Origin of the sequence: Roseinatronobacter thiooxidans, assembly GCF_001870675.1 — a bacterium.
In the GTDB taxonomy this organism is placed as follows: domain Bacteria; phylum Pseudomonadota; class Alphaproteobacteria; order Rhodobacterales; family Rhodobacteraceae; genus Roseinatronobacter; species Roseinatronobacter thiooxidans.
Genome location: NZ_MEHT01000001.1, coordinates 115,344 through 173,014 on the forward strand (window position 1 = coordinate 115,344; position 57,671 = coordinate 173,014).

Consider the following 57,671-nt stretch of genomic DNA (forward strand, 5'->3'; position numbering starts at 1 on the left):
TTGATATTGGGGTGGGCCTGTCAAACTACTGGCAGAACAATGTCGAAGGGTTGCTGGGCAATTTCAGCGGCTCGATCCGCGATGACCTGCAACTGGCCGACGGCACGCGCGTAACCTTCCCGCTGTCCTTTGGCGATGATCCAGAGGCGGGAACTGTCGGGATTTATGGCCGGTTCCGCGATGACTGGCGCGTGACAGACGAAAGCACCCTGTTCACCTATGCGGCGGGCGAGGGGCCAGACAGCTTCTACCTGCCCGACTACCCCACACAGATGATCACGCTGGACGATTTCTCAACCGAAGAGCAAGCAGCGGCAGAAGCGATTGCTGCGGCAGCCGGCCTGACCCCCGGCACATTCGCGTTTAACAATGCGGTCTTGGACCTGCTGATCACCCAAGACGAAAGCTTTGTCGAAAGTGCTGTGAATTCCAACACCGCCATTAACAATGTTGACCCCACGGGTAGCGGCATCCATGTTCCACAAGTCGCGGGCGGCGGAATTACAGACAGTCTTCTAAGCCTGTCGGGCAACGTGAAAGACCTTTCAGGCCAAGGGCTTTCGGATACGACAGTCACCTTCCGCCCTGCGGGCACATCCGTCGATCTGACGCGCATGACGCGCGATGGCGAGAGCTTCAATTTTGAACTGTCCCAAAATGCTTCGGGCCGGTTGGATGCCAGCCGCGACTGGCAGGAAGGCGACCCCAGCATTACCGCGCTGGATGCGCTGGATGTCTTGCGCATGGCCGTTGGTTTGGACCCGTCATTTGGTCCGGCCAAGGCGCAGAATTTCATCGCAGCCGATATCAATGGTGACGGTGCAGTTACCGCGCTGGATGCGCTGGAAGTGCTGCGTGCGGCAGTTGGCATCGACTCGGCAGCGGCGCCGCGATGGGTGTTCTTCGATGCCGCAACCGACTGGGATGCAATGGCGCTGTCACGGCAAGACACCTCGGTTGAAACAGGGGTTGAGATTGCCAACTTCTCGGCAAGCTCTGGCGGGTTTGATATGGTGGGCATTTTGCTGGGCAATATGGAAAGCGTCTAAGCCTGTCTGGCACGCCTTGGCGCACAGCCACGCTGTGGGCCAAGGCAGGGTGCCGCAGGGATGCGTTCCAACTTTGCCGCCCGTCACCGCAATGCAACACCACCAGAGAGGACTGAATGAGCTGGCTTTTGGCATTGGTCTTGGGCGGGGGAACCGGGTGGCTGGTCACACGGCTGTCGCGCACCGCGCGCGATCCGCTGTCTGGCATTGTGCTGGGCGTGATCGGCGCGGCCGCAGGCAGCTATCTGGTGACACTGCTGGGCCTGCGCATCACTGTGCGGCTGGACCAACTTGTTGCAGGCATTGTGGGTGCGCTTATCCTTGTGCTGGCTTTGCGCCGCTAGCCCCTTGCGGGATATGTGACACAGTAAATTTGTGAAATTCCATTTTAAATAAGGCCATTTTCCCATGCTTAGCGCCCCTGAACAGTTTTTCCTTGAACAGCTGAACCGCGCGCGGTTGAACCCTGCGGGAGAGGCAGAGCGCTTTGGCATCGGGCTGAATGACCCTGACCCCACCAAGGACACAGGCCAGCCCCCTGCGCACCCCATCGCAGGCGGGGTGCGCCAGCCTTTGGCGGGGAATGAGCACCTCTCCAGCGCGGCAGGTGTGCATTCGCAGGCCTATCTGGATGGTCAGGTCCAGATGAGCGGCCCCAATGCAGGACATCACTGGCTGGACGGCACCACCCCCGCCGACCGCGCCGAAGATGCGGGCTATGGGTCGCGCAATGTGGGCGAAAACCTTGCCTTCGGGGCCACAACCGCTGCGTTTTCGGCAGAGCAGGCCGTGCTGCAAGGGCCAGCAGGAAACGGGCATCACAAAAGCCTGTTCTATTCCATCACCCACCGCCCCAACCTGCTGAATGGCGACTACAAGGAAGCGGGCATCGCGCAAGTGTTTGCAGATGACCACATCTCGGGCGGGATTACGTTCAATGCCTCGGTCATTACCAACAAATTCGGCACCGATCAGGCCGCCGACCGCTTTTTGACAGGCGCGGCATATGACGACGATGACGGCGATGGTTTCTATTCGCTGGGCGAGGGGCGGGGCGGCGTGACGATCACCGCGCCGGGCACCAGCACCATAACGGCAGGCGCAGGCGGCTATGCGCTGAACCTTGGCGCACAGGCAAACCCGGTCGAGGTTGCGATCAACTGGCAGGGCCAAAGCTTGCGCGCCGCAGTGGACATCAGCGCCAGCAATGTGAAACTCGACATCGTGGGGGGCAGCCGGATTCTGGCCTCTGGCAACCTGACGCTACTGGACGGGGTGGCAGAGGGTGGCTTGCTGGGCGCGGGTGATCTGGCGCTTACGGGCAACGCGCTGGACAATCTGTTGCTGGTCGGGCGCGGCAATAACGTGATCGATGGTGCAGGCGGGGTGAATACCGCGCAATTCACAGGTGCTTTTGCCGATTATGCCATAACTGTGGCCAATGGAACGATCACCGTCAGCGACCAGCGCGGCAGCGCCTTGGGCGATGGGGTGAATACACTGCAAAACATCGGTTTTCTGCAATTTGCAGATGGCATCTATACTGCGAACGGGGCGCTGGCTGCAACAGTGGCGCAGGGCCAGATCACGCTGGACGCCCCCGCCATAGGGGCCTTCATGTCTGCGCAGGACCAAAGGCAAGACCTTGTGGTGACAGGCAGCACACAAGACCTGCCAAATGGCACACAAATCATGGTGACCCTGAACAACAAGGCCTATGAAACCCGAACCGAGTCGGGGCAATGGTCTGTTGTCATCCCCGCTGGCAGGCAGACGCAAAGCGGCTATGTCGCGGGCGATCTGGACCTGCTGACCAATAGCACAGAGTACCAGATCACGGCCCAGGCCCTGTCCCCCGCAGGCGCTATTGTGGCTGAATTCGGGTTTTTCACAATCTTCACACCGCCCGCGCTTGGGGATTTCACCGCCTACCCCTTTGGCAGTGCGCTTGGGACACAAGACCTTATGGAAGGGGTCAGCGCCGCAGGCACAGCCACGGCAACCGGCGGCACCCTTACCCTGACACTGAACGGGATTGACCACCACAGTGCCATCACCCCGACGGGCCTTTGGACTGTGCTGTTTCCCGGCAGCACCTTGGCAACCCTGACAGATGGACAAGACTATCCTCTTGCCCTGTCCATCATCGATCAGGCCGGAAATCGGGTTTCCGGCAGTTTTTCCCCCTTCACTGCAAATCTGAATTTCTTGCCCCCCGCGCTGGGCTTTGATCTGCCCTTTGACGGCCCCCTGACACCCGCCATCCGCGATGCAGAACTGGTGGTGTCCGGCAGCGCCACAAATGTGCCTGATGATGTTGCAGTCACGGTGCAGTTGAACGGACAAACCTATTCCGCGCCCGTGCAAGGCGGGCAATGGCAGGCCAAGATACCGGCACAGGATCTGGCCACCCTGCCCGATGGCGCAACCTTCGCGCTGCGTGCCGAAGTGGCCGTATCCGGCCAGACAGCCAGCACCGGGGCCAGTTTCCAGACCCAATTCACCAGCGCCGACCCCGCACCAGACAGCTTTCAACTAGACCTGATCTTGCAAAACCCTGACGACACCCCCTTGCCGCAAGGGACACAGGCCCGCATCACGCTGGCAGGGTCGGATGAGGCGCTTGGCCCGGACATGGTCGATGCGAACGGCGCGGTCCAGTTCACCCTGCCGCAGGGCGCAGAAGGGGCGTTGCATGTCACGCGCGCCTACCAGAGCGGCACAGACGAAAGCATTACCGCCCTCGATGCGCTGGATGTGTTGCGCATCGCTGTGGGGCTGAACCCGTCATTCGGCCCTGCCAGCGCGCAGAATTTCATCGCGGCAGATATCAATGGCGATAATGCGGTGACAGCGCTGGATGCGCTGGAAGTGCTGCGCGCAGCGGTCGGGCTACCTTCGGAACACGCGCCAAGATGGGTGTTTTTCGACGCCGAGACAGATTTTTCCGCCATGCAGCTTGATCGCACCAACAGCTTTGCCGAGGCCGGGGTCGAGCTTGCCACCTTAACCACAGGTCAGCCCCTTGCCATGACAGGCATCTTGCTGGGCAATATGGAGCTGGTGGCCTGACGCCTGCCCCGCACCCAACCCACAGCATTTGATGAAAATCTGCGGCAAAGGACGCGGTTTTGCCGCATTCCTGCCCTGCCCCCCGACGCGCTCTGCCTTCAGGCTTGGCCTTGGGTGAGTATGAAGGTGGGTTACGATGCGACTGCATGGGCAGGGTCGCGTCCAGACAGGTATCGAGATGTTCGATACCTCTCTGGGGGCCATGACAATCTGGCAAGACGCGTCCGGCGGGCCGCTTTTGCTGGCCAATTCCGGGCGGCAGGGTGGCATGTCTGCGTGGCGCATCACCCCCACTGGCAATCTGGTGCTGCAAGGCACCATCGGGTTTAACGCAGCCGCGCTGAATGCCGCGCGTGACCACCTTGTTCTGGCCGAGTTTCAGGGCGAGATGGTGGCCTTTTTCGGGCTAGGGCCTACGGATTTCTGGGGCCATGTGATCCGCCCTGACGGCACATTCGGCGCGCGCAGGCTGGTCGGGTTTGATCGGGCCACACAGGAAATCGCGGCTGGCGATGCCGATTTTCTGCGGCTTTGGGCGCTGATGCAAGACACCCCTCCCGCAGGCTTTGCCCCCAGCCCCGTATGGGTTGGCACGCGCGGCATCGCCCATGCGCAGGATGGGGCGCTGCTGCTGGTCAGCCCGCTTGAAGATGCGCTGCATGTTCTGCCCGAAACCGGACAGGCGCAACTGGCAGGCGGCAATATGGGGCTGGCCGCGCCCATAGGGCTGGCGGCTTTCCCCGATGCAGGCTTTGGCGCGCGCGTGGTGGTTGCGGGCGCAGAAGGGTCTTCGCTGTCGGTGCTGCGCAAGGGCGCGCAGGGTTATGAGGCGCTAGACCATGTCATGGATTCAGGCAGCACGGCATTTCATAGGGTGCAGGCCATCAGCGGCGCACAGGTGCCAACCCCGCGCGGCACCTTGGAGCTTGTTCTTGCAGGCGGGGCCGATCATGGGGTCAGCCTGTTTGCCCTGACACGAGAAGGGTGGCTGATCTGGCTGGACAGCTATTTCGACACGCCGCAAACAGGGCTTTACAACCTTGCCACGTTGCACAGCGTGGTTGTGGGGAACCAGCTGGTCATCACCGCCACATCGGGGCGCGATCCGGGCATCAGCGTGTTGACGCTGCCCTTGGCGGGCTTGGGCGGGCTGGTCGAAAACGGGCAGGGTGGGGCCACAGATGACATTATCCTTGCCAAGGCCGGGGTCACGCAGCTTACAGGCGGCGGCGGGGCGAATATCTTTGCAATCCGCCCGCAAGACGGCGCGATCACCATCACCGATTTTGCAGCGGGGCTGGACCGGCTTGACCTGTCGGCATGGCCCATGCTGCGCGATATCAGCCAGCTGCATATCACCCCCCAAAGCGGGGGGGCACGCATTGCCTATCGGGGGTATGAGGTGAGTGTGAACTCCCGCTCTGGCCAGCCGCTGGGCGTTGACGATATTTTTCCGCAAGGGCTGGTGGGGCCAGATCGGGTTATGGTGCTAAGCCTGCTGGATATTTTCGGCACCGCAACACCCCCGCCCCCGCCAGAGCCGGAACCGGCACCTCCACCGCCCGCACCGCCACCCGCACCCCCAACGCCACCACCCGCGCCACCAGCGCCGCCGCAACAGGACATAACCGACCCCATGCCCACAGGCGCGGGCTTTGTAAGCCTGCGCAATGCGCGCGGCATAGCGCTGGCCGATGCTGTCGTGTCCTTCACGCTAGAGGCAGGGGGCGAACGCTACGCGCCTGTCAATAGTGCAGGCATGGCCCCCCTGCCGGAGCTTCGGATAACCCGGATCGATGCAAACCGGCCCTGGTCCCCCGCTGCGGGCGACCCCGCGATTACCGCACTCGATGCGCTGGATGTGTTGCGTCTGGCCGTGGGCCTGTCGCCGTCTTTCGGGCCTGCCAGCGCCCAGAGTTTCATCGCCGCCGATATCAACCGCGATGGACAGGTCACCGCATTGGATGCGTTGGAAGTGCTGCGCGCCGCTGTCGGCCTGTCCAGCGCCTCTGCCCCGCATTGGGTGTTTCTGGACAGCACCCAAGACCTAAGCCAGATCAGCGCAAGACATGTCAGCTACCAAACGGGCATCCTGACCCCGAATTACGCGGCCGATAGCGATCTGGAGATGACAGGCATTCTTTTGGGCCATATGGGCCTGCCAACCTGACGAAAGGTCGGGTCGTGCGGGTCAGTGGCTTGTATCGGTGGGCTTGGGGGCCTGTGCGCTGACCCAGTCTGTAAGCTGTGGCGCTTCGTCCTGTGCGCTGGCCAAAGCATCGAAAAACCCCGACAATTCCGCATCGGCGGGCTTGGCCAACGATGGCGTGGCCGCAGGGGTCTGCGCCATGCGGGCAAACTGGTCTTCGGCATGCGCCAACAGGCCCAGATGGTGCCGCCCCACAACTGCCGCATATAACAGGCCCAGCGCATCGGCGCGGTGCAGATCGGCCAGCGCAACACGCCCCAGCGCGCCCAGCGCCGCACGGTCCACCGCCAGCAACCCGTCAGCGGGCAGGGCCATGCCTTCGGGCGGGGTGAAGGGGGTCAGCAGCCCCGCGCGCGAAATCGCGGCCATGGCCGCCCGCGTCTGCCCTTCGGCCCGCACGCGTTTCTGAAAGAAATCAACAACCTGCGTCAGTTCCGGGGCCAAGGTGCCCTCTGGCGTGAAAAACGGGGGGTCGTCGGGGTTATCTGTGACCAGCCCGCTTGTTTCATCGACCAGCAGCGCGAACTGGCCCCCCTCGGTGGGGCGGGCATGGAACGGGTGAACCCGCAGGATCGAGGGCACATAAGACCCCCGCCAAGCCCCGTTTCCCGCCACAAGTGCTGTCTGCGCGCCCAGCCGTGTCAGCGCCACGGGCCAAGGGCCAGCGGCACTGGGGCTGAACAGGATCGGCAGGCAGGCGGCCACCTGTTCATGTTCCCCCAGCACAATCGGCACCACCGGATGCGCCTGCACAAAAGCATAGGACGAAAAGCGCCGCCAATGCCGCGCCCCGTGCTGGTCATGGCTGACAGGGGTGTGGGTTTGCATTGCGCATATCCGTCTAGAGTGGCGTGGGCATGGAAAAAGGGGGCAGACATACGCTGCCCCCTTTCATTTTGATCAGATCAAACTTCGGACAGAATGGCCACGAGTGGCGCGGACGGAACCGGATCGAAATTAATGAAATTCGCAGCCCCGAATTCGGCCCGCTGTTCCTCGCCCATGCCTTCAAAGAGGGCCAGCACCTCGATATCATCCAGATCAGGAAAGCTGCCGTCCGAATTCACGACAATCCGCACCAATTCGGAATCTGCATCATCGCCCACGATGATATAGACAATGTCATCTGCCCCAAGCCCCAGACTATCAAGCGCGGCGATACCGTCTTCGTCTGTGTCGAGCGAGGTTTTGAACACGATCAACCCTGTATTGGCACCGGCAGCATCCCCGGCATCCAGCAGTTCAAATTGTGTCCCATCGCCGCGCAGGGTGCCGTTTTCCAAATCGGCAATTGCAATCCGGTCGGCAAGCGCGCCGCTGGTGCTAAAGCCGATAATGGTATCTTCACCATTCGCTGCAAAGTTAGGTTCGAAGATGATCGTGTTCACACCGGGTGCCGAGACGTCGATTGTATCATCCCCGCCGAGACCACGGATGACAGTGTCGATATTGGCGGCAGTGATAGTGTCATCGCCGTTGGTACCAAAATAGTGAACAATGGCGCCAAAGGTTTCTGAATATCTTTCTCCAGTTCCACCAGACTCGGTCATATCTGTCGAAATGATCAGATTTTCATCCCCAATGCGTCCCAATGAGATTTCTACGATACCTTCAGATTGCTGAGAAAAACCCATCCGCAAAACCGGAGTTGTGGCAGTATTATTAAATCCCTCTACTGAAAGACCGTTGAACGAGAATTGTCCAGTAGTCCCAGAGTTGGCAACTCCGTCAAACGCTGTGATGTTGAAGAAGTTAAGCGCTTGCGCCGCTTGGTCAAAAAACACTGGCGTACTGAACTGTGATAAATCCGGTTGTAGAATGTTTGCGTCAAACTCTACACCCACTGAAATTATGCGAAAAATATCTCCCTCAATCCGCTGTGGGTCTACAAACAGATTGAAAAGCAATTCCCCACCTGTTCCAACGCCTGCATCCAAAACAAACCCGAGTGACGCTTCATACCCCAACACGCTGCCTGTATCATTCACCGACCGGCCAGAAGCATTGGTCACCACGGCCTTTACGTCCAGCACCTGACCCCCCGAAAGGTTCGTCACTTGCACTGTAGTGTTCCAAGTGCCATCTGCCCCGACTTGGGCGGTGCCCAGCTCTGTGTCGGTGCTGTCCAGAATACGGACCGTCTGACCAGCCTGCACCCCGCGCGTGCTGCCTGATACATCTAGGGAATTTCCGTCCGACAGGATCAGCGCGCCATCTTCGCCCAACGCATCCAGCGTGATCCGGGGTGGAATATTGGTGCTGACGCCGATTTCGTCACTGGCAATGGCCGGATAGGCGCTGCCAGATACAGAGGCGGTTACCGTGTAATCGCTTTGATCGACCGCGTTCTGAACAGATGCGGCAGGGACAGCGACCGACCATTCGCCCGCCGCATCTACCACAGCGGAAATCGTGAGCCCATCGGGGTCTTCTGCGCTGGTCAGGGTTATCCGGACTTGCGCGCCCTCTGCCACGCCTGTTGTCGTGCCCGAGAAAGTTGCGCCATTCTCAAATGCCTCTAGCCCGACGATTGTACCATCAAGCGGGGTTTGTATCGTGACACTTGCCGCTGCCAGACCCAGTGTCTGTTGCGGGGCAGAGTTGCCTGCGCGGTCTGTGGCATTGGCAAGAATAGTGGCATCCGCGCCTGCTGCCACTGGTGGCAGGTCAAGCGCAGGGATGGTCAGCGACCAAGTGCCCCCTGCGGCATCTGCGGTGAAGGATTGTCCCGCAACCTGTAGCTGGACCTGTTCCACATCTGTATCGGTGGTGCCAGACAGCACCAAGGCGTTGCTGGCATTGACTGAACTTGTCAGGGTAAGGCCGGGCGGTGTTGTATCCAATTCCACTGTTACAAGGGGTGCGGTGATGGGCGTGCCTTCGATCGTGGTTGTCGCCGTAATCGGAAGAACGCCATCCGCAAGCGTGCCGACATTATCAAAACGCACCGTCCATGCGTTGTTTTCATCTGCGGTGATGGTTTGGGTCAGCGCGGTTTCGCCTGTGCCCAGCGTTACAGTCACCGGCGCGCCTGCCAGCGCCACACCGGACACGTCAAAAGGATTGCCCACGGTGGTTGCGTTGATGAAACCGCCGCTTTCGGGTGATGTGATAACCAGCGCAGGGACCGAAAAATCGGTGGTGCTTGACGTGGCGGCACTGTCTGCATTGCCTGCCACATCCGAGACGGTGGCGCTGATTGCAATCTCGGCTTCGTCGTCAAGCGCTTTGATCACATCCGCCAATATGTCAACGGACCAGCTGCCATCTTCCTCGACCTCGGTCTTATACTCCACACCATTGAAGGAAAGCGTCACCTCGCGCCCTGCTTCCACATCTGTTGTGGTGCCGGTGACGGTTACGCCGGTAAATGTGTTCAATGTCTCGATCACAACAGGGTTTATTGTAATCTCGGCACTGAAATCTGTGGCAAGCGTGGTTGTGGCCGGTTCTGCCGGATTGCCTGCTTTGTCCGAAACAGCGGCGGTGATGTCATAGCTCTCGCCATCGTCAAGGTCCAACGCGGCCAGATCCGCAGCAGGGATGGTCAGCGACCACGCTTCACCCTCGACAATGGCGGTGAATGTCTGGTCGTTGAAAGTGACGGTCACTTCCTGCCCGTCTTCGGCACCTTTGGCTGTGCCTTCGATTGTCAGGTCTGCGCCCGACTCGGCCTTGTTCAGAACATCATCGCCAGCGATTGGCGTATCGATGGTGATTTCAGGCGGGATTGTGTCGATGATAACAGAGGCAGACCCCGATGCGACAACTTCTGTGACTTCTTCAAAAACAGGCTCTGCATCTTCATCCTCGTTTTCTACCTCTACAAGGCTGGTGCGTTTCACCTGAAAGCGGAGGGTTTGATTGCCTTGCACATCGGTAAGGTCCAGATCGTCGGGGAAGATGATGTTGCCATTCGCATCAATGGTAACTTCAACTTCCGGGCCATCATCACCGAATTTGATGAAAACCTGATCGCCCTCTTGCAGCGTAGGGAAAGAGCCGAAGATGCTTGTTGCCGTAACCGGCGACGCGTTCGTGAAGGCGCTTGCGTTGAACACAGGCAATTCCGGCGCGCTGTCGGAGGATGAGGAACCGCCCGCCGCCGCTGCGGCCAGCCCAAGCCCCGCCACTGCCGCCGCAGCGCCCGCGCCACCAAAGCCCGCACCGGCACCGGCACCTGCGGCACCGGATGCCGCACCGGATGCGACCAGTTCTGCCACCAGCTCTGCTGCGGCGGTGCTGATCAACAATGTCCCGTCAGCGGCCACCTGCACAGCCGATGCCGCCACCTGCACCTGCTGGCCATTGGCCAGTGTAAGTTGCGCGCTGCCATCGGCATTCAGCGCGACCGAGCGGACGCCTGCAATATCCAGCGCGTTGACCATGCCCATGGCAGTCTGCGCCTGTGCCAGCAAAGGCAGGGTCAGAACTGAAGCGCCAAGCCCGGACGCAATGCGGCGTTGATTTCTGGAAATCCACTTCTGGATGTATGCGCGCTTCTCCGCAGGGGACATGTCGTTGCGCAAATCAATGGTCAAATCCGGGTTGTGCTCGTTCATAAGAACCCTCTTTCTGTGATGTGAATTTTTTAAAAAACTTTGTTCGTTCCGGCGCACATTTACACAGTGCAGGCTTCAATTAAAGTACTGTTCGCGCGGTTCTTCTGTTTTTTTGGCGGGCCGTGGCATGAAGGCTATCACCTTTTCGCACGGGCAAGGGGCCTGACTTGCCACAGGGCCTGCCTGCCCATGCGCCACCCTTGTGGTTGATCTATGGGCACATAGCGCATGGCCAGCAGCAGGGCGCGGTTATCGGCAACTCTCTGCCTTGTGTTGCGCGCGTGAGCAAATCGTATCTTCCGCTTTGCTGCAAATGCGATATCTACAGCGTATGAGTATCACACGCCGTTCCCTGTTATTGTCCTTGCCAGCGCTAGCGCTGGTTACCCCCGCTTTTGCCCAAGCGATCCCGCTGTCCGAGATATCGCGGTATTTTAACAGCTTCTCGACCGCGCAGGGCGAATTCACCCAGATCAACCCCGATGGCAGCCTTGCGACAGGCCGTATCTTTATCCGGCGGCCGGGCCGTGTGCGGTTTGAATATGACCCGCCAGAGCAGTCGCTTGTCATGGCGGGCGGTGGTCAGGTTGCGGTGTTTGACGGGCGGTCCAATCAGGGGCCGAACCAATACCCGCTGCGCCAAACCCCGCTGAACCTGATACTGGAACAGAATGTGGATTTCGAAAACCGGCGCATGGTTGTGGGCCACACTCAGGATGGTGACACCACCAGCATTGTCGCCCAGGACCCCGAAAACCCGCAATACGGGTCAATCCGGCTGGTCTTCTCGGCCAACCCGACAGAGCTGCGTCAATGGGTGATCCGCGATGACACGGGTGCAGAGACGAATGTGATCTTGGGCAACATGCAGTTTGGCGGCACATTATCCGCGCGCCTGTTCAACATTTCTGCCGAAGCAGAAGCGCGCCGCCGGTAAGGTCAGGGCGCAAGCGCATCGGGATGCGCGCGCCTGACGGCATCCAGCGCCAGCATGGCGCGTTCAATCGCGGTAATGCGCGGGAAATGTGCCAGATCAACCCCCCAGCGCCGCGCATTATAGATTTGCGGCAGCAGGCAGATATCGGCCAGCGTGACGGCATTTCCATGGCAGAACTGTCCGGTCTGCGGATGGTCCAGCAGCGCATCAACCGCCGCCAGCCCCGGCCCGATATGGTCTTGCATCCAGCGTTCCAGCGTATGCGCCCCGCCTGATGCAGCAACCGCATTCTGCGCCACGCGCATGTTGCAGACCGGCTGAATCTCCATCGCAATGGCCATAGACAGGGCACGCACACGCGCGCGCGCCACTGCGGACTGCGGCAACCAACCGGCGGCAAATTCCTCGTTCAGGTATTCCAGTATTGCCAGCGATTGCGTCAGCATATGTCCGTCAATTTCCAGCGTCGGAACCATGCCTTGCGGGTTGCGCGCCAAATTCTGCGGGCTGCCCTGTTCCTGTGCGGTCAGGTCAAGCGGCACACGGTCATAGGGCAGCCCCAACAGGTTCAGCCCGATCCGCACGCGGTAAGACGAAGACGACTGCCAATAGTCATAAAGCCGGATCATGCCGCCCCCAATTCCATACCCCTTTGGCACGAGTAGCTTGACATAGTTGCAAATGCAACCAATAAGAGGGGGCCAGATATTCATTGAACAAGGGGGCTGCCATGACACGCCATGAACTGCCACAAGGAATGGTGCGCGCGCCATCGCTGACTGGTCCTAATGACGGGTATATGCCCGGCTTCGGCAATGACTTTGAAACCGAAGCCCTGCCCGGTGCGCTGCCCCAAGGCATGAACAGCCCCCAGAAATGCGCATATGGTCTATATGGCGAGCAACTCTCTGGCACCGCCTTTACCGCGCCCAGCCACCAGAATGAACGCACATGGTGCTACCGCATCCGCCCCTCGGTCAAGCATTCGGGGCGCTATGCGAAACTTGACCTGCCCTATTGGAAATCCGCGCCCTGCATCGACCCCGATGTGATCAGCCTTGGCCAGTACCGTTGGGACCCTGTACCGCATGGCGACCAGCCCCTAAGCTGGCTGACAGGGATGCGCACCATGACCACCGCAGGCGATGTGAACACCCAAGTGGGCATGGCAACCCATATCTATCTGGTGACGCAATCCATGGTGGATGAGTATTTCTATTCCGCCGACAGCGAGATGCTGATTGTCCCGCAAGAAGGCCGCCTACGCTTTTGCACCGAACTGGGCGTGATCGATCTGGAACCGAAGGAAATCGCCATCATACCGCGCGGGCTGGTCTACCGCGTCGAGGTGCTGGACGGGCCGTGCCGCGGCTTTGTCTGCGAGAATTACGGCCAGAAATTTGAATTGCCGGGCCGTGGGCCGATTGGCGCCAATTGCATGGCCAACCGGCGCGATTTCAAAACCCCCGTGGCCGCCTTTGAAGACCGCGAAACCCCGTCCACCCTGACCATCAAATGGTGTGGCCAGTTCCATAGCTGCGAAATCGGGCATTCGCCGCTGGATGTGGTTGCATGGCACGGCAATTACGCGCCGGTGAAATACGACCTGCGCACCTATTGCCCTGTGGGCGCGATCCTGTTCGACCACCCCGACCCGTCCATCTTCACTGTGCTGACGGCCCCCTCGGGTGTGCCGGGCACTGCAAATATCGATTTCGTTCTGTTCCGCGAACGCTGGATGGTGGCCGAAAACACTTTCCGCCCGCCATGGTATCACAAGAACATCATGTCAGAACTGATGGGCAATATTTACGGCCAGTATGACGCCAAGCCCCAAGGCTTTGTGCCGGGCGGTATGTCGCTGCATAACATGATGCTGCCTCACGGGCCGGATAACAAAGCGTTCGAAGGGGCCTCGAACGCCGATTTGCAGCCCGAGAAGCTGGACAACACAATGTCCTTCATGTTCGAGACGCGCTTTCCACAGCACCTGACGCCATTTGCCGCCAATGAAGCCCCCTTGCAGGATGACTATATCGACTGCTGGGACAGTCTGGAGAAAAAGTTTGACGGCACGCCGGGGGTCAAGTGACCCCGCGCCAGACCGCCCCTTCCTTGCGCGACAGCGCCGCCGCTTCAGGCGGCGGCCTGCACCATCGCATCGATCTTGCCGATATTGATCAGGATCGCTTCGCGCTGGGTCTTCAGCGCCTCCAGCTCGGCCAGTTTGAACGCACCGGCCGCGATTTCGGCTTCGCGCAGCGTGTCGTCATAGACTTCAAGCAGGCGCTTTTCGCCATCACGCAGGCCGGGCAGCAGGCTTTCTTCATCTGCCGTAATCATGAACCGCGCATTCAGCACGATCTTGTGCACGACACTCATATAAGACCCGTCCGCATCGGGGCGCGCGCCGCGCTCCAGCAACAGGCCCGCGATGTCATGCGCATGGGTCATATGCCTGCGCTTCAACTCGGCGCACAGGGTGCCAACCTGGTCACGCTTGGCAATTTCGGCGGCATCGTCATAGCCCTTCACGGCGTCCACAACGGTCGTATACAAGGTCGAGAGAGTTTCAACAGGTGTTGGCATCGGCTGTTCCTATCGTGTCTGATGGGTATGTTGGGTAACTGCGCAAGACGGGTTTGGGTTCCGTCACTGCGCGCGATACAGGCGCAACTGGCCGCATCGGCACCCCGGATAAGGAACAGGCAATGCCCTTGACCCGCGCATGGCTTGACAGCGCAAACCAGCCGGATTGCGACTTTCCACTGAACAACCTGCCCTTGGGCGTGTTCACCGCCAAGGGCGCGCGCCGCTGTGGTGTGGCAATCGGCGACCGGATCGTAGACGCCACAGGGCTGGAGGGGGCAGGGCTGCTGCGCCTTGCCGATACGCCCGTGCTGGACCAGCCCGCTTGGAACGCGCTGATGGGCCTTGGGCCAGCGGCATGGGCCAGCCTGCGCGCGCAACTAACCGCGCTGCTGCGCGAAGGCGCGCCGGATCAGCACCGCATCGCCCCCTTTCTGCACCCGATGGCGGGGGCAGAATTGCACATGCCCTTCACTGTTGCGGAATTCACCGATTTCTACGCAAGCCGCCACCACGCCACCAATGTCGGCACCATGTTTCGGGGTGCCGAAAACGCGCTGCCGCCGAACTGGCTGCATATTCCGATTGGCTATAATGGGCGTGCGTCGTCTGTTGTGGTGTCCGGCACCAGCGTGCGCCGCCCTTGGGGGCAGGTGAGAACACCGGATGAACCAGCCCCCCGCTTCGCCCCCTCGGCGCGGTTCGATCTGGAACTGGAACTGGGCGCGATCATAGGCCAACCCTCAAACGGGCCGGTGAGCGTGGCGCAGGCCGATCAGATGATCTTCGGCTATGTGCTGCTGAACGATTGGTCCGCGCGCGATATACAGGCGTGGGAATACCAACCGCTTGGCCCGTTCCAGTCCAAGGCCACCGCCACCAGCATCAGCCCATGGATCATCATGCGCGCCGCACTCGACCCGTTCCGCACCCCCACCCCTGCGCGCGACGTCCCGCTTCTGCCCCATCTCGCCGAACCCGGCCCCCTGCTCTATGACATCGACCTTCAAATCGACCTGACCCCGCAAGGCGGGCAACCCACACAAATCGCGCGCACCAATTACCGCGAGATGTATTATTCCAGCGCGCAGCAACTGGCCCATCACACCACCAGCGGCTGCCCCATGCGCGTGGGCGATCTGTTGGGGTCCGGCACCATATCCGGCCCCACCAAAGACAGTTGCGGCAGCCTGCTGGAACTCAGCTGGGGCGGAAAGACACCGCTGAACATCGGCCCCCTCACCCGCAGCTTTCTGGAAGATGGCGACACCATCACCCTGCGCGGCGCGGCCATTGGCGATGGCTACCGCATAGGGTTTGGCACCTGCGAAGGAACCCTGCTGCCCGCGCTGCCAGACCCTTACGGCAGCTGACATTTTCTTGCGGAAAATACTCCCGCCGGAGGCATCCGCCCTCTCAACCGGCGCAACAGATGAAGGAAAGACCCATGGCCAAAGCTTTTGCCTCTCAGGGCGACATGACCGAGAAAAAGACCAGCTTCACCGAAATCGGGCGCGGGCTATATGCGTTCACCGCCGAAGGGGACCCCAATTCCGGCGTCATCATCGGCGATGACAGCGTCATGGTGATCGAGGCGCAGGCCACCCCGCGCTTGGCGCAAAAGGTGATCGATTGCATTCGCAGCGTCACGGACAAACCCATCAGCCATCTGGCGCTGACGCATTATCACGCCGTGCGGGTGCTGGGCGCTTCTGCCTATAACGCCCCGCAAATCCTGATGTCGGACGCCGCGCGCGCCATGGTCGTGGAACGCGGGCAGGAAGATTGGGACAGCGAGTTTCAACGCTTCCCGCGCCTGTTTCAGGGCCATGAGAGCATTCCGGGCCTGACATGGCCCACCACCACCTTTCAAAACCGCATGAGCGTGTATCTGGGCCACCGCCGCGTGGACCTGATGCATCTGGGCCGCGCGCATACCGCAGGCGATATCGTCATCCATGTGCCTGATGAAAATGTCATGTTCACAGGCGATATCGTCGAGTATCACTCGGCCTGCTATTGCGGCGACGGGCATTATAACGACTGGTCCGGCACGCTGGATGCGATCAAGGCCTATGGGGTAGACGCCATCGCACCGGGGCGCGGTGACGCGCTTATGGGCCGCGAGATGGTGGATACCGCGATTGAAAACACCCGCGACTTTGTCACCTCGACCTATGCGCCCGCTGCGAAAGTCGCCGCGCGCGGGGGCAGCCTGAAAGACGCGTGGGACGCTGTGCGCGCGGAATGCGACCCGAAATTCGCGGATTACGCGATTTACGAGCATTGCCTGCCCTTCAACGTCGCCCGCGCCTATGACGAGGCGCGCGGCATTGCCACGCCCCGCATCTGGACCGCCGCGCGCGATCTGGAAATGTGGCAGGCGCTTCAGGACTGACGCGTTGCGGGGCTTGACCAGAGTCATTGCCCCGCATCTGCCGCCTGTGTTCAGTTTGGCCCGTATTTGACCGCGAGGGATCATGACCAAGATTTTCGAGACGCCCTTATACCCCTATGCCCGCCACCCCGACCAAGACGCCGCCGCGCCGCCGCGGCACAAGGTGGTCATTCTGGGCGCGGGGCCTGTCGGGCTGGCGGCGGCGATTGATCTGGCGCAGCGCGGTGTGCCGGTCGTGGTGCTGGATGAGAATGACCGCGTCAGTTCCGGTTCGCGCGCGATCTGTTTTGCCAAGCGCACGCTGGAAATTCTGGACAGGCTGGGCTGTGGCGATGTTGCGGTAAACACGGGTGTGACATGGAACAAGGGCCGCGTCTTTTTTGACGAGCGTGACATATTCGAGTTCAACCTGCTGCCCGAAGATGGCCACAACCGACCCGCCTTCATCAACCTGCAACAGTATTATCTGGAGCAGTTCCTTGTCGAACGGGTGCAGGCGCTGGCCGCCGAAGGCAAACCCGTTGAGATACGCGGCCGCAACCGGGTTGAGGCGATAGGCCGTCATTCCGACCATGTCCGGCTGGAGATAGAGACCCCCGAAGGCCCGTATGAATTGCACGCAGACTGGCTGATTGCCTGCGACGGGGCCAATTCGCCCACGCGCCGCATGATGGGCCTCGATTTCGTGGGCCGCGTGTTCGAGGATAACTTTCTCATCGCCGATGTGGTGATGAAAGCCGATTTCCCGACCGAACGCTGGTTCTGGTTCGACCCGCCTTTCAACCGTGGCCAATCCGCCCTGCTGCACCGCCAGCCCGACAATGTCTGGCGCATTGACCTGCAACTGGGCTGGGACATTGACCGAGAGGCCGAAAAACACCCCGACCGCGTGATCCCCCGCCTGAAAGCGATGCTGGGCGAGGATGTGGCGTTCGGGTTGGAGTGGGTCTCGATCTACACATTCCAGTGCCGCCGGATGGAGAAGTTCCGCCATGGCCGCGTGCTTTTCGCGGGGGATGCGGCGCATCAGGTGTCGCCCTTTGGGGCGCGCGGGGCCAATTCGGGGCTGCAGGACACGGACAATCTGTGCTGGAAACTGGCGCTGGTGCTGGACGGGCGCGCGCCAGAAGATTTGCTGGACAGTTATGATTGGGAACGCGTTTACGGCGCGGATGAAAACATCATGAATTCCACCCGCGCGACCGAGTTTATAACGCCTAAATCCGAAATCAGCCGCGTGTTCCGCGATGCTGTGCTGGATCTGGCCTCACAGCATGATTTTGCCCGCCCGCTGGTGAATTCGGGGCGGCTGTCTGTGCCCTGTATCTATGATGACGGCCCGCTGAACTCTGACGATTGCGCGGGCTTGCCCGCGCGCACACGCCCCGGCGCGCCGCTGCCCGATGCGCCCTTGGCCGATGGCTGGCTACTGGGCGCGCTTGGGCAAGGCTTCAGCCTGCTGGCCATCGACACCGATTGCAGCGATGCGGCGCAGCGTTTCGGGGTCGATGTTCTGACCCTTAACGCGCAAGATAACCCGCTTTTGGCGGAACGCTACCTTGGCACACAGTCCGGCGCGGTATATCTGGTGCGCCCCGATCACCATGTCGCCGCGCGCTGGCCAGACTATGATGCCGCCGCTGTTGAAACTGCATTGCGGCGCGCCACTTGCGCCCATGGGGGCCTGAATGTCTGATCTGAACCTGCACCGCAACCTGACAGACCCTGACGGGTTTTACGCCAATCTGATGGCTGTGCATGACGGCCTGTCCAAGGCCGAGAGTGACGCGCTGAATGCGCGGCTGATCCTGATACTTGCCAACCATATTGGCGATGAAGCGCTGCTGGCGCAGGCGTTGCACACAGCTTTGGATATAGCGCCGCGCGCCGAGTAGCTCCGGACTGCACCCGCCACCCTGTCGGGTGCGACGCTCAAAAAAGGCGTGCTTGCGCCATATTTTCTCCCATATCCTCTGTCATCAGGAGGCTATTCGGCAGGTGACAGGCGGGTGGGATACCAGCTTGCACCACCGCCGTGACGCGACGGTTGGAAGGTATGGCATGTCATGATGCTGCAACGTTTTACATATACAGAATTCGCAAACCCCCTTTTTGCAGATCGGGTGGTGATGGCATGGGCAGACCCCCGCGCCCCGATGCCACGCCTGATCGGGGACGAAGTGCTTGCGATAGAACAGGAAGGCGCGGTGCGGGCGCGCGAATACAGCGCCGGACGTGCCGCAGCCCATGCCGCAATGGAACAGCTGGGCCATGTGCCCCGGCCTGTCTTGCAGGGCAAAGGTGCAGCGCCCGTCTGGCCACAAGGGCTGACCGGGTCGATTTCACATTCCGCGCGCGATTCGCTGGCCGTGGTGTCGGATGACCCCAATATTCTGGCCCTTGGGCTGAAGATCGGCCCTGCCATCGCGCTGGAATCCGCCAGCTGGCCTGTCGTGTGCAAAAACAGCGAAATGCACTGGCTTGCCAGCCTTGGCCCGTCGCAGCGCGGCCATTTTGCAATGCTGCTGAAATGTATCAAACACGCCATTTTCAAGGCGCAGTTCCAGATCACGGGCGATGCGCTTGCCTTCCACGATATTGAAGTGCGCATCGATCTAAGCACCAATTTCTTTCAAGGCAGGGTGCTGGGGGCACCATCGGGCACCGTCGTGGACAAGCCTTGCGGTGGCCGCTTTGCGCTGCTGTCGGATTGCTTTGTTGCGGGGGTGGAATGGCGCAGATGACAGGCACCGATTCGCACAGCCCCCGCGCCAAGCGCCGCTGCCAGTGCGAACAGCGCCATTTGGCGGGATCAACCCAATGTGGCCCAATGCAGGATCGCCGCAATATTTGTGACGCGCGCCCCCGCGCTTGAGGCAAAACGCCTCAAGGTTCAGAATCTGTTAGCGAGCCATGCTGTATTTCTGCTATGATCCGGCATCGAGGCAGTCTTGTTGTTAATTTTCAATGTCCGGACAGATAACGATTCGGGGCAACATGGCAGGATATGAAACCTGAAGAGGGCTTTATGAAACACACACTTCTTGCAGCAACGCTGGTCATTCTGGCCGCCCCCCTTGTTCCCGCGCCCGCTAGCGCTGGCCCGTTGGAAACGGCGTGTCTGCGCTCTGACCGCGCTCAGGCCACCCGCGCGCTATGCCGCTGCATCGACTCGGTCGCGCAAAGCACGCTGACACGCGCAGAGCAACGCCGCGCCGCCAGCTTCTTCCGCGACCCGCAGCTTGCACAAGATGTGCGCATGTCGAAAAGTGAACGCGACAATGCGTTCTGGGCGCGCTACCGTGCCTTTGGCGACGCGGCAGAGCGGTCTTGCGCGGGCCGCTAAGGCGGACGGCATAACCAATTCAGAAACGGGCAAGTGCTGGGGTCAGCCTTGCCCGTTTTGCAATTGCGCCACCAACATGTCAGCACCCTGTTCGATCATGTCCAGCACTTGGTCAAACGATCCGTCAAAATAGGGGTCAGGCACATCGCGGCCCGGCTGGCCGGTCAGGTTCAGAAACAACTGCACCGGCGTGGTGTTCCCCGCGGGGCGCTGCGCTTCAATGTCGCGCTGGTTGGCCCTGTCCATGGCAAAAATCAGGTCAAATTCGTTGAAATCCGCAGGTGTGAACTGGCGCGCGCGCAGGTCTGACAGGTCATAGCCGCGCATGTGTGCCGCATGCGTGGCGCGGCGGTCGGGGGGGCTGCCAATGTGCCAATCCCCTGTGCCCGCGCTGTCGATCACGACATCCAGCCCCGCTTGCGCGGCCTTGTCGCGGAATATGCCATGCGCCGTGGGTGACCGGCAGATATTGCCCAGACAGACGAACACAACGCGCTTGATTTGGGTCATTTCACCCCCCCCGAGAGATTGGCAAAAAGGGCCGCATCAGCGGCCCTTTTTCTGGCTGTGTCAGTTATGCGAATGGCCGTGGTTATGGCTATGGCCATGGGCGGGCTGATGCTCTGGCGCGCGCTCCAGATCCACAGGGATGACGATGTCCATATCGTCCCCGTCTTCAAAGGACAGCGTGACACGGATTTCATCGCCCTGACTGAAGCTTTGGTTCAGCCCCAGAAACATCAGATGGTCGCCACCGCGCGCCAGCACATGTTCCCCATTGGCAGGGATAACGAAGCCTTCGGTGACTTCCATCATGCGCATGACGCCGTTTTCATCCTCAGAATGGGTGTGCAATTCCACCCTCTGCGCGGCGTCTGATTGCGCGGCGACCAACCGGCACTCGGCATCGCCATGATTGACCAGCCGCATAAAGGCTGCGCCCGATTGCGACATCATGGTGGATGCGCGGGCATAAGGGTCTTCAATATGCAGCCCGTCGCAAGCAAAAGCGGGCAGCGCGAAAGAGGCAGCACAGGCTGCGGAAAGAAGTAAGCGTTTCATAGGGTTTTCCTTGTCTGAATTGGGGGTGTGGCCAGTGTTCAGACAGGGGCAGGGGGTGCGCGCGGGTCATGCCAGAACCCCGCAGCCGCACAGGCCCGAACTGGCTGCGGTGCAGGCGCGCCCGCGCAGGCATGGGCCTGTATGCGCAGGCCGGTTTCAACATCGGCCAGCATTGCGGCCAGCGTGACCACGCAATCGGGGCAGGGCAATGTCTGTTCGATGGGGGTGCCATCGGCATCCATGATGATCCGCACCAGCCCGTAGCCGGTGCAGATGACAAGCGAGGTTGCGCCATGGGCCTGATGGCGCGCTTGCGCATGCCCGATACTGGACAGCGCCACTGACAGCGCCAGCGCAAGAACCGCGAATGACTGCAACATGCCTCTCATTCCAAGGGTTCTACCCGTAGCAAGGGGATCGGCAAAGCGCTAATCACGGGATGAGGCGTTTGATCGCGGCAACATGCGCAGGGCGCGCGGACAATGCGTCTGCGCAAAGTGCCTGCGCCACCGCGAGCAGCGCGTCAGGGTCCGCGATCCGGTCCACCAGCCCCCAATCGCGCGCCTCTTCTGCCTCTATTCTGGCGCCTGCCATCAGGATCATCTTGGCGCGGGCTGGCCCCACAAGGGCGGCCAGTCTGCCGGGGTCAGAGGGTTGGGGCAGGAAGCCCAGTTTCATGACCGGGTAGAAAAACTTGGCCCCCGGCACGCATATCCGAAGGTCACAGGCCAGCGCCATGCCGAATGCACCCCCCGCCAGCGTGCCATTCAGCGCCGCGATGGTCAGGCACTCTGCCTGTGCGATCCGCGATGACAGGTCTTCCCACAGGGGCGAGGTGGCAAGCCCTGCGCGCGCCTCGTCCAGATCGGCACCAGCGCTGAACACGCGGCCCGCCCCTGTCAGGATAATCGCGCAGGCATCGCTGCGGGTTGCATCTTCAACCGCAGTGCATAAATCTTTCAGCATCTCGGCGGTCAGGGAATTGGCCTTGTCGGGCCGGTCAAGGGTCAGGGTCCAGACAGCGCCCTGTTGCGCGACGCGGATCATGCACCCAGCCCCAGCCGCCGGCGAATACCCTCATCGCGCAAGGACACCTCGCGCCCGATCCAGTCATCGGCATCCGGGCTACACATCCAGATCAGCGCTTTCGCGGGCCAGTCGGGTGGAATATGCGCCGCCCAGTCCAACTGGCTGACAGCATTGATACCGCTTGCCTTGATGGTGCGCTGCATGTCTGTAGCCACTGTGCCGGGTGACAGGCTCATGACGCGGACACCGCGCCCGCGCGCCTCTATGTCGGCCACGCGCGTCAGCATCCATGCGCCCGCTTTGGAACTGCAATATGCGCCCCACCCTTCCAGCGGGTTATGCGCCGCACCAGACCCGACGGTGATGATACTGCCGCCGCCTTGCGCCTGCATTACCGGCAGGGCCGCGCGCAAGCCGTGCAACACCCCTTTCAGGTTAATGTCGATCAGACGCCCGAATTCGGCAGGGTCCACGCTGGACAAGGGCGCAATCGGGTCGATCACGCCTGCATTGTTGATCAGGATATCCAGCCGCCCGAACTGTTGCTGCATGCGGGCAATCGCGCGCTCGACCGCTGCGTAATCGGCCACATCGCATTCAATCGGCACTGCGCCCGTCTCGGCGGCGATACCTTGTAGCGCATCCATGCTGCGCGCCGCGATTCCGACCTTTGCGCCCGCCGCCGCAAAAGCGCGCGCCGCTTCCAGCCCGATCCCGCGGCTGGCCCCTGTAATCAGCACGGCCTTGCCCGCCACAGCGGTTGACTCAAAGCTCATCCGTGTCTCTCCTGTCTCTTCAGTAATCGCGCTCGAAAAACAGCCCTACGCCGACGCGCCCTTCGTTATCTACGCGACCGCGCGCGGTCAGTGAAGGCGAAAGATCGATATTGATCGACACCTCGCTGCTGCCCTGCGGGCTGACCTCGACATCGGTATAGATGTTTTCGGTCAGGTAGCGCCCCAGCCGGACAGAGGTTTCGCCGTCTTCATCAGTGCGCACATCCAGATCATCCAGCCCGACATTGCGGCGCAACCGCTCCATTATCCCTTCGCTGCGCCCCGAGAGGGTGGCCAGCGAAGAGGCAAGCTGTGCCGCCTGAAACAGCGACAAAGTTTCAAACCCGCGCCCGAACAGCAATAGCGAGACGACTTCTTCCTCGGGCAAGGGCGGGGTCGATTCAAAGCGGATTTCAGGCGAATCCGCGCGCCCTTCCAGCACGATTTGGGCCGTCACGCCATCGCGCTCGGTCGAGGCGATCAGGCGGATGAACGGGATGAAATCGCCCTGAAGGCTGGCAAACCCTTCATTCAGGGTAAAGCGGTTGCCCAGCAGATCCAGCCTGCCGCGGATCAGGCTGAATTGCCCGATGGGAATGACATCTGCGGTGGTGCCCGTCAGGCGCAGGCTGCCGCCCAGTTCGGCATCCAGCCCGCGCCCGCGCAGGAAAATACGGCTTGGCGCATCTATCGTCAGATCAAGCGAAGGGGGGCGGCGTTCGCGCCCATGCGTTTCGCCCGCGAAAATACCGGCACGGTCGCGCGTCTGGCGCGCGGCGCTGCTTTCGCCCACATGGCGAATGTCGGGCGGAATATACCCGCGCCCCGCCAGACCCACACGCGGAATGCGCAATTCGGTACGGTCAAGCTGCAAATTACCCGAAATCAACGGCCCCTGCGTCAGCGCGCCGGTAATGGCGATGCTGCCAGATACGTCAGTTTCAAACAGTTGCGGGTTGATAATGGTAAACGCATCCACCCTTGCGCGCAGATCGCCTGTGATGGGCGCGGCAAGGTTGATATCGCCATCCAGCGCAATCTGCCCGCCACTGGCCGACCTGCCCGCCAGATTGACCAAGGTGCGCCCGCCCGTGATCTGCGCCTGCGCCGCGATGTCTGTCAGGCGGATATTCTGTTGCGGCAGAACCAGCGTCAGGTTGCTGGCCTGCGCCGACCCATTCAGCGATGACAGCGCCAGCGGGCCATTCAGCGTAACATTGAATTCTGCCGGACCCTGAATGGACCGTGGTTCCAGTCTGGGGTTGATCAGCGCCAGATCAGTGCCGCCCTGCACCCGCAGGTTGGCCCGCAGATCGGGCGCGATGTCGCCTGCAATCTGCGCATTCAGCCCTGCGGGGCCAGAAACTCCCAGATCAAGCGCATAGCCGTTGCCGGTATCGCGCGCGGTGCCCGAAAGCGAGACTGCGCCGACAATGCCGGGAACGACTGCGGCCAGATTGTTCAACCGCGCGTCCAGTTCCAGCGCGGGCCGTCCGTCTGCGATCCGGCCTGTGACCGTTGCGTTCACTTGCGGGCCGCGCAGCGTCAGGGTTTCCAGCAACACCTCGTCGGGGCGCTGCACCAAAGCGGCGTTCAAACTATGCGTGCCTGCCAGCAGATTATCCGCCGCCGCAGCCCCAAGCCGCAGGTTTGTGGCACTGGCCTGCAATGCGACACGCCGCGCGTCGCCTTCTTCGCGCAAGCTGGCCTCTGCGACGATGCGCCCGCCGAAACCGGGGCGGATAGCGCCCAGATTGGGCAGGGTACTGCGCAGTTGCAACCGGGACGCGCCAACTTCCAGCCGCCCATCCGCGACAAGGGCGAGGGCGCTGTTACTGACGCGCAGATTGCCCAGATCAAAGGCAACACCATCGCGCTGCCCGTCCACTGTCAGCCGTGTTTCGCCCCGCAGCAGGCGGTTGGCATCTTGCTGGCCCACCGTCAGATCGCGGGCGACAGCCTCGACAGTCAGGGCCTCGCTTTCGCGTGGGCCGCGCAGCGACACCTGCGCATCCAGCGCGCCGCCATAGCCATTGCCCAAAACAGACAGGTCCGAGAAGTCGATCTCGCCGCGCAAGTCGATATCTTCTTGCGAAAGCTGGCCGCGCAGATCGGCGCGCAGGGTGCGCGCGGTGGCTTGCAACTGGCGCAGGGTGATCTGCCCGTCAGCCCCGTGTGCGTCCAGCGTGATCTGGCTGCGCCCTGCCAACAGCAGGTCAAGCTCTGGCTGGTCCAGTGTCAGGTTGCGCCCCGATATTTCAGCCGCGACAAGAAAACGGTCCCGCTCTGGCCCCAAGGTTGCGTCAACCTGCGCCTCGATCCCGCCGGACAGGGCGCGCCCCGCAAGGGTGGACAGGCGCGAGACATCGCGGAATTCGGCCACCGCATTGGCCGAGATCACCCCCTCATCCAGCCGCGCGCGCCCGTTCACTGCGTAATCGCGCCCTTCCAGCTGGAAGCCGGGCAGCAGCAGGGGCAAATCTTCGCGCCAGATCACCGCAAGCGAGCCGGACACCGCTGGCCCCAGCGCATCGTTCAAGCCGGGATCAGTGGCCGCCAGACCAAGTGCGGAGAAATCGACCAGCGCATCCACCACGGTTATATCTTCGCCAAACCCCTCGGGCGTGATCCGCCCAAGCCCGTTGATGAACAGGCTTTCCACCCTGAAATTGCCATCATCATAGCCCAGCAGATCCAGCACCAGATCCCAGTCTTCATTCTCGGACGCATCGAAACCCAGCTGCAATTCAGCCGATTCAATGCTGGTCTGCGCACCTGCAACAGGCAGCAACACGCGCGATCCGTCGCGCGCGCGCACCTCGCCTTGCAGGTCGATCAAATCTGGCAGGCCATCGGTGCCCAATTGCAACCGCCCCCGCAATCCCAGCTTTTCGGTGCGTATGTCCAGATCATCCAGCGACAGGCGGCCATCATCAAAGCGTCTGGCGCGCGTGCTCAGGCGGCTGTTCTCGCCGAAAAACGGGTGGAAATCGGGTTGCAGCAAGGGGCGCAGATCGCCGCCCAGGTCCAGCGTGACCGCTTGGGCAACACCGGGTTGCGTTGTCTGCAAGGCGAATTGCCCTTCAACACGCGGCTGGCCATCGGTGGCCAAAGTTATGTCGGCGCTGAAATCCTCGATCGGGCCTTCGCCCACAATCGTCAACGCCGCCGAGGGGTGTTCGGGGATATCCAGCAGGGTAACCGCCAGACCGCCCGCGCCCTCCTCGATGGCCAGATCAAGGCCAAGAATGCGGGTGGCATTGGAAAACGCAGCGTCCAGCCGGAACTGGCCTTCCACTTCGTCGATGCGATCAATCTGCAACTGCGCCTGCCCCTCGCCACCGGCCAGCGCAGCAGAGCCGCGCACGCTGGCGCGCAATTCCTGCCCCAAAAGCGCGGGGCCAAGGATGACTTCGCCCACCTGCAACTGGTCCAGCTGGACAGACAGCGGCAATTCCGGCAACTCGAAACTGGGCAGGCTGACCAAGTCGTCACTGTCGCTGTCTTCGGCAATAGGGGCGCGCAGAATGGTGACGCGTTCCGCCGAGATTTCGGCAATCTCGATCCGGCGCTGGAACAGGGCAGAGCGGTTCCATTGCAGTGCCGCCCCTTCCACCAGCAGCCAAACGCCTTCGTCATCTTCGATGCTCATCTGCTCGAACGTGGCGCGCGATGACAAAGCGCCGCTAAACCCCCCGATGCGCACCTCGCGCCCGCTGTCGGACAGCCCGTCTTGCAACAAGCGCGTCAGATAGCCCACATCGCTTTCACCCGCGCGCGGCAGCAGTGTTTCTGTCACGCTTTCGCGCGCGGCGTCCTGTGCCATGGCAACGGGTGACAGGATCAGCAGGGCGCAGACGGACCATTGCACGATATGACGAAGCAGTTTCATCAAAACGCGTGCCCGATGCCCAAGTATAGCTGAAAGCCGCTGCCTGTCGTGCCTGCGACAGGATAGCCCACATCAATGCGCAATGGCCCCACCACTGTGTCATAGCGCAGCCCCAGCCCCGCGCCTGCATGCCAGTCAGAACTGCCGGAAAACGCGCCCTCTGACACATAGCCCGCATCGGCAAAGGCGACGACGCCAATATTCTCTGTCGCACGCACGCGCATTTCAGCAGACAGCGCCGCAAAGCCCTGCCCGCCAGAGCTCACATTGCCACTGGTCACCCCCAGCGACCGGAAGGGTTGCCCCCTTACGCTGCCACTGCCGCCGGAATAAAACAGCAAATCCCGTGGTGTGCGCGCAAGATCGGCCACAAAGACAGCGCCCAGTTGCGCACGGCCCGCCAAGACCACGCCATCGTCCTGGCCAAAGGCACGGTAGCCGCGCAAGTCGGCATAGGCGCGCGCGCCGCTATCGGTGCCGCCAAGCCCCAAAAACGGCATCACTTCGCCGCGCGTGTAAAACCCGCGCGTTGGCGCGCGTTCATTGTCGCGCCGGTCCCATGTCACATCCAGCGGCAGCAGCAACAGTTTGAAGTCGCGCCGTTGTTGCAGGTTCGGCCCGAAAGCTGCCCGCTCCAGCAACAGGCCGATACCGCCGCCGAAAGTCAGCGTGTCGCTGAACCTGTGCACAAGCCCGATATCCAGCCGCACGCGCTTTGCATCCAGATCGGATTCGCGTTCTGTCTCGATCACGACACCGAAATTTAGCGCAGTGTCAGGGGTAAAGGTGGCAGGGCGCGAGAATTCGGTGGCAAGGCGGTAATCCAGCCCGCCGCCTGACCCAAGCCCACCTACCATCCCCTCTATGCGGAAGCGCTCTGCCCCGCCAAACAGGTTGCGGTGCAACCAGAACGCGCCCAGCTTGGCGCCTGCCTCGGTGTCATATTCGACACTTGCCCCAATCCGGCGCAACGGTGCCTCGACCACAGAAGCGTTGATATCCAGCGTTCCGTCAGGGTTCGCAGTCTCGGCCTCGCGCAACGAGACAGAGGCGAAAGTGCCTGTCCTGCGCAACCGCTCGGCTGCGCGCTGGACATCGCGCGGCGAGAACACCTCGCCCGAGGGCAGGCCCGCAATCTTGACAATGCGCGCGGGGCGGGTGCGTTGCTGGCCATCGGGGCGCAACCGGCCAAAGCGCAAGCGCGGCCCGGGCGCGATCTGGACGGCCACATCCAGCGCGCCCGGCGGGTGGCGCGCGGTGATCTGCTGGTCTTCGGGCTGCGCCTTTGCATGGCCCTGATCGCGCCACGCATCCACCGCGTCCGATGTCGCTTCGCGGATGACCGTGCTGCGTGCCGGACGGCCTGCGGCGAAATCCTCGGCCAATGCGGTGCCCTGCGCCAAAGGGCCAAGCTGTGTCTGGCCGAACACAAAGGCAGGCCCCGCTGTCAGGATAAGGTCGATCCGGCGGATTGTGTCGGGCGGGGTCAGCGGCGAGATATCTGCCGCCTCGCGCCCGTCAATCCGCACCGAAATTTGCGGCGCGTAAAACCCCGCTTCGTAAAACGTGCCGATCAACTGGCCATATTCGGCGCGCGCGATGGTGAACACCTCGAACGGGTCCTGCACCCCGTCATCCTGCGCGGCTTGCAGCAAAGAGGCACGCCGCAATGCGGTTTCCAGCCCGTTATCCTGCCCCTCAAAGGTGATTTCCAGCGTTTCAAACGCCTGTGCGGGCAAAGCAGGCAAAAGCAGCGCCGCCAGCGCCAAAGACCTTGCATCAACCCATGTCACTGGCCATTTCTGCTTGGTTTTCACGTTTCTCTGCACCAATAACCCACGCTCGCCTGTCCTGAGTGTTGCAGAACACACCTCAAGCTACAACACCAAAGGCATAAGGAAAGCGCCCCCATCATCACGAAATCTCCAGATTTGGCGTTCTCTTGCCTGTAGGGGGGGGCAGTGCTATGTCGCCACGCAGAAAACATCGGCGCAAAGGATATTCGGCAGATGGCACAGGACTACATTATCAAGGACATTTCGCTGGCCGAATTCGGGCGCAAGGAAATCGACATCGCAGAAACGGAAATGCCGGGGCTGATGGCGCTGCGCACGGAATTTGGCGCAAGCCAGCCGCTGAAAGGCGCGCGGATCGTGGGGTCGTTGCATATGACCATCCAGACGGCGGTTCTGATCGAGACACTGACCGCGCTTGGGGCAGATGTGCGCTGGGCGTCGTGCAACATCTACTCCACCCAAGACCACGCTGCCGCCGCCATTGCCGCAGGGGGCACGCCGGTTTTCGCCATCAAGGGCCAGACACTGGAAGAGCATTGGGATTACCTTGATAAATCCTTCATGTTCGCTGACGGCGCGAATATGATCCTGGACGATGGCGGCGATGCCACGCTGTATGTGCTGCTGGGGGCGCGCGCGGAAGCGGGCGAAGATATCATTCCCGTTCCACAATCCGAGGAAGAAGCGGTCATCAAGGCCCAGATCGCCAAGCGCATGGCGCAAAGCCCCGGCTGGTTCACCAAGACACGCGATGCGATCAAGGGCGTGTCGGAAGAGACCACGACCGGCGTGCACCGGCTGTATGAGTTGCATAAGAACGGGCAACTGCCCTTCCCTGCGATCAACGTCAATGACAGCGTGACCAAGTCGAAATTCGACAATAAATATGGCTGCAAGGAATCGCTGGTCGACGGCATCCGCCGCGCGACCGACACGATGATGGCAGGCAAGGTCGCTGTGGTCTGTGGCTATGGCGATGTGGGCAAAGGGTCTGCGGCGTCTTTGCGCGGCGCAGGGGCGCGCGTGAAAGTGACCGAGATCGACCCGATCTGCGCGCTGCAAGCCGCGATGGACGGGTTTGAGGTGACAACGCTGGAAGATGTGATGTCCACCGCCGACATCTTTATAACCACCACCGGCAACAAAGATGTCATCCGCATCGAGCATATGCGCGAGATGAAGGATATGGCGATTGTGGGTAATATCGGCCATTTCGACAATGAAATTCAGGTGGCCGCGCTGAAAAACCACAAATGGACCAATATCAAGGATCAGGTGGACATGATCGAGATGCCCTCGGGCAATCGCATGATCCTGCTGAGCCAGGGCCGCCTGCTGAACCTTGGAAATGCCACCGGCCACCCCAGTTTTGTTATGTCGGCCAGCTTCACCAACCAGGTTCTGGCCCAGATCGAGCTGTGGACCAAGGGCGACGACTATGCGCCGGGCGTGTTCGTGCTGCCCAAGCATCTGGATGAGAAGGTCGCACGCCTGCATCTGGAACGTATCGGCGTGAAACTGACCGAGCTGAAACCGGATCAGGCCGAGTATATTGGCGTGACGGTCGAAGGACCGTTCAAGCCAGAGCATTACCGCTACTGACATCTTGCGCAACATGGCCCCGGACTTGATCCGGGGCCTCTGGGTCAGGCACGAGGCCCCGGATCAAGTCCGGGGCTGCGTTGCACCCTGTTTTGGCATTCGCGCTTTTCTTATGTGCCATTTTCCTGTAAGGCCCGCGCTATCTGAGACGTGACGCAATGACCCCGGCGTGATGCATAGGATTGGGGTCGGCGGCAATGGGGCCGCTATTGGAAACGGAAAGGCCAGAGGGCTGGTGCTTTCCATGAGGATACGCGAGTTATGTTCAACATCACGAAAAAATCGATCCAGTGGGGCGAAGAGACGCTGACACTGGAAACGGGCAAGGTTGCCCGTCAGGCTGACGGCTCGGTCATCGCCACTTTGGGCGAGACATCGGTCATGGCCAATGTGACCTTTGCCAAGCAAGCCAAGCCGGGGCAGGATTTCTTTCCGCTGACCGTGCATTATATCGAAAAATATTACGCAGCCGGCAAAGTTCCCGGTGGCTTTCTGAAACGCGAAGCGCGCCCTTCCGACAAGGAAGTTCTGACATCGCGTCTGATCGACCGCCCGATCCGCCCGCTGTTTGTCGAGGGTTTCAAGAACGAAGTTCTGGTCATCTGCACTGTGCTCAGCCACGATCTGGTCAATGAACCCGACATGGTTGCCATGATCGCAGCCTCTGCCGCGCTGACCATTTCCGGCGTGCCTTTCATGGGGCCAATCGGTGCGTGCCGCGTGGGCTATGCCAATGGCGAATACATCCTGAACCCCGAATGTCAGGACATGGAAAAGCTGCGCGAGAACCCCGAGCAGCGCCTTGATCTGGTTGTCGCCGGCACAAAAGATGCCGTGATGATGGTGGAATCGGAAGCCTATGAGCTGACCGAGGCTGAAATGCTGGGTGCAGTGAAATTCGCCCATGACAGCATCCAGCCCGTCATCGACCTGATCGTTGATCTGGCCGAAGATGCCGCCAAGGAACCGTTTGATTTCCAGCCGCCCAACTATGCCGATCTCTATGCCGCCGTCAAAGCTGCGGGCGAGGCGCAGATGCGCGCCGCCTTTGCACTGCGCGACAAGCAAGAGCGTGTGGCCGCCATTGGCGAGGCCCGCGATGCGATCAAGGCAAGCTTGAGCGAAGAGCAGCTTGCCAATGAGAACCTTGGATCAGCGCTGAAAAAACTGGAATCCTCGATCCTGCGCGGTGCCATCATTGCTGGCGAGCCGCGCGTTGACGGGCGCGACACCAAGACCGTGCGCCAGATCGTTGCCGAAACCGGCCTTTTGCCGCGCACACATGGCTCGGCCCTGTTCACACGCGGGGAAACACAGGCGCTCTGTGTCACCACACTTGGCACGGGCGATGACGAGCAGTTCATCGACGCGCTGACCGGCACCAGCAAATCCAACTTCCTGCTGCATTACAACTTCCCCCCCTATTCGGTGGGCGAGGTTGGGCGCTTCGGCCCTCCCGGCCGTCGTGAAGTGGGGCATGGCAAGCTGGCATGGCGCGCGTTGCAGGCGGTTCTGCCTGCGGCAACCGACTTCCCCTATACCATCCGCATGGTGTCCGAGATCACGGAATCCAACGGCTCTTCCTCCATGGCATCGGTCTGCGGCGGCTCGCTGTCGATGATGGATGCGGGCGTGCCGCTGAAAGCCCCTGTGGCTGGCGTGGCAATGGGCCTGATTCTGGAAGAAGACGGCAAATTCGCAGTCCTGACCGATATTCTGGGCGACGAAGACCACCTTGGCGACATGGATTTCAAGGTTGCAGGCACAGCCGAAGGCATTACCAGCCTTCAGATGGACATCAAGGTTGCCGGCATCACCTTCGAGATCATGGAACAGGCACTGGCACAGGCCAAAGATGCGCGCATGCACATCATGGGCGAAATGGCACAAGCGCTGACCGCGCCTGCCGGTTTCAGCCAATATGCCCCCAAGATCGAAACCATGCAGGTGCCTACGGATAAAATCCGCGAAGTGATCGGCACAGGCGGCAAGGTCATTCGTGAAATCGTCGAAGTGTCGGGCGCGAAGGTCGATATCAACGACGATGGCACGATCAAGATCGCCTCGAACGATCAGGACGCCATCAGAAAAGCCTATGACATGATCTATTCGATCGTGGCAGAGCCGGAAGTTGGCAAGGTCTACACTGGTAAAGTGGTCAAGCTGGTCGATTTTGGCGCGTTTGTGAACTTCTTTGGCAAGCGCGATGGTCTGGTCCATGTCAGCCAGATCGAAAACCGCCGCCTGAACCATCCGTCGGATGTGCTGAAAGAAGGTCAGGACGTCAAGGTCAAGCTTCTGGGCTTCGATGATCGCGGCAAGGTCCGTCTGACCATGAAAGTGGTCAATCAGGAAACCGGCGAGGAAATCGTGGGCGAGCAGGCAGAGTAATCTGCTAAAGGCGCACAACGCAGGCCCCGGACTTGATCCGGGGCCTTTTCTATTGGCCCGTCACTCTGTCACCAGCATATAGCCAGACCCGCGCACGGTTTGCAGATGGCGGGGGTTTTTGGGGTCATGTTCCAGCTTGCGGCGCAGGCGGGTGATCTGCACATCGACCGCGCGTTCCTGCCCCACCATGCCGCCATGCCCTGCGCGGTCGCGGCTCAGATGCTCGACCAATGCTTCGCGCGAGATGACCTCGCCGGGGTTTTCGCAAAACAGCCGCATGATTGCGGCTTCGGTCTGGGTCAGGCGTATCGGGCTGTCGTCGCGCTTCAGCTCTCCGCGTTCCAGATCATAGCGCAACGGCCCAATGACCAGCACTTGCGGCACGATCGCGGTTGCGCTGTGCTGCTGCGGGGTGCGGCGCAGGATGGAATTGATGCGCAGCAGCAATTCGCGCGGCTCGAACGGTTTGGGCAAATAGTCATCCGCGCCCGCCTCGAACCCTGTGATCCGGTCTTCCGCCTCTCCGCGCGCGGTCAGCAGCAGCACGGGGGCGGCCCCTTGGGCATGGATATGGCGTGTCAGGCTGAACCCGTCTTCGCCGGGCATCATCACATCCAGCACGATCAGATCAAAGCTCAGCCCCGCCAACAGCCTGCGGGCATGGGCCGCATCGCGCGCCGCTGTCACAAGATAGCCGTTGCGCAACAGGTATTTTTGCAACAACGCGCGGATGCGGGCATCATCATCGACAATCAGCAGATGCGGCTGCGCCTCGCTTCTCATGCGCGGCGGTCCCGCATATTGGTGTATTGGCGGCGTATTTCGTCATCCATCATCGCTTCCAGCACCTGCCGGAACCCGGCCACTGCCTGCGGCCCTGCGGCGCGGTAGGCCGCGCGCATCCTCTCGCGTTGCGCTTCGGACAGGGCGCGTTCCAGCGTGTCGCCCTTCTCGGTCAGAAACAGGTTCCGCTCGCGCCTGTCTTTGCGGCCAACGCGGCTTTCCACAAGCCCGTCTTCGATCAGCGTGCGCAGCACGCGGTTCAGCGATTGCTTGGTCACACCCAGAATGTTCAGCAGGTTGTTCACCGTGGTGCCATGGGTGCGGTTGATGAAATGCAAAGCACGGTGGTGGGCGCGGCCATAGCCATGCACCTCCAGAATGCGGTCAGGGTCTGCGGTGAAGCCGCGATAGGCGAAGAACATGGCCTCTATGCCCTTGCGCAACTGCTCATCCGTCAGGAACAGCAGGTTCTCGCCGCCCATCGCGCTGGTGCTGCCCTCGGCCATGGTCATAATCCGTTCTTCTGCAAACTTGCCGCAGTTTATGTCAGCCTTGTTGACATTCCAAGAGTGAATTGGTAGCGATTCCCCGATTTGACGTAACATTATGTCCGTAACGGACCTTTTTTGCGCAACATCTGAAAATATCGCCATTGAGGAGGCACTGATGGTCGGCGGATATGATGACAAGGACGGAATGATCTGGATGGATGGGCAGCTGGTGCCCTGGCGCGATGCGAATGTGCATATCCTGAGCCATGCAATGCATTATGCCTCCTCTGTATTCGAGGGCGAGCGGTGCTATAGCGGCAAAATCTTCAAAAGCCGCGAGCATTCGCAACGGCTGCTGGACTCGGGCAACCTGCTGGACATGCCGATCCCTTACACAGTGGATCAGATCGAGGCCGCAAAGACTGCGGTTCTGGAAGCCAATAACCTGACCGATGCCTATGTGCGCGCAGTTGCGTGGCGGGGTGCCGGGCCGGATATGGGGGTCGCTGCACGGCGCAACCCTGTGCGCATGGCCGTGGCGGCATGGGAATGGGGTGCCTATTACGGCGATGCGAAGTGGCAGGGTGCCAAACTCGACATCGCCAAATGGCGCCGCCCTTCGCCCGAAACCATCCCGACATCGGCCAAGGCGGCGGGTCTGTACATGATCTGCACCATGTCCAAGCATGCGGCCGAAGAAAAGGGCTGTTCGGACGCGCTGTTCTATGACTATCGCGGCTATGTGGCCGAAGCGACCGGCGCGAATGTGTTTTTCGTGAAAGATGGCGAGGTTCACACCCCCATCCCCGATGCGATCCTGAACGGGATTACCCGCCAGACCGTTATCGCCATGCTGCGCGATATGGGAATCGTGGTGCATGAACGCCATATCATGCCCGAAGAACTGGCCAGTTTCAGCGAATGCTGGCTGACCGGCACTGCCGCCGAGGTGACCCCCGTGGGCCAGATTGGCGCGCATCACTTCCAAGTGGGGCAGATGACGCGTAAAGTCTCCGAAACATACGAAGCGCTGGTGCGCGCTTAACCCCCGCCGCGTGGCCAGCCAAGAGACCCCGGCGCAAGGCCGGGGTCACGTTGCGGCACCTGAGAGGAGCAGCACCAATGCCCCCGATCCTGTGGTCATTCCGGCGGTGCCCCTATGCCATCCGCGCGCGGCTGGCGCTGGCGGAAAGCGCGCAGCAGGTGGCGTTGCGCGAAGTGGTGCTGCGCGACAAACCGGCAGAGTTTCTGGCCGCATCCCCCAGTGCAACTGTGCCTTGCCTTGTCACGCAAGACGGCGTGATTGACGAGAGTCTGGACATCATGCGGTGGGCCTTGGGCCGCAATGACCCGCAGGGCTGGCTGGACATGCCTGCATCGGGTTGGGACTGGATCGCGCGCATTGACGGGCCGTTCAAACATGCGCTGGACCGCTGCAAATATGCCAGCCGCTATCCGCAAGAGGACCGCACCCGGAATCTGGCCGTGGCCAGCGCCCATCTGGCAGAACTGGACGCCCAGATCGACACATGGCTGTTCGGGCGCGCAAGTGTTGCAGATTACGCAATCTTGCCTTTTGTCCGGCAATTTGCCTTTATCGACAAGCGCTGGTTCGACGCCCAGCCATGGCCCGCAGTGCAGGGCTGGCTTGGGCGTTTTCTAGAGTCGGCCCGTTTTGGGGCGGTTATGGAAAAATATCCGCAATGGGTTGCAGGCGACACTGGCTTTCGGTTTCCGCCCGAGAACAGTCAACTTTTGGGGTAGGGCGTGGGCGGGTCTGACAGGGCCGCGCTGTCCAATGTCACACCGCGCAATTCGGCGCTGTGCAACACCGCATCATAGAGCGAGCGGTTGCGCGTCAGCAGGCGTTTGAAGCGCGTCTCATCCAGCGACAGAAGCGTGCAATGGCTGATCGCGCTGATCATGGCGCGGCGGGGCTGGCGGGTCAGCAGGCCGATATGGCCAAAGAACTCTCCGCGTCCAAGGCGCAGTTTCTGGCCTTTGCGTTCCAGTTCCACCGCACCGGATGCGATGAAATAGACGCTATGGGGAACCTCACCCCTGCGCAACAGCACTGTGCCCGGTTCGACATGATGGGTGCGCAGGGCGCGCGCCAATTGGCGGCGCTGGTCATCGCGCATCCCTTCAAACAGGGGGAAGCTGCGCAAAAACGCATCTTTTTGCAGGGCGAAATCCAGTGCTGGGCGGGCCTCTACCTTGCTGCGGCGGCCACTTAGCCGGTCGCGCAGGGTGGTATACAATTCGCGGCTGATAAGCCCGTCGCTGAACAGGGTTTCGTATTCACGTTCTTCCAGCCGGATCGAGGTGCGGCGGATAAAGCGGCGCTCCATCTCCTCGGCATAGCCGGGATATTGCAGGCGCAGCCCTTCCACGGCATTGTCGGTTTCTTCTTCGCGGCGGCGCAGAAGTTCATGCAGCAGATCGGCCACGCGGCGGCCATGGATGCGCCGGATCTTGCTGTTGATATAGCCATGCAATTCACCCAGAATCAGGCGCTGGTTCAACAGCAGCTCGAACCGTTCAGCCGTCATGCGTTCCAGCGGCAGCGACCAGCGCAAGCGGTTATGAACCGACACAGCCAGCCGGTACCAGCCGCCATAGCCAAGCGCGCGCCGTCCGGCGGCGCGGTATTCATTGCGCCCGCCGCCGCGGGTTTGTTCAATAAGCCGGTCGACATCGGACAACATGCGGTCCACCAGCCGCGCAGAGAATACTTGCTGGCGGAAATTTTCGATAATCAGATCACGTTCGCGCCCGGCCAAAGCCACCAGCCCCAGCGTAATACGGTCGCGGTCGGGGATCGCCTCGGCCGCTTCGGCCAGCTCTACTGCACTGTCCAGCCGTTCGGCAAAGCGCTTCGCCTCTGAGCGGATCACCTCTTGCGGGAGTTTGAAATCGCGCGCGGTCTCTGCAATCTCCTCGCGCACGTTTTGCAGGGCAACCGCGATAACCTGATGCGACAGCGCCTGATCCAGCCGTGGCAAGCGGTCCAGCCCCAGCCGCGCGATGACCCAGCGCAGGGTCGTGCCCTGCACCAGTAGCGTGAACAATGTAAAGCCCGTGGCCAGAATGCCCACCTCGCGCTTGATGGCAGGGGGGACCAGCGCGTTTTCTGTCACCGCCAGGGCCAGCGCCAATGTCACCGCCCCGCGCAAGCCCCCCCACAGGATCGCGGCGCGATAGGCGGGTTCGACCTGCGGCGAAAGCCGCAGGAACGACAAGGCAGGCAACATTCCCCACAGAATGATCGCCCGCGCGACAAAGGCCGCCAGAATAATGACGCCAATCAGATACAGGTCATTCAGGCGCAAATCGCCCATCAGGCGCGGAATCAGAAGTGCGGCCAGAATAAAGATCAGCGCGCCTGCCCAATAGGCCAGCACCTCCCAAACCTCGCGCAGGTAGGTCCAGCTCATGGGGGTCAGGCGCCCCGGCCCTGTCAGGTTCAGGGTCAGCCCTGCCACCACCACCGCAATGACACCCGATGTGCCAAGGAATTGCTCGGCTATGATATAGGTCAGATAGGGCAGCGCCACGCTGATTGACACTTGCGCGCGCGGGAAGGTGGGGATCAGCGCCATAACGGCCACTGTCAGGCGCGCAAGGATCAGCCCCAGCCCGATGCCGCCAAAGACCAGCCACGGGAAAATGACCAGCGCATCCTGCAAGCTGGGGTCTGGCACGCCGGACATGACGAATGTCAGGAAAAACCCGAACAGCGCAATGGCTGCCGCATCGTTCAGCAGGCTTTCCCCTTCGACAATTCGCGTCAGGCGCTGGGGGGCTGCGATATTGCGAAAGATGCTGACCACGGCGGAAGGGTCGGTGGTTGACACAATCGCCCCGATCAACAGGCAGGCGGCGAAGGACAGGCTGGTAAACGGGCTAAGCGCATAGCCGATGACAACTGTGGCCACCACCACCGCCCCCACTGCCATAACCAGTATGGGCACCCAGTCATCCAGCATGCGCCGCGCATTGACCATAAGCGCCACCTGAAACAGCAAGGTGGGCAACAGCACATACAAGAACACGTTGGAGCGGATAGGCAGTTCCAGAAAGCGGCGCAACACGGGGTTCAGCGTGGTTGCCATGTCGCTGGACAGCACATACAGCGCCAGCGCGCCAATGACTGCACCCACAATCGCAAGGATCACCGTAAACGGCAGGCGCAATCGCTCTGACAGCGGTTCTGACACACCGATTACGATGAAAAGCGCGGCCAAGGCCCCGACAAGCGCGATAATATCCATGTCGCAACTATAAGCAGAAAATCTTGTAGAGAGAATGAATTAGCCAAGGTTGCCGCAAAAAATCAGCGCTTTGTGACAGAATGCGGCACTATTCGGCAGCCAGCGGCACGGCGTCACTGCGCCCGATGGCGGCAAGGTCGCGCACAATGCCATCCATCAACCGCTGGAAGCTGTCGAAACTGGCATTCGGGCAGACATGGCGTTCATCCAGATACAGGCCACGGTCAATCTCGATCTGGATGGCGTGCTGCCCGCTGGAGGGCATGCCATGGCGCTGCGTGATATAGGCCCCCGCAAAAGGCGAATTGCGCGCCACGCGCAAGCCCGCTGCGGTAAAGACCGCAGCAACCGCTTCGGTGATGGGGGAATGGGCAGAGGCCCCGAACCTGTCGCCAAGCACAATATCAGGGCGCAAGGCCGTGTGCTGCCCGTTCATGCTGACCGCATCGCGCGGCATGGAATGCATGTCCAGCAAGATGGCGCGGCCATGGCGGGCACGTTGCGCTGCCATAATCTCGGCCAGTTTTTCGTGATAGGGGTGCCAATACAGGCGCAGGCGCAAGTCAGCCTCGGCCTGTGTGATCTTGCCGCGATAGATTGCGCGCCCGCCCGCCACCACACGCGGGATCACCCCCAGACCGGAACTGATGCGCGGGTTCAGCCCGCGCGCCGACACGCCTGCAATAAGCGCGGGGTCCAACTCGGTCGCGGCGCGGTTGTAATCGACATAGGCGCGCGGCACACCGCCCAGCAGAACACTTGCGCCTGCGGCAGGGGCGGCGCGCAAGAATCGGTCCACATAGGCATCTTCAGACGAGCGCAGAAGAATCGGGTCCAGCGCCGAGGCGGCCAGAAATTCCGACGGGTAATTGCGCCCGCTATGGGGCGAGGCGAAGACCACAGCACTGTCAGGCGTGGCGGCGGGAAGGAAGTCAAAGGACTGCATGGCACCGTTTCTGTTTTTTTGACTATAGCGCATAGCATTCAGCATTCAAAAGCCCTTGATCCTGCCTGCGACTCCTTTTATAGACCGCATTAATTGACGCGGTGCTCTCCGCGTCCCTTTTATTTGGGGCGCAGAAATCATCTGGTCAGGGCGCGTAGCTCAGTGGTAGAGCACTACGTTGACATCGTAGGGGTCACAAGTTCGAACCTTGTCGTGCCCACCATTCACCCCTGCCTTTGTCGCAGGACCAACCGCAAAGGCGCTCGCGCGCCGCGAATAGGAGAAGGCCGATGAAGGTCAGAAACTCGCTGCGCTCGCTCAAGAGCCGTCACCGCGATTGTCAGATCGTGCGCCGTAAAGGCCGCGTCTATGTGATTAACAAGACGCAAAAGAAATTCAAAGCTCGTCAGGGCTAAGATTTTCGACACTGGATTTTGAAAACCGCCCAAAGAAGTGCGCTTTGGGCGGTTTTCCTTGTTGCGAGAAGGTGGACAGATTCCAATGGTCGCCACTTGATATAAGAAGCGCAATGACAGCTTTCAGGGCTTGGGGGGCATACCCGGCGCGGAACGAAGGGCCGTAGGCCCGCCGCGCATCGCCGGGCCGCACCCACGGCACGGCGATTTGGCTGCCTCAAGCGCAAAGCCTTGATCTTGCGCGGATTTGGCCAGCATAAAGTGCTATAGCAGGGCGTGAGGATCGCCGCACCGCGGCCCGACGCTACGCGGCTTTGCACCCAAAAAGTCAGCGTCCGCGAAGTCGCGCAAAGCTGATCTTTGTCACCCTTGGCGGCTCCTTGTGTCAGGTGTCGAGCATGGGGGCGGTTCAGACCAGCCCCAGCACAACACCCCCAAGATAGGCGATATTGGCCACGACCAGCAAACCAACGGCGAGTGACCCCAGATCCTTGGCGTCTTTCGCCATCTGTGACCATTCGGGCGACAGATGGTTCACAAGCACCTCAATGGCAGTATTCAACGCTTCAGCCGCCAGCAGCGCGCAGAACAACACCACAAACCCGATGAACTGGCCCGCGCTTGCCCCCGCAAAACCCAACACAACCAGCCCGACAACACCAAGCCCCAATTCCTGACGCGCCGCAGATTCGCGCAGCAACCTGCGAAACCCCGCAATGGAATAGCCGGTCGCGTCGATGAGATGGCCAAGGCCAAGCCGCCGCTTCACGACATGCGGCGGTTTATGATTTGTCGGATCGGTCACATAATCCCCAGATAAGCTGGCACCCTGTCAGCGATACACATGGTCTTCGCCGGGGAATGTGCGGGTTTTGACCTCTTCTGCGTAATCCGCCACCGCGCGTTCAATCGCGGGGCCAAGGTCGCCATATTTCTTGACGAATTTCGGCACCCACGGGTTCAGGCCCAGCATATCTTCCAGCACCAAAATCTGCCCGTCGCACTTGGCCGATGCGCCAATCCCGATGGTGGGAATATCCACCGCCGCTGTAATCTTGTCGGCCAGCGGTTCCACCACCCCTTCAACCACCAGCGAAAACGCGCCAGCATCGGCCACGGCAACTGCATCGTTGATATGCGCGGCCCACGTCTCCTCGTCGCGGCCTTGCGTCTTGAAGCCGCCCATCACATGGCTGGATTGCGGGGTCAGGCCGATATGGGCCATGACGGGAATGCCGCGTTCGGTCAGGAAATGGATGGTTTCGGCCATGCGCGCGCCCCCTTCCAGCTTGACCGCGCCACAGGCGGTTTCCTTCATGATCTTGGCCGCGTTGCGGAACGCCATATTGGGGCTTTCCTCATAGGTGCCGAAAGGCATATCAACCACGATCAGCGCGCGTTTGGTGCCGCGCACCACTGCGCGGCCATGCATGATCATCAGATCCAGCGGCACACCGATGGTGCTGTCCATGCCGTGCATGACCATGCCCAGACTGTCGCCCACCAGAATAAAATCGGCGTATTTATCCACAATCGCGGCTGTATGCGCATGATACGAGGTCAGCGAGATGATCGGCTCGCCGCCCTTTTTCGCGCGGATTTGCGGAACCGTCATACGGCGGATGGGGGCTTGCGTGCTCATGTGCTCTCCTTTGCGGGGTATAGAACGCGGTTGTCGATCAGAAACACCTGTCCGAATTTCGCGGCCAGCAGAATGACAGCAGGCCGCGTCAGCGGGCCTGCAATGGTTTCAAGGGTGGCCGCATCGCGAATATCAACCGATTGCACCAAGGCGCGCGGCTCTGCCTCTAGCGTGGCGCGCACATGGCTGCGCAAGCGCGAGGCGGTGATGCCTGTGGGGGCCATGTCCTGCGCCTGATCCAGCGCGCGGGCCAGAACGGGCGCGGCGGCGCGGTCGGCAGGCGACAGGCGCACATTGCGCGACGACATGGCCAGACCATCTGCTTCGCGCGCGATGGGGCCGCCGATGATGTCAATCTCCATATCCAGATCGCGCACCATGGTGCGGATGACAGCAAGTTGCTGAAAATCCTTTTCGCCAAACACCGCCGCATCGGGGCGGATGATGTTGAACAGCTTGGTTACAACAGTGGCGACACCGCGAAAATGCCCCGGCCGCAGCTTGCCAATCAGGATGCGCGACAATTCCGCCGTATCGACACTGGTTTGCGCTTGCGGGTCATACACCTCGGCCACCTCGGGGGCGAAGACGGCATCCACCCCTTCGGCGCGCAGCAAATCGAAATCGCGCGCCTCATCGCGGGGGTAGCTGTCAAGGTCTTCGCCGGGGCCGAATTGCGTGGGGTTCACGAAGATCGAGGCGATGACCTTGCCGCCCGCGCCCGCGCGGGCCCGCGCAAGCCGCATCAGCGACAAATGCCCTTCGTGCAAAAAGCCCATAGTGGGCACAAGCACAATAGAAGCGCCGCTTGCGCGCCACGCTGAAATTTCTGCGCGAATCGCGGCTTTCGTTCGGCAAATCTGCATCAAGCCCTCTCGCGGATGGATCACGCCATCTTTAGGGCCAGCCGACAGCGCGCGCAAGATTATGGCTTACACCCAGCGCGCGAAGGGCGGCAGCGACATCAGCACCGCATCGGGGTCATGCCCTGTTTGCAGGCCGAATTTGGTGCCGCGATCGTACACAAGGTTATATTCGGCATATAGCCCGCGATGGATAAGCTGGGTTTCCTTATCGGCATCGGACCAGTCCATCATCCGCCGCCGTTCGACCTGCGCAAGGAAGGCGGGCAGAAAGGCGCGGCCCACATCTTGAGTGAAGGCGAAATCAGCCTCCCAATCGCCGGTGCAATGGTCGTCATAGAAAATGCCGCCCACGCCGCGCGCGCGTTTACGGTGCGGGATGAAGAAATATTCATCCGCCCATTCCTTGAAACGGGGGTAGAGGTCGGCACCATGCGGGTCGCAATGGCGCTGGAGTGTGGCGTGGAAATCTGCCGTATCTTCCGCGTATTCAATGCAGGGGTTCAAGTCGGAGCCGCCGCCAAACCACCAGCCGCCCGGTGTCCAGAACATGCGGGTGTTCATATGCACCGCAGGCACATGGGGGTTTTGCATATGCGCGACCAGCGAAATGCCGCTGGCCCAGAAACGGGGGTCATCTTGCAGGCCCGGAATCTCCTTGCGCGCGGTCAGCGACCGCTGCGCCTGATCGCCCAAAGGCCCATAAACTTCCGAGACATTGACGCCCACCTTCTCGAATACGCGCCCGCCGCGCATCACGCTCATCAGCCCGCCGCCTGCGTCAGACCCGTCCGGCCCTTGGCGCGAGGTTTCGCGCAGCTCGAACCGGCCCGGCGCGCCGCCCGAGTGGGGGCCATCGGTATGGGCATCTTCCACCCCCTCGAATGCGGCAACGATCTGGTCACGCAGCTCGCGGAACCAAAGGGCGGCGCGGCGCTTGCGGTCGGTGAACAGATCGTCGGTCATGGGCAGTATCCTTTTCGCTACGCCACAGATTTGGCACGGCACGGTAAAAGTGACAAGATAAGTTTACATTTTCGCCAGCAATGCCGCATGGCGTGCCAGATAGGCGGTGCGCGCCTCTCGCGGGGGGCGCAGATGCAGCGAAAGACCTTCCAGCAGTGCGGGGTCAATACGGCCGAAAAAGCGGTTCGCCTCTGCCTCGGTAAAGCCTGCGATTTGCGTGGCTTCCAGCCATGCGGACAGTTTATCGGCGGATTTGATGCGCTTTTTTATCGCGGCGGGCAGGCGCGCTGGCAGGCCAAAGCGGATATGTATTGCAGCGCTTAGCCGGTCATCCAACTCTCCGTAGCTGGGGCCGACCGCCGCCTTGACGGGGGAAATCATGTCCCCGATCACATATTCGGGCGCATCATGCAGCAGGGCCGCCAGTTGCCAGCGCGGGTCGGGGCGGGGGGTGGCGCGGGTGAAGATTTCTTCAACCAGCAGCGAATGCTCGGCCACGGAATAGGGCCAGTCGCCCCTCGTCTGCCCGTTCCAGCGCGCAACAAAGGCCAGCCCATGCGCGATATCTTCAATCTCGATATCGACAGGGGTTGGGTCCAGCAGGTCAAGGCGGCGGCCGGACAACATGCGTTGCCAGGCGCGGGGGGGTGGGGGCATGGGGCTTCTCTTGCGGCTTTGGGAATGGCATAACGGCCCCAATGCGGCGCTGCAAGCCAGTGCAGAGCGCATGTTTCTTGCGGGCATGGCCCGTATTGCATGAAAATCAGGGAGTGAGCATGGAAATTGCAGGACATCTGGCACTTGTCACAGGCGGGGGCAGCGGGCTGGGTGCCGCCACCGCGCGGCATCTGGCGGCACGCGGTGCCGAAGTGGCAATTCTCGATTTCGACATCGAACGCGCGCATCAGGTTGCAGGCGAAATCGGCGCGCAGGCCTATCAGGTCGATGTGGGCGATGCGCAGGCAGTGGGCGAGGCTGTTGCACAGGCCGTTGCACAGGCGCGCGGGCACTTGCGTATGGCCGTGAATTGCGCAGGCATCGCCAATGCAGCGCGGGTTGTGGGGCGCGATGGCACCCCTTCCACCGCGCTGTTCGAGCGTGTGATTCGCGTCAACCTGATTGGCTCGTTCAATGTCATGGCCCATGCGGCGGCTGAAATGCGCAAGCTGGATGCGCTGGACGGGGGCGAACGGGGCGTGGTGGTGAACACATCCTCGGCGGCATGGCAGGACGGGCAGGTGGGCCAGGCGGCCTATGCGGCGTCCAAGGGCGGGATCGCGGCAATGTCGCTGCCAGTTGCGCGCGACCTGGCGCGGGACGGCATTCGCTGCATGGCCATCGCACCGGGGCTGTTCCGCACCCCGATGATGGAAGCCTTGCCAGAAGAAACCACAGCGGCAATCACCGCCAACATCCCCTTTCCCGCGCGGCTGGGCGATCCGGCAGAATTCGCGCTGATGGTCGCCCAGATTATCGAGAACCCGTATCTGAACGGCACCACAATCCGGCTGGACGGGGCGACACGACTGCCAGCGCGGTAAGGGCGGGTGGCAATGGTAAAGCGCGCGCGATGGCGACAGACCCCGCGCGGAATAGAAGGGCCGTAGGCCCGCCGCTGCGCGGCTTTACACTTGGAACCGCAAGCGTTCGAAAAGCCCCGCATAAAAAAGCCCCCGACCACAGGTCGGGGGCTTTCCTTAGACAAATCGCCAAAGATCAGTTCGGCAGTTCCTGGGTAATGCCTTCGACATAGAAGTTCATCGAAGCAAGGTCGCCATCTTCGGCCACTTCGCCATCAGCCAGCCAGGGCGTGCCGTCCTGACGGTTCAGCGGGCCTGTGAAAGGGTGATACTCGCCTGCTGCGATGGCAGCGATCAGGGCGTCAGCCTCTTGCTGCAACTCGGCAGGAATACGGTCATTCCACGGTGCCATTTCAATAACACCATCGGCAAAGCCCATCCATGAATTCTGGGCTTCCCATGTGCCATCCTTCACCGCCTGAATGCGGCTGATGTAATAGGGTGCCCAACGGTCCACAATCGCAGAGAGATGCGCTGTTGGGCCGAATTCAACCATGTCGCTGGCCTGACCAAAGGCCATCACGCCCGCATCCTCGGCCACGCGCACGGCAGCGGTGGAATCGGTGTGCTGCATGATCACGTCAGCGCCTTGTTCGATCAGGGTCTCGGCGGCGTCAGCCTCCAGCGCGGGGTCGAACCACGAATAGGTCCAGATGATGCGGAAATTCACATCGGGGTTGACGGCCTTGGCATGCAGATAGGCCGAATTGATGCCCGAGATCACAGCAGGAATCGGGTAAGATGCGATATAGCCGATGGTGTTCGTCTCGGTCATCTTGCCCGCGATATGCCCCAGAACCGCGCGCCCTTCATAGAACCGCGCATCATATAACGAGATGTTGTCATGCTCTTGAATATAGCCTGTCGCATGCTGGAAATGCACATTGGGGAAGCGGCCAGCAACGGCATTCACATCGGGGCCATAGCCAAAAGATGCGGCAAAGATCACATCTGTGCCTGAAAGCGCCATTTGTGTCATGACACGTTCGGCATCTGCGCCATAATCGACATTCTCGACGATGTTGGTTTCAACCGCATCGCCGAAATGGTCCTGCAATTCCTGACGGGCGCGGTCATGGCCAGCTGTCCAGCCAAAATCCCCGACAGGGCCAATATAGATGAAACCGACCTTTGTGGTGTCGGCCAGAACAGGTGTGGCAAGTGCCGCACTCAGCACAGCAGCAGTTAGCAGTTTTTTCATGTTTCTCAGTCTCCCGGTTGGCAGAAGAAGCCTCAGCTAGAGGCGTGGAAAGGTTTGTTCAACGAGCCGGGCGCGTTCAAGCCGCGCCCCTTGCCCGAAGAGATGATGACAAGCACAAGAATGGTTATCAGGTAGGGCGACATTGACAAGTACTCGACAGGGATACGAACGCCTGCCGCCTGCAAATTCAGTTGCAACACGACAATCCCGCCAAAGAGATAAGCACCCGCCATGGCCCGCCATGGCCGCCAGCTTGCAAATACGACCAGCGCCAGCGCGATCCAGCCTGCGCCCACAGTCATGCCTTCAGTCCATTGTGGCACGCGGATCAGCGACAGATACGCCCCGCCAAGCCCCGCGCAGGCCCCCCCGAACATAATCGCCAGCACCCGCACGCGTTTCACATGATAGCCCAGCGCATGCGCCGCGTCATGGTTTTCGCCCACCGCGCGCAAGATCATGCCCGCACGGCTGTATTTCAGAAACCACCAGACCGCGCCCACAAGTGCGATGGTCAGATAAACCACGATGTCATGCGTGAACAGCGCGCGGCCCAGAAAGGGAATGTCGGACAATGGCCCCAAATCCAGCTTCGGCGTGCGCGGCGGGGTAATGCCCACATATTGCTGGCCCAACAGCGCAGTCAGCCCCAGCCCGAACAGCGTCAGCGCAAGGCCAGAGGCAACCTGATTGGTCATCAATGCCTGTGTCAGAAGCGCAAATAGCAGCGACAAGGCAATGCCCCCCAGCGCCGCCCCGATAAAGCCTATGAACGGGCTGCCGGTGTTGACCGCGATGATAAACCCCACGCAGGCCCCCATGATCATCATGCCCTCAACCCCAAGGTTCAGAACGCCTGCCTTCTCCACCACCAACTCGCCAATGGCGGCCAGCAGGATCGGGGTTGCCGCCACCATCAGCGCGGCCATCAGCACCGCAGGATTGATCGAGCCAAGGATCATGCGCGCACCCCTTTTGTCAGCCGCAGCCTGTAATTTGTCTGGAAATCCAGCGCCAGCAGGAAAAACAGCAGCATGCCCTGAAACACCTGTATCGCGGCACCGGGCAGTTGCAGCATCATCTGCCCCAACTCACCCCCGATATAGGTCAGGCCCAGCAGCAGCCCTGCCAGCACAATGCCAAACGGGTTCAACCGGCCCAGAAAGGCCACAATAATCGCAGTAAAGCCATAGCCGCTGGCAAATTCGATCCGCACCTGCCCGCCGGGGCCAGACACTTCAAACATGCCCGCAAGCCCTGCCAAGGCACCCGCAATCCCCAGACAGATCACCACCAGCCGCGCAGGCGCCACCCCGCCAAAGCGCGCCGCGCGCGGGGCTTGTCCGGCCAGTTGGATGTGAAAACCCAGCATGTGCCGCGTCATCATGGCATAGGCAAAGATCACCGCAATCAGCGCGGCCACCACCCCCCAGTGAATGCCGGTCCCTGCAAACAGTTCGGCGTTATGCGCAGCTTCATAGCGGCGCAAATCGCGCGAGCCGGGAAAGCCCGCAATATCGGGGTTGCGCATCAGGCCCAGCGCCATTGCCGCAAGAATACGTTCCGCCACATAGACCAGCAGAAGCGAGACAAGAATTTCATTGGTGTTGAAACGGGTTTTCAGAATGGCCGGAATCATTGCCCACAAAAACCCGCCCAGCGCGCCTGCCAGCACCATCAGCGGAAAGATATGTGCGCCCGGTGCCGGAAAGAAAGCCAGCGCCACGCCCGCGCCAAACAGCGCGCCGATAATATACTGCCCCTCTGCCCCGATATTCCAGACATTGGCCTTGAAGCCGATGGCCAACCCCACCGCAATCAGGATCAGCGGGGCAGATTTTATCAGCAGTTGCGGGCGCGAATAGCTGCCGAATGTTTCCGAGAAAATGGGGTCGAAAAAGATCAGCCGGATCGCCACAATCGGGTCTTTGCCCAGCATCGCAAACATGACCCCGCCCGCAAGCATGGTTAGCACCACGGCCAGAAACGGGTTGGCAATGCGCCAGAATTTCGAGGGTTCCTTGCGTTTCTCTAGCCGGATCATGCGCTTGCCTCTTGTGCCACATGCATATCATGCGCCCCGCCCATCATCAGGCCGATTTCTTCGACATCCAGCCCGCGCGCAGGGCGCACCGGCGTCAATCGCCCCTCGTTCAGGGCGGCGAAACTGTCGGCGATTTCCAGCAATTCATCCAGATCCTGAGAGATGACAAGCACCCCTGCCCCCTTGCCTGCCAGATCCAGCAATGCCTGACGGATGGTTGCAGCGGCGGCGGCATCCACACCCCATGTGGGTTGGTTGACGACAATCACATCAGGATCAAGCTCGATCTCTCGGCCAATGACGAATTTCTGCAAATTCCCCCCCGACAGCGCGCGCGCCAGCACATGCGGCCCCGGCGTGCGCACATCGAACCGCGCGATAATATCGCGGGCGAAAACCTCGGTCGCGGGCCAGTCGATAAACCCGCGCGACGCAAGCCCCTTGCGTTCGCTGGCCGACAGCAGCGCGTTCGATGTCAGGCTCATATCCGGGGCGGCGGCGTGGCCAAGTCGTTCTTCAGGCGCGCTGACCAACCCGCGCTTGCGGCGCGCGTTCGGCCCCAGATGGCCCACGGGCTGCCCCTTTAACCGGACCTGCGCCGACGGCGCCTGCAACTCGCCCGACAGCATCAGCAACAATTCATCCTGCCCGTTGCCCGCCACACCGGCAATGCCCAACACCTCGCCCGCGCGCAGGCTGAAAGAGATGTCTTTCAACGACGTGCCAAAAGGGTTGTTGGAGTGCAGCGACAGCTTGTCCACACTCAGCACCACATCGCCCATGGGGCGCGCGGGCCGCTCTGGCGGGTGCAGGACTTGGCCCACCATCAATTCGGCCAGTTCGCGGGCCGATTTCTCGCGCGGGTCGCATGTTGCAATCTTGCGGCCCCCGCGCAGAATAGTGGCCTCATCACATAGTGCGCGGATTTCTTCCAGCTTATGCGAGATATACAAAATCGCCGTCCCCTCGGACGACAATTTGCGCAGGGTGCGGAACAGGATGTCCACCTCTTGCGGGGTCAGAACCGAGGTCGGCTCGTCCATGATCAGCAGTTTGGGGTCTTGCAGCAGGCAGCGCACAATTTCCACGCGCTGCCGCTCGCCAGCCGACAACTCGCCCACCAGTCGGGTCGGGTCCAGTGGCAACCCGTAAGCTTCCGACACATCGCGGATACGGCGCGCCAGATCGCGCAAAGGGGGCGGGTTTTCCATGCCCAGCGCCACATTCTCGGCCACGTCCATCGCGTCGAACAGGCTGAAATGCTGGAACACCATCGCAACCCCCTTGCGCCGCGCGTCCGAGGGTTGGGCAGGCGCAAAAGGCTGGTCGCGCAAGGTCATCTGGCCCGCATCGGGCTTGACCAGACCATAGATCATTTTCACCAATGTTGACTTGCCCGCGCCATTCTCGCCCAGAAGCGCGTGAATCTGCCCCTCGCCTATGTCAAAGGACACATCGTCATTGGCGACAACGCCGGGATAGGCTTTGGTCAGCCCTTCAAGGCGCAGCAATGACTTGCGCATGCAACATACTCTCCCTGTCATCGCCCCTGTTTCGGGCATATTCTTGGCAGTAGCAAACCCGCATGGGTGCTGCGATACAAGAAAAAACTAATCCCAGACTGACGAGACTGAATCAATGCCTCATTGATAATCATTGATCCCTTTCCTGCCCTGTCTGCGCGCCTTATACTGCGACACATGACACAAACACCCCGCTTCATCCACCTGCGCACCCATACGGAATATTCCCTGCTGGAAGGGGCGATTCCGCTTAAGAAACTGGTCAAAGACAGCGTGGCAAAGGGCTATCCCGCCATTGCCGTGACAGATACCGACAACATGTTCGGCGCGCTGGAATTTTCGGTTTTGGCCTCTGGTTCGGGGCTTCAGCCCATTCTGGGCTGCCAGATTTCGGTTGCGTATGACCCGCCGGCACCGGGGGAAAAGCTGCGCATGCCTGCGCCTGTGGTGCTGCTTGCGCAGTCCGAACGCGGCTATATGAACCTGATGAAGCTGAATTCCTGCCTGTATCTGCCCAAGGATCGGGCGGTGCCGCAGGTCACGCTTGAAGAACTGGCGCAATATTCCGATGGTCTGATCTGCCTGTCTGGCGGGGCCGAAGGGGCCGTGGGCAAGCTGATCCAGACCAACCAGATGCCCAAAGCCCGCGCGCTGATGGAATTTCTGGCCGCCACCTACCCTGACCGCCTGTATGTCGAATTGCAGCGCCACGCCGATGGCGATGGCCAGATGATGGAGGCAGAGCGCGTGACCGAACGCGCCTTTGTCGAAATGGCCTATGCGCTGAACCTGCCGCTTGTGGCCACGAATGACGCCTATTTTCCCAAATCTGAAATGTATGAGGCCCATGATGCGCTGCTCTGCATCAAGGACGGTGCCTATGTTGACCAAGCCGCGCCGCGCCGCCGCCTGACGCCCCAGCATTACCTGAAATCCCCCGAGGAAATGGCGGCCCTGTTCGCCGACCTGCCAGAGGCGTTGGAAAACACCGTCGAGATTGCCCAGCGCTGCGCCTATAAGGCCGAAAAGCGCGCGCCCATCCTGCCGCGCTTTGCCGATGACGAGGTGCAGGAACTGCGCCGTCAGGCCAAGGCGGGGCTAGAGGCGCGACTGGCCGTCATCCCCCATGCCGCCCCCGTGGCCGAATATGAAGCGCGGCTGGAATTCGAGCTTGGCATTATCGAGGGCATGGGCTTTCCCGGTTATTTCCTGATCGTGGCCGATTTCATCAAATGGGCCAAGGACAATGACATCCCTGTTGGCCCCGGTCGTGGGTCGGGGGCAGGCAGTCTTGTCGCCTATGCGCTGACCATCACCGACCTTGACCCTTTGCGCTATGCGCTGCTGTTTGAACGGTTCCTGAACCCCGAACGCGTCTCGATGCCGGATTTCGACATCGACTTCTGCATGGACCGCCGCGAAGAGGTGATCCGCTACACCCAAGCCAAATATGGCCATGACAAGGTGGGCCAGATCATCACCTTTGGCGCGCTGCTGTCCAAGGCAGCGGTGCGCGACATTGGGCGGGTTCTGCAACTGCCCTATGGGCAGGTGGACAAACTGTCCAAGCTGATTCCGGTCGAAGGGGTAAAACCCGTCAGCATTGAAAAGGCACTTGCCGACGAGCCGCGCCTGCGCGAGGCCGCCAAATCAGAAGAGGTGGTAGGCCGCCTTCTGACCCATGCGCAGCGGGTCGAAGGGCTGTTGCGCAACGCCTCGACCCATGCCGCCGGTGTGGTGATCGGCGACAGACCGCTGGATGAGTTGGTGCCGCTTTACCGCGACCCGCGATCCGACATGCCTGCCACGCAGTTCAACATGAAATGGGTGGAACAGGCGGGGCTGGTGAAATTCGACTTTCTGGGCCTGAAAACCCTGACCGTCATTCAGAACGCCATCGAGGTGCTGCGCCGCCGCGGGGTTGATCTGGATATCTCGGCCATCCCGCTGGATGATGAGGCGACGTATAAGCTGTATGCAAGCGCGCGCACAGTGGCCGTGTTTCAGGTGGAAAGTTCGGGCATGATGGACGCGCTGCGGCGCATGAAACCCACCTGTATTGAAGATATCGTGGCGCTGGTGGCCCTCTATCGCCCCGGCCCGATGGAGAATATTCCGACATATTGCGAGGTGAAGAACGGCCTGAAGCCTCTGGAATCCATCCACCCCTCGATTGATTTCATTCTGGAAGAAACCCAAGGCATTATCGTCTATCAGGAACAGGTGATGCAGATCGCGCAGGTTATGGCGGGCTATTCGCTTGGCGGCGCAGACCTGTTGCGCCGCGCCATGGGAAAGAAAATCGCCGAGGAAATGGCCAAGGAACGCCCCAAATTCGTGAAAGGGGCCATCGCCAATGGCGTCGATGCGAAAAAGGCGGGCGAGGTGTTCGACCTGCTGGAAAAATTCGCCAATTACGGCTTCAACAAATCCCACGCCGCTGCCTATGCGGTGGTCAGCTATCAGACCGCCTATCTGAAAGCGAATTACCCGGTCGAGTTCATGGCCGGTGTGATGAATTGCGATTTGCACCTGACCGACAAGCTGGCAGTCTATAAGCGCGAAGTGGACAGGCTGGAGATTGCAGTTGTGCCGCCTTGCGTCAACCGCTCTCGGGCGCGGTTCGATGTGCAGAATGGCGCGCTGGTCTACGGGCTGGGGGCGCTGAAAAACGTAGGCGTAGACGCCATGCGCCTGATCGTGGAAGCCCGCGGCGACAAGCCCTTTGCCACTGTCTTCGACCTTGCGCGCCGCGTCGATTTGAAGCGCGTGGGCAAGCGCCCGCTGGAAATGCTGGCCCGCGCAGGCGCGTTCGACCAGCTGGACCGCAACCGCCGTCGCATTTTCGACAGTCTGGACAAGCTGGTTACCTATTCCGCCGCGATCCACGAGGCGCGCGCCTCTAATCAGGTGTCACTGTTCGGCGAGGCGGGCGAGGATATTCCCGAACCACGTCTGGCGCAGGTCGATGACTGGCTGCCAACCGAACGGCTGGGCCATGAACATCAGGCGGTGGGCTTTTACCTGTCCGGCCATCCGCTGGATGACTATGCAGGCCCGCTGAAGCGCAAACAGGTGCTGACCCTGACCGAGGTCGAGAGGAAAGCGGCAGGCGGGGCGTTTGTGGGCAAGATCGCAGGGGCCGTCTCGGGGCGGCAGGAACGCAAATCCGCGCGCGGCAACCGTTTTGCCTTTGTGCAACTGTCCGACCCGACAGGTCTGTATGAAGTCACCGTCTTTTCCGACACGCTAGAGGCAGGACGCCAGTATCTGGAAACCGGCCAGAATGTCGTCCTGACGGTCGAGGCGACGATGGAAGCGGAAACCCTGAAACTGCTGGCACGCGGCATCCAGCCGATTGATGCTGTGGTGGCCGATGCAGGGGCGGCGGGCTTGCGCATCCACATCGAATCGCCCGAAGCGATTGCTTCGGTCGCAGCCCTTCTGGCGCGCTACAAGGAGGGGCCAGCGCGCGCGCGCGGGCCGCTGTGGTTCTGCGTCACCGATCTGGCGCAGGGGCAGGAATATGACATCGACACGGGCCAGATGTTCGCCATCACCCCCCAGATCAAGGGTGCTGTGAAATCGCTGGGCGGTGTGGTGATGGTTGAAGAGTTGTAGAACCAAAGGGTGGTAGGGCGCGGCCTTACCGCCCTTTGGCCAAAAGAATTTATTTATTTCAATAATTTATTTTCAAGCAAAGAGTTGAGATTTGACTGTAGACGCCCTGCCGACCTTATACATTTTCTTGGATGAGGGTGGAAATTTTGACTTTTCGTCCAGTGGTTCCAAGTTTTTCACCCTGACCTGTGTCAGCCTTTACAGGCCCTTCCGGTTGCATACGGCACTTGATACTTACAAATATGATCTGATCGAGCATCGCATAAAACCGCGCATCGCCATGGAGCATTTCCATTGTGCAAATGACAATCGGCATGTGCGCGCCAAGGTGTTTGGAATGCTTGCACAGGAAGTGCCGCCAAATTCGGTCGATGCGGTGATCGTGGAAAAGCGCAAAACCGGTCCGTCCCTGCAAGTGCCGGAAAAATTCTACCCCAAAATGCTGGGCTATTTGCTGCGCTTTGCCATCGAGAAAGCGCAGCGGGGGCTGGGCGAAGTGGTGGTAATTACAGATAGCCTGCCTGTTGCCAGCAAACGCAATGCAATCGAAAAGGCCATCAAGATCACACTGGCAGACATGCTGCCAGACCGCACCCCTTACAGAATCATGCACCATGCGTCACGCGCACATTACGGGTTGCAGATTGCCGATTACTTCAACTGGGCAGTCTTTCGCAGATGGGAGCATCAAGACCCCGCTGCGTTCCAAAGTGTCGCGCCCCAAATCCGCAGCGCATTTGAGATTTTCCGCAATGGAAAACGCGATTATTATTGAGAAATGACCCCCCCGACTACCTTGCGGAAAACCCCTTGGGTTTTTGTCATCGGGGGGGAACCTTTACGCAAATATATATGATCTGCTGTAAATTACAAGTTAAGGTCACGCGGCGCGACTTGCGCGATCAGCCCGCGATCATCTCGGATTGCCGCACGATCACTTCGGCCTGTTTGATCGAGGCAATATCAACCAGCCGCCCCTTATAGACAGTGGCCCCTTCGCCGCGCGCTTTGGCGGCTTCCATCGCGGCCAAGATCTCGCGCGCCTCTGCCACTGCGGCGTCAGAGGGGGTGAAGACTTCATTGGCCAAAGCCACCTGTTTGGGGTGAATCGCCCATTTGCCCACCATCCCCAGCGTGGCTGACCTCCGCGCCTGCGCGCGAAAGCCCTCATCATCGCTGAAATCGCCGAACGGGCCGTCAACAGGCAAAACCCCATGCGTGCGGCAGGCCGCTACGATGGCCGATTGCGCCCAATGCCACGGGTCTGACCAATATTGCGCACCTTCGCGCAGCATATAATAATTTTCCTGCGTCCCGCCGATTCCTGTGGTCGACATGCCCATAGAGGCCGCGAAATCGGCCGCGCCAAGGCTCATCGCCTGCAAGCGCGGGCTGGAAGCGGCGATCTCTTCGACATGGGCAATGCCTGCGGCGGATTCGATGATCACCTCGAAACTGATGCGCTTTTTGCGGCCCTTCGCGGCCTCGATGCTGGAAACAAGCGCATCCACCGCATAGACATCTGCCGCGCAGCCCACTTTGGGGATCATGATCTGGTCCAGCCGGTCGCTGGCCTGTTCCAGCAACTCCACCACATCGCGGTACCAAAACGGCGTGTCCAGCCCGTTGATCCGCACCGACAGGTGCTTTTTGCCCCAATCCACATCATGCGTGGCCGCGATGATATTGGCGCGCGCGCTGTCCTTGTCCGAAGGGGCGACTGAATCTTCCAGATCAAGGTTGATCACATCCGCATCGGATGCGGCCATCTTCTCGAACAGGGCCGTGCGCGAACCGGGGCCGAAAAGCTGGCAGCGGTTGGGGCGGGCTACGGGTGTGGGCTGGATGCGAAAGCTCATGCGTCACCTATCTGGGTCAGGAAATGTCGAATATCTCGGGCCTTGGGATATATTGTTGCGCAACCGCACGCAAGCGGCGTTCTGCACCTGCAAAACGAATTTCGCTGCAATGCGGCAAGCGTGGCGCACATTTCCTGCGCAATTTCCAAAAATCATCGAAGAACCTGCGCAACTTTGCACGAAACTCGTGAAATATAGCGACAACATTCTTCATAATCTGCGCAAGACTCACCATCGAAACCCACCCTTAAACCGGAGCCTGCCATGATCCAGACCCCTTATCTTCTGTTTCTGGGCGACGCGCCCGACCCGCTGGCCGCCAAGGTTGCCCAAGGCATCAAGGACTGGCGGCCCGAATTCGCCCTTGGACAGTTCCGCATGGAGGGCTGCAAGGCCGACATGAACCTGCCCGACATGACTTTGGCCGAGGCCAAGGCCGCAGGCGCGAAAACCCTTGTCATCGGTGTGGCCAATCGCGGCGGTGTCATTTCAGCTGCATGGAAAAAAGTGCTGGTGACCGCGCTGGAAGAAGGGTTCGATCTGGCCTCTGGCCTGCATAACCTGCTGCGCGATGAACCTGACCTGAAAGCGGTGGCCGAAGCGACAGGCCGCAGCCTGCATGATGTGCGCGTGCCATCGGTGCAATACCCGATTGCCAATGGCGAGAAACGCAGCGGCAAGCGCTGCCTTGCAGTGGGCACCGATTGTTCAGCCGGCAAAATGTACACCTCGCTGTGCATGGAGCGCGAGATGGTCGCGCGCGGCATGAAAGCCAGCTTCCGCGCCACAGGGCAAACCGGCATCCTGATCACCGGCGACGGCGTGCCGCTGGATGCGGTGATCGCCGATTTCATGGCCGGTTCGGTGGAATGGCTGACGCCCGACAATGACCCCGACCATTGGGACCTGATCGAGGGGCAGGGCTCGCTATTCCATGTGTCCTATTCCGGTGTCACCATGGCGCTGATCCATGGCGGCCAGCCCGATGCGCTGATCCTCAGCCACGAGCCGACACGCACCCATATGCGCGGCCTGCCGGGCTATTCGCTGCCAAGTCTGGAAGATTTGCGCGACACTGCGCTGCATCTGGCGCGCGTGGCCAACCCCGCCTGCAAGGTCGTGGGCATCTCGATCAACACCGCCGCCATGTCGGAGGATGCGGCGCTGGCCTATTGTGAACAGGTCGAGGCACGCATGGGCCTGCCGACAGTGGACCCGTTCCGCCACGGGGCCGCGCGTCTGGTGGATGCGTTAGAGGGGGTCTGAGGGGCTTTGCCCCTCTTTCGCCTTCGGCTCAATTCACCCCAGAGTATTTCTAGCAAGAAAATGGAGTTGGCATGCTGACAGTCACCGAGGATCGTTTTGCACTGGCCGAGGTGTTCACCATCGCGCGGGGATCGCGCACGCATGCCGATGTGCTGCGCGTGCAAGTGGCGCGGGACGGGGCTGTAGGCTGGGGCGAATGCGTGCCTTATGCCCGCTATGGCGAGACAATGGCCTCTGTGCGCGCGCAGATCGACGGGTTGGCTTCGGGCCTGTCGCGGGCCGCTGTGCAAGCGGCACTGCCCGCAGGGGCGGCGCGCAATGCGGTAGATTGCGCGCTGTGGGACTGGGAGGCGAAAGCCACGGGCCAGCGGGTGTGGGAATTGGCGGGGCTGGATGCGCCAAAGCCCATGATCACCGCCTTTACCCTGTCGCTGGATAGCCCCGAGAAGATGGAGCTTGCCGCGCGCCGCCATGCGCATAGGCCACTGTTGAAGATCAAGCTGGGCACACCGGATGACATGCCGCGACTGGAAGCCGTGCGGCGCGGTGCCCCCGACACACGCATCATCACTGATGCCAATGAGGGTTGGAGCGCAGAGGTTTACACCGAACTGGCGCCGCACTTGTTGCGGCTGGGCGTGGCGATGGTGGAACAACCCTTGCCTGCGGGCGCGGATGACATGCTGGCCGAGATTGCCCGCCCCTTGCCGGTATGCGCCGACGAATCCTGCCATGACCGCGCCAGCCTCGCCGCGCTGCAGGGCAAATATGACATGGTCAACATCAAGCTGGACAAAACCGGCGGGCTGACCGAGGCGCTTGCGCTGCGCGATGCGGCGCGCGACGCGGGGTTCAAGGTGATGGTGGGGTGCATGGTGGGCAGTTCACTTGCCATGGCCCCTGCGGTGCTGGTGGCGCAAGGCGCAGAGGTGGTGGATCTGGATGGCCCGTTATTGCTGGCCGAAGATCGGGCGACACCCCTGTTTTATGATGAAAAGGGTGTGCACCCCCCCTTGCCGGATTTGTGGGGCTGACTACTCTTCCCCAAGCCCTGCGCATGCGCTATGCAATGCCAGAATTCGGAGGATGACCAGATGCCAAGATACCGCTCTCGCACGACAACACATGGACGCAACATGGCCGGAGCCCGTGGGCTGTGGCGCGCCACAGGCATGAAAGAAAGCGATTTCGGCAAGCCGATTATCGCGATCGTCAACAGCTTTACCCAATTCGTGCCGGGCCATGTGCATCTGAAAGATCTGGGCCAGATGGTTGCGCGCGAGGTGGAAAAAGCGGGTGGTGTGGCCAAGGAATTCAACACCATCGCGGTGGATGACGGCATTGCCATGGGCCATGACGGAATGCTGTATAGCCTTCCATCGCGCGAGATTATCGCGGATTCGGTGGAATATATGGTCAATGCCCATTGCGCCGATGCGATGGTGTGCATTTCCAACTGCGACAAGATCACCCCTGGCATGCTGAT

At 60.9% G+C, this 57,671-nt stretch carries 49 protein-coding genes and 1 tRNA gene (2 of these 50 cut by a window edge); 24 read left to right on the forward strand and 26 right to left on the reverse strand.

Features of this window, described 5'->3' with window-relative positions:
• The 4 genes from BG455_RS00490 to BG455_RS00505 form a co-directional block, all read left to right on the forward strand.
• Positions 1–1,049, forward strand: partial view of a VWD domain-containing protein gene (locus BG455_RS00490; protein ID WP_071467992.1) — the final stretch only. It extends 1,657 nt beyond the left edge of the window; 1,049 of the gene's 2,706 nt are visible here — the last part of the coding sequence; its start codon lies off the left edge, out of view; it ends in the stop codon at positions 1,047–1,049.
• A 116-nt stretch (positions 1,050–1,165) separates the two neighbouring features.
• Entirely contained in the window at positions 1,166–1,393 is a 228-nt protein-coding gene (locus tag BG455_RS00495) for a GlsB/YeaQ/YmgE family stress response membrane protein (RefSeq protein WP_071467993.1), read from the forward strand.
• Between the two features lie 64 nt (positions 1,394–1,457).
• Positions 1,458–4,121, forward strand: a complete 2,664-nt coding sequence (locus tag BG455_RS00500) for a dockerin type I domain-containing protein (RefSeq protein ID WP_071467994.1) — start codon at positions 1,458–1,460, stop codon at positions 4,119–4,121.
• A gap of 136 nt (positions 4,122–4,257) precedes the next feature.
• Entirely contained in the window at positions 4,258–6,291 is a 2,034-nt protein-coding gene (locus tag BG455_RS00505) for a dockerin type I domain-containing protein (RefSeq protein WP_111361319.1), read from the forward strand.
• Positions 6,292–6,312: 21 nt separating this feature from the next.
• On the opposite strand, the gene BG455_RS00510 is transcribed toward BG455_RS00505, so the two are convergent.
• Positions 6,313–7,158 carry a SapC family protein gene (locus BG455_RS00510; protein WP_071467996.1) on the reverse strand — a complete coding sequence of 282 codons (846 nt, stop codon included), beginning with the start codon at positions 7,156–7,158 and terminating at the stop codon, positions 6,313–6,315.
• A 77-nt stretch (positions 7,159–7,235) separates the two neighbouring features.
• Complete coding sequence (locus BG455_RS00515; protein ID WP_071467997.1) at positions 7,236–10,892, reverse strand: Ig-like domain-containing protein; 3,657 nt, start codon at positions 10,890–10,892, stop codon at positions 7,236–7,238.
• A gap of 331 nt (positions 10,893–11,223) precedes the next feature.
• Here BG455_RS00515 and BG455_RS00520 point away from each other — a divergent pair, with 331 nt between their 5' ends.
• Entirely contained in the window at positions 11,224–11,829 is a 606-nt protein-coding gene (locus tag BG455_RS00520; RefSeq protein ID WP_111361317.1) for a LolA family protein, read from the forward strand.
• A gap of 2 nt (positions 11,830–11,831) precedes the next feature.
• On the opposite strand, the gene maiA is transcribed toward BG455_RS00520, so the two are convergent.
• On the reverse strand, positions 11,832–12,458 hold the full coding sequence (maiA, locus tag BG455_RS00525) for a maleylacetoacetate isomerase (RefSeq protein ID WP_071467999.1): 627 nt from the start codon (positions 12,456–12,458) through the stop codon (positions 11,832–11,834).
• 101 nt (positions 12,459–12,559) lie between these two features.
• Between maiA and hmgA the strand changes: the two genes are divergently transcribed.
• Positions 12,560–13,921 (forward strand): homogentisate 1,2-dioxygenase, encoded by a 1,362-nt coding sequence (gene hmgA, locus BG455_RS00530; protein ID WP_071468000.1) that lies wholly within the window; start codon positions 12,560–12,562, stop codon positions 13,919–13,921.
• A gap of 44 nt (positions 13,922–13,965) precedes the next feature.
• Here hmgA and BG455_RS00535 read toward each other — a convergent pair whose 3' ends face one another.
• Positions 13,966–14,418: a DUF2383 domain-containing protein gene (locus BG455_RS00535; RefSeq protein WP_084386055.1), complete on the reverse strand. Its 453-nt coding sequence runs from the start codon at positions 14,416–14,418 to the stop codon at positions 13,966–13,968.
• Between the two features lie 122 nt (positions 14,419–14,540).
• On the opposite strand from BG455_RS00535, the gene fahA reads away from it, so the two are divergent.
• The 6 genes from fahA to BG455_RS00565 all read left to right on the forward strand — a co-directional run bounded on the left by fahA (position 14,541) and on the right by BG455_RS00565 (position 20,162).
• The gene (fahA, locus tag BG455_RS00540; protein WP_071468191.1) at positions 14,541–15,791 is read left to right on the forward strand and encodes a fumarylacetoacetase; all 1,251 of its coding nucleotides are present in this window, start codon (positions 14,541–14,543) and stop codon (positions 15,789–15,791) included.
• Positions 15,792–15,865: 74 nt separating this feature from the next.
• Positions 15,866–16,816 carry an MBL fold metallo-hydrolase gene (locus BG455_RS00545; protein ID WP_071468002.1) on the forward strand — a complete coding sequence of 317 codons (951 nt, stop codon included), beginning with the start codon at positions 15,866–15,868 and terminating at the stop codon, positions 16,814–16,816.
• 82 nt (positions 16,817–16,898) lie between these two features.
• Positions 16,899–18,512: an FAD-dependent oxidoreductase gene (locus BG455_RS00550; protein ID WP_071468003.1), complete on the forward strand. Its 1,614-nt coding sequence runs from the start codon at positions 16,899–16,901 to the stop codon at positions 18,510–18,512.
• A complete protein-coding gene (locus BG455_RS00555) occupies positions 18,505–18,711 on the forward strand; it encodes a DUF2783 domain-containing protein (protein ID WP_071468004.1) in 207 nt (68 codons plus the stop codon). The genes BG455_RS00550 and BG455_RS00555 overlap by 8 nt, the downstream gene beginning before the upstream one ends.
• A gap of 234 nt (positions 18,712–18,945) precedes the next feature.
• The gene (locus tag BG455_RS00560; RefSeq protein ID WP_143079852.1) at positions 18,946–19,560 is read left to right on the forward strand and encodes a 4'-phosphopantetheinyl transferase family protein; all 615 of its coding nucleotides are present in this window, start codon (positions 18,946–18,948) and stop codon (positions 19,558–19,560) included.
• 284 nt (positions 19,561–19,844) lie between these two features.
• Positions 19,845–20,162, forward strand: coding sequence for a hypothetical protein (locus tag BG455_RS00565; protein WP_071468192.1), 318 nt, complete (start codon positions 19,845–19,847; stop codon positions 20,160–20,162).
• 42 nt (positions 20,163–20,204) lie between these two features.
• Here the strand turns inward: BG455_RS00565 and BG455_RS00570 are convergent, their stop codons facing one another.
• From BG455_RS00570 to BG455_RS00600, 7 genes are read right to left on the reverse strand one after another with little or no spacing between them, the layout of a single operon-like run.
• Positions 20,205–20,672 carry a low molecular weight protein-tyrosine-phosphatase gene (locus BG455_RS00570; RefSeq protein WP_071468006.1) on the reverse strand — a complete coding sequence of 156 codons (468 nt, stop codon included), beginning with the start codon at positions 20,670–20,672 and terminating at the stop codon, positions 20,205–20,207.
• 60 nt (positions 20,673–20,732) lie between these two features.
• Positions 20,733–21,224, reverse strand: a complete 492-nt coding sequence (locus BG455_RS00575) for a copper chaperone PCu(A)C (protein WP_071468007.1) — start codon at positions 21,222–21,224, stop codon at positions 20,733–20,735.
• A gap of 38 nt (positions 21,225–21,262) precedes the next feature.
• Entirely contained in the window at positions 21,263–21,604 is a 342-nt protein-coding gene (locus BG455_RS00580; RefSeq protein WP_071468008.1) for a hypothetical protein, read from the reverse strand.
• A gap of 52 nt (positions 21,605–21,656) precedes the next feature.
• Positions 21,657–22,271 carry an enoyl-CoA hydratase/isomerase family protein gene (locus BG455_RS00585; RefSeq protein WP_071468009.1) on the reverse strand — a complete coding sequence of 205 codons (615 nt, stop codon included), beginning with the start codon at positions 22,269–22,271 and terminating at the stop codon, positions 21,657–21,659.
• Positions 22,268–23,029, reverse strand: a complete 762-nt coding sequence (locus BG455_RS00590) for an SDR family oxidoreductase (RefSeq protein WP_071468010.1) — start codon at positions 23,027–23,029, stop codon at positions 22,268–22,270. Before BG455_RS00590 ends, BG455_RS00585 begins: the two co-directional genes overlap by 4 nt.
• A gap of 19 nt (positions 23,030–23,048) precedes the next feature.
• Entirely contained in the window at positions 23,049–26,921 is a 3,873-nt protein-coding gene (locus BG455_RS00595) for a translocation/assembly module TamB domain-containing protein (protein WP_071468011.1), read from the reverse strand.
• On the reverse strand, positions 26,921–28,738 hold the full coding sequence (locus tag BG455_RS00600) for an autotransporter assembly complex protein TamA (protein WP_084386056.1): 1,818 nt from the start codon (positions 28,736–28,738) through the stop codon (positions 26,921–26,923). Before BG455_RS00600 ends, BG455_RS00595 begins: the two co-directional genes overlap by 1 nt.
• 192 nt (positions 28,739–28,930) lie before the next feature.
• On the opposite strand from BG455_RS00600, the gene ahcY reads away from it, so the two are divergent.
• Both ahcY and pnp read left to right on the forward strand, forming a co-directional pair.
• A complete protein-coding gene (gene ahcY / locus BG455_RS00605; protein WP_071468012.1) occupies positions 28,931–30,319 on the forward strand; it encodes an adenosylhomocysteinase in 1,389 nt (462 codons plus the stop codon).
• A 261-nt stretch (positions 30,320–30,580) separates the two neighbouring features.
• The gene (gene pnp, locus BG455_RS00610; RefSeq protein WP_071468013.1) at positions 30,581–32,710 is read left to right on the forward strand and encodes a polyribonucleotide nucleotidyltransferase; all 2,130 of its coding nucleotides are present in this window, start codon (positions 30,581–30,583) and stop codon (positions 32,708–32,710) included.
• A 60-nt stretch (positions 32,711–32,770) separates the two neighbouring features.
• Here pnp and BG455_RS00615 read toward each other — a convergent pair whose 3' ends face one another.
• Both BG455_RS00615 and BG455_RS00620 read right to left on the reverse strand, forming a co-directional pair.
• Positions 32,771–33,493: a response regulator gene (locus tag BG455_RS00615; RefSeq protein ID WP_071468014.1), complete on the reverse strand. Its 723-nt coding sequence runs from the start codon at positions 33,491–33,493 to the stop codon at positions 32,771–32,773.
• Entirely contained in the window at positions 33,490–33,999 is a 510-nt protein-coding gene (locus tag BG455_RS00620; protein ID WP_071468194.1) for a MarR family winged helix-turn-helix transcriptional regulator, read from the reverse strand. Before BG455_RS00620 ends, BG455_RS00615 begins: the two co-directional genes overlap by 4 nt.
• A 160-nt stretch (positions 34,000–34,159) precedes the next feature.
• On the opposite strand from BG455_RS00620, the gene BG455_RS00625 reads away from it, so the two are divergent.
• Together BG455_RS00625 and BG455_RS00630 are read left to right on the forward strand one after the other, a co-directional pair.
• Entirely contained in the window at positions 34,160–35,029 is an 870-nt protein-coding gene (locus BG455_RS00625; RefSeq protein ID WP_071468015.1) for a branched-chain amino acid aminotransferase, read from the forward strand.
• A gap of 77 nt (positions 35,030–35,106) precedes the next feature.
• Positions 35,107–35,748 (forward strand): glutathione S-transferase, encoded by a 642-nt coding sequence (locus tag BG455_RS00630; RefSeq protein WP_071468016.1) that lies wholly within the window; start codon positions 35,107–35,109, stop codon positions 35,746–35,748.
• Here BG455_RS00630 and BG455_RS00635 read toward each other — a convergent pair.
• Together BG455_RS00635 and BG455_RS00640 are read right to left on the reverse strand one after the other, a co-directional pair.
• Positions 35,733–38,258: a cation:proton antiporter gene (locus BG455_RS00635; protein WP_071468017.1), complete on the reverse strand. Its 2,526-nt coding sequence runs from the start codon at positions 38,256–38,258 to the stop codon at positions 35,733–35,735. The genes BG455_RS00630 and BG455_RS00635 overlap by 16 nt on opposite strands.
• An 88-nt stretch (positions 38,259–38,346) precedes the next feature.
• The gene (locus tag BG455_RS00640) at positions 38,347–39,204 is read right to left on the reverse strand and encodes an N-formylglutamate amidohydrolase (RefSeq protein ID WP_071468195.1); all 858 of its coding nucleotides are present in this window, start codon (positions 39,202–39,204) and stop codon (positions 38,347–38,349) included.
• 148 nt (positions 39,205–39,352) lie between these two features.
• On the opposite strand from BG455_RS00640, the gene BG455_RS00645 reads away from it, so the two are divergent.
• Together BG455_RS00645 and ykgO are read left to right on the forward strand one after the other, a co-directional pair.
• Positions 39,353–39,427 (forward strand) — tRNA-Val (locus tag BG455_RS00645).
• A 67-nt stretch (positions 39,428–39,494) separates the two neighbouring features.
• Positions 39,495–39,620, forward strand: a complete 126-nt coding sequence (ykgO, locus tag BG455_RS16790; RefSeq protein WP_084386057.1) for a type B 50S ribosomal protein L36 — start codon at positions 39,495–39,497, stop codon at positions 39,618–39,620.
• Positions 39,621–40,029: 409 nt separating this feature from the next.
• On the opposite strand, the gene BG455_RS00655 is transcribed toward ykgO, so the two are convergent.
• From BG455_RS00655 to BG455_RS00675, 5 genes are all read right to left on the reverse strand, one after another.
• Positions 40,030–40,425, reverse strand: a complete 396-nt coding sequence (locus tag BG455_RS00655; RefSeq protein ID WP_071468019.1) for a diacylglycerol kinase — start codon at positions 40,423–40,425, stop codon at positions 40,030–40,032.
• Between the two features lie 27 nt (positions 40,426–40,452).
• Positions 40,453–41,262: a 3-methyl-2-oxobutanoate hydroxymethyltransferase gene (panB, locus tag BG455_RS00660; protein ID WP_071468020.1), complete on the reverse strand. Its 810-nt coding sequence runs from the start codon at positions 41,260–41,262 to the stop codon at positions 40,453–40,455.
• The gene (gene panC, locus BG455_RS00665; protein ID WP_071468021.1) at positions 41,259–42,128 is read right to left on the reverse strand and encodes a pantoate--beta-alanine ligase; all 870 of its coding nucleotides are present in this window, start codon (positions 42,126–42,128) and stop codon (positions 41,259–41,261) included. The genes panB and panC overlap by 4 nt, the downstream gene beginning before the upstream one ends.
• 66 nt (positions 42,129–42,194) lie before the next feature.
• Positions 42,195–43,091 (reverse strand): oxygen-dependent coproporphyrinogen oxidase, encoded by an 897-nt coding sequence (gene hemF / locus BG455_RS00670; protein WP_071468022.1) that lies wholly within the window; start codon positions 43,089–43,091, stop codon positions 42,195–42,197.
• Positions 43,092–43,154: 63 nt separating this feature from the next.
• Entirely contained in the window at positions 43,155–43,748 is a 594-nt protein-coding gene (locus tag BG455_RS00675; RefSeq protein WP_071468023.1) for an HD domain-containing protein, read from the reverse strand.
• Between the two features lie 119 nt (positions 43,749–43,867).
• On the opposite strand from BG455_RS00675, the gene BG455_RS00680 reads away from it, so the two are divergent.
• Positions 43,868–44,632 carry an SDR family NAD(P)-dependent oxidoreductase gene (locus BG455_RS00680; protein ID WP_071468024.1) on the forward strand — a complete coding sequence of 255 codons (765 nt, stop codon included), beginning with the start codon at positions 43,868–43,870 and terminating at the stop codon, positions 44,630–44,632.
• 175 nt (positions 44,633–44,807) lie between these two features.
• On the opposite strand, the gene BG455_RS00685 is transcribed toward BG455_RS00680, so the two are convergent.
• Genes BG455_RS00685 through BG455_RS00700 form a run of 4 tightly spaced genes read right to left on the reverse strand, consistent with a single transcriptional unit; the run spans position 44,808 to position 49,439 of the window.
• Positions 44,808–45,872, reverse strand: a complete 1,065-nt coding sequence (locus tag BG455_RS00685) for a BMP family ABC transporter substrate-binding protein (protein ID WP_071468025.1) — start codon at positions 45,870–45,872, stop codon at positions 44,808–44,810.
• 32 nt (positions 45,873–45,904) lie between these two features.
• Positions 45,905–46,834 (reverse strand): ABC transporter permease, encoded by a 930-nt coding sequence (locus tag BG455_RS00690; RefSeq protein WP_071468026.1) that lies wholly within the window; start codon positions 46,832–46,834, stop codon positions 45,905–45,907.
• Positions 46,831–47,916, reverse strand: a complete 1,086-nt coding sequence (locus BG455_RS00695; protein ID WP_071468027.1) for an ABC transporter permease — start codon at positions 47,914–47,916, stop codon at positions 46,831–46,833. Before BG455_RS00695 ends, BG455_RS00690 begins: the two co-directional genes overlap by 4 nt.
• Complete coding sequence (locus tag BG455_RS00700; RefSeq protein ID WP_071468028.1) at positions 47,913–49,439, reverse strand: ABC transporter ATP-binding protein; 1,527 nt, start codon at positions 49,437–49,439, stop codon at positions 47,913–47,915. The genes BG455_RS00695 and BG455_RS00700 overlap by 4 nt, the downstream gene beginning before the upstream one ends.
• A gap of 177 nt (positions 49,440–49,616) precedes the next feature.
• Between BG455_RS00700 and dnaE the strand changes: the two genes are divergently transcribed.
• Complete coding sequence (gene dnaE, locus BG455_RS00705) at positions 49,617–53,060, forward strand: DNA polymerase III subunit alpha (RefSeq protein ID WP_071468196.1); 3,444 nt, start codon at positions 49,617–49,619, stop codon at positions 53,058–53,060.
• A gap of 91 nt (positions 53,061–53,151) precedes the next feature.
• Positions 53,152–53,835, forward strand: coding sequence for a DUF3800 domain-containing protein (locus BG455_RS00710; protein ID WP_071468029.1), 684 nt, complete (start codon positions 53,152–53,154; stop codon positions 53,833–53,835).
• 127 nt (positions 53,836–53,962) lie between these two features.
• On the opposite strand, the gene BG455_RS00715 is transcribed toward BG455_RS00710, so the two are convergent.
• Complete coding sequence (locus BG455_RS00715; RefSeq protein ID WP_071468030.1) at positions 53,963–54,919, reverse strand: L-malyl-CoA/beta-methylmalyl-CoA lyase; 957 nt, start codon at positions 54,917–54,919, stop codon at positions 53,963–53,965.
• 16 nt (positions 54,920–54,935) lie between these two features.
• Positions 54,936–55,154, reverse strand: coding sequence for a hypothetical protein (locus tag BG455_RS00720; RefSeq protein ID WP_071468031.1), 219 nt, complete (start codon positions 55,152–55,154; stop codon positions 54,936–54,938).
• Between the two features lie 29 nt (positions 55,155–55,183).
• Between BG455_RS00720 and dgcN the strand changes: the two genes are divergently transcribed.
• The 3 genes from dgcN to ilvD form a co-directional block, all read left to right on the forward strand.
• Positions 55,184–56,185, forward strand: coding sequence for an N-acetyltransferase DgcN (gene dgcN, locus BG455_RS00725; protein WP_071468032.1), 1,002 nt, complete (start codon positions 55,184–55,186; stop codon positions 56,183–56,185).
• Positions 56,186–56,256: 71 nt separating this feature from the next.
• Positions 56,257–57,219 carry an N-acetyl-D-Glu racemase DgcA gene (gene dgcA, locus BG455_RS00730; protein WP_071468033.1) on the forward strand — a complete coding sequence of 321 codons (963 nt, stop codon included), beginning with the start codon at positions 56,257–56,259 and terminating at the stop codon, positions 57,217–57,219.
• Positions 57,220–57,279: 60 nt separating this feature from the next.
• Positions 57,280–57,671: the 5' end (the start) of a dihydroxy-acid dehydratase gene (gene ilvD / locus BG455_RS00735; RefSeq protein WP_071468197.1), read on the forward strand. The gene runs 1,450 nt beyond the window's last position; 392 of the gene's 1,842 nt are visible here — the first part of the coding sequence; the start codon lies at positions 57,280–57,282; its stop codon lies beyond the right edge, outside the window.

Bases quoted from the DNA above. Each gene is read 5' to 3' on its own strand.
- BG455_RS00495 (WP_071467993.1), top strand. From the start codon at position 1,166: ATGAGCTGGCTTTTGGCATTGGTCTTGGGCGGGGGAACCGGGTGGCTG.
- BG455_RS00500 (WP_071467994.1), top strand. From the start codon at position 1,458: ATGCTTAGCGCCCCTGAACAGTTTTTCCTTGAACAGCTGAACCGCGCG.
- BG455_RS00505 (WP_111361319.1), top strand. From the start codon at position 4,258: ATGCGACTGCATGGGCAGGGTCGCGTCCAGACAGGTATCGAGATGTTC.
- BG455_RS00510 (WP_071467996.1), bottom strand. From the start codon at position 7,158: ATGCAAACCCACACCCCTGTCAGCCATGACCAGCACGGGGCGCGGCAT.
- BG455_RS00515 (WP_071467997.1), bottom strand. From the start codon at position 10,892: ATGAACGAGCACAACCCGGATTTGACCATTGATTTGCGCAACGACATG.
- BG455_RS00520 (WP_111361317.1), top strand. From the start codon at position 11,224: ATGAGTATCACACGCCGTTCCCTGTTATTGTCCTTGCCAGCGCTAGCG.
- maiA (WP_071467999.1), bottom strand. From the start codon at position 12,458: ATGATCCGGCTTTATGACTATTGGCAGTCGTCTTCGTCTTACCGCGTG.
- hmgA (WP_071468000.1), top strand. From the start codon at position 12,560: ATGACACGCCATGAACTGCCACAAGGAATGGTGCGCGCGCCATCGCTG.
- BG455_RS00535 (WP_084386055.1), bottom strand. From the start codon at position 14,418: ATGCCAACACCTGTTGAAACTCTCTCGACCTTGTATACGACCGTTGTG.
- fahA (WP_071468191.1), top strand. From the start codon at position 14,541: ATGCCCTTGACCCGCGCATGGCTTGACAGCGCAAACCAGCCGGATTGC.
- BG455_RS00545 (WP_071468002.1), top strand. From the start codon at position 15,866: ATGGCCAAAGCTTTTGCCTCTCAGGGCGACATGACCGAGAAAAAGACC.
- BG455_RS00550 (WP_071468003.1), top strand. From the start codon at position 16,899: ATGACCAAGATTTTCGAGACGCCCTTATACCCCTATGCCCGCCACCCC.
- BG455_RS00555 (WP_071468004.1), top strand. From the start codon at position 18,505: ATGTCTGATCTGAACCTGCACCGCAACCTGACAGACCCTGACGGGTTT.
- BG455_RS00560 (WP_143079852.1), top strand. From the start codon at position 18,946: ATGGCATGGGCAGACCCCCGCGCCCCGATGCCACGCCTGATCGGGGAC.
- BG455_RS00565 (WP_071468192.1), top strand. From the start codon at position 19,845: ATGAAACACACACTTCTTGCAGCAACGCTGGTCATTCTGGCCGCCCCC.
- BG455_RS00570 (WP_071468006.1), bottom strand. From the start codon at position 20,672: ATGACCCAAATCAAGCGCGTTGTGTTCGTCTGTCTGGGCAATATCTGC.
- BG455_RS00575 (WP_071468007.1), bottom strand. From the start codon at position 21,224: ATGAAACGCTTACTTCTTTCCGCAGCCTGTGCTGCCTCTTTCGCGCTG.
- BG455_RS00580 (WP_071468008.1), bottom strand. From the start codon at position 21,604: ATGTTGCAGTCATTCGCGGTTCTTGCGCTGGCGCTGTCAGTGGCGCTG.
- BG455_RS00585 (WP_071468009.1), bottom strand. From the start codon at position 22,271: ATGATCCGCGTCGCGCAACAGGGCGCTGTCTGGACCCTGACCCTTGAC.
- BG455_RS00590 (WP_071468010.1), bottom strand. From the start codon at position 23,029: ATGAGCTTTGAGTCAACCGCTGTGGCGGGCAAGGCCGTGCTGATTACA.
- BG455_RS00595 (WP_071468011.1), bottom strand. From the start codon at position 26,921: ATGAAACTGCTTCGTCATATCGTGCAATGGTCCGTCTGCGCCCTGCTG.
- ahcY (WP_071468012.1), top strand. From the start codon at position 28,931: ATGGCACAGGACTACATTATCAAGGACATTTCGCTGGCCGAATTCGGG.
- pnp (WP_071468013.1), top strand. From the start codon at position 30,581: ATGTTCAACATCACGAAAAAATCGATCCAGTGGGGCGAAGAGACGCTG.
- BG455_RS00615 (WP_071468014.1), bottom strand. From the start codon at position 33,493: ATGAGAAGCGAGGCGCAGCCGCATCTGCTGATTGTCGATGATGATGCC.
- BG455_RS00620 (WP_071468194.1), bottom strand. From the start codon at position 33,999: ATGGCCGAGGGCAGCACCAGCGCGATGGGCGGCGAGAACCTGCTGTTC.
- BG455_RS00625 (WP_071468015.1), top strand. From the start codon at position 34,160: ATGGTCGGCGGATATGATGACAAGGACGGAATGATCTGGATGGATGGG.
- BG455_RS00630 (WP_071468016.1), top strand. From the start codon at position 35,107: ATGCCCCCGATCCTGTGGTCATTCCGGCGGTGCCCCTATGCCATCCGC.
- BG455_RS00635 (WP_071468017.1), bottom strand. From the start codon at position 38,258: ATGGATATTATCGCGCTTGTCGGGGCCTTGGCCGCGCTTTTCATCGTA.
- BG455_RS00640 (WP_071468195.1), bottom strand. From the start codon at position 39,204: ATGCAGTCCTTTGACTTCCTTCCCGCCGCCACGCCTGACAGTGCTGTG.
- ykgO (WP_084386057.1), top strand. From the start codon at position 39,495: ATGAAGGTCAGAAACTCGCTGCGCTCGCTCAAGAGCCGTCACCGCGAT.
- panB (WP_071468020.1), bottom strand. From the start codon at position 41,262: ATGAGCACGCAAGCCCCCATCCGCCGTATGACGGTTCCGCAAATCCGC.
- panC (WP_071468021.1), bottom strand. From the start codon at position 42,128: ATGCAGATTTGCCGAACGAAAGCCGCGATTCGCGCAGAAATTTCAGCG.
- hemF (WP_071468022.1), bottom strand. From the start codon at position 43,091: ATGACCGACGATCTGTTCACCGACCGCAAGCGCCGCGCCGCCCTTTGG.
- BG455_RS00675 (WP_071468023.1), bottom strand. From the start codon at position 43,748: ATGCCCCCACCCCCCCGCGCCTGGCAACGCATGTTGTCCGGCCGCCGC.
- BG455_RS00680 (WP_071468024.1), top strand. From the start codon at position 43,868: ATGGAAATTGCAGGACATCTGGCACTTGTCACAGGCGGGGGCAGCGGG.
- BG455_RS00685 (WP_071468025.1), bottom strand. From the start codon at position 45,872: ATGAAAAAACTGCTAACTGCTGCTGTGCTGAGTGCGGCACTTGCCACA.
- BG455_RS00690 (WP_071468026.1), bottom strand. From the start codon at position 46,834: ATGATCCTTGGCTCGATCAATCCTGCGGTGCTGATGGCCGCGCTGATG.
- BG455_RS00695 (WP_071468027.1), bottom strand. From the start codon at position 47,916: ATGATCCGGCTAGAGAAACGCAAGGAACCCTCGAAATTCTGGCGCATT.
- BG455_RS00700 (WP_071468028.1), bottom strand. From the start codon at position 49,439: ATGCGCAAGTCATTGCTGCGCCTTGAAGGGCTGACCAAAGCCTATCCC.
- dnaE (WP_071468196.1), top strand. From the start codon at position 49,617: ATGACACAAACACCCCGCTTCATCCACCTGCGCACCCATACGGAATAT.
- BG455_RS00715 (WP_071468030.1), bottom strand. From the start codon at position 54,919: ATGAGCTTTCGCATCCAGCCCACACCCGTAGCCCGCCCCAACCGCTGC.
- BG455_RS00720 (WP_071468031.1), bottom strand. From the start codon at position 55,154: ATGGTGAGTCTTGCGCAGATTATGAAGAATGTTGTCGCTATATTTCAC.
- dgcN (WP_071468032.1), top strand. From the start codon at position 55,184: ATGATCCAGACCCCTTATCTTCTGTTTCTGGGCGACGCGCCCGACCCG.
- dgcA (WP_071468033.1), top strand. From the start codon at position 56,257: ATGCTGACAGTCACCGAGGATCGTTTTGCACTGGCCGAGGTGTTCACC.